Below are 56,550 nucleotides of genomic sequence, written 5' to 3'. Positions count from 1 at the left end.
TGCTTGAGCCCCTCGGGCGCCGCGAGCGCGCAGATCGCCGTGACGTCGGTGGCGCCACGATCGGTGAGCAGCCGGATCGTGTATGCCATCGAGCCACCGGTGGCGAGCATCGGATCGAGCACGAACACCGGGCGGTCGGCCAGGTTCTCCGGCAGCGACTCCATGTACGGCATCGGCTCGAGCGTGGTCTCGTCACGGGCCAGCCCCACGAAACCCATCTGGGCCGACGGGATCAGCTTGTGCGCCTGGTCGGCCATCCCGAGACCGGCACGCAGCACCGGCACCAGCAACGGCGGGTTCGCCAGGCGGTAGGCATCGGTACGCGCGACCGGAGTGTGGATGCGCTCGGCGCGCACCGGGGCGTCCCGGGTGGCCTCGTAGATGAGCATGACAGTCAGCTCGTGCAGCGCGGCGCGGAAGGCGGCGCTGTCCGTGCGGGCGTCGCGCATGGTCGACAGCCGGTCCTTGGCCAGCGGGTGGTCGACGACGAGCACGTCCATGAGCGGTCACGGTAACACCCGCGCGTTTCGGTAATGCCGACACCGCTGGGCCGATAGGCTCGATCCGTGACCGAACAGCCTGAGCGACCGCCGATGCGGGCCTCCAACGCCGACCGGGAGCGGATCGCGCAGATTCTGCACAACGCGCTGTCCGAAGGCCGGATCACGGTGGACGAGCTGGATGAACGCTTGAGCGCCGTGTACGCCGCGAAGACCCTGGCCGAGCTCGAACCGCCGATCGCGGATCTGCCCGGCGCCTCCTCCGGCGTACTGGAGCCCGCCTCGCCGCGCGTGCTCGTCCCGGACAGCCGGATCGGCGGCACCCCCGGCTCGACGACCTCCATCGCGATCATGTCGGGCGCGAGCCGCAAGGGCAACTGGGTGGTGCCCGCGCAGTACAACAGCTTCGCGTTCTGGGGCGGCGTGGACATCGACCTGCGCGACGCCCGTTTCGCTGGGCGGACCTCCACCATCACCGCGGTCGCGATCATGGGCGGCATCGACATCGTGGTGCCCGACGACATCATCGTCGAGGTCACCGGCGTCGGCTTCATGGGCGCCTTCGAAAGCCAGGACCGCCCGGGCGCCGGCACTCCCCCGCCGGACGCACCGGTGGTGCGGATCAACGGCCTGGCCCTCTGGGGCGGGGTCACGGTCGTCAGGAAACCACGCAAGGCATAGTGCACAACGTTTGCGGGGCAGCAGGCAACAAAGGGTGGGACCCGCCGGCAGGCCGCATTTTCCGGGGGTAGGTGCGGCCCGCGTCCCGCGCGCTCGCCGGGTCCGCACGTCCGCTGGCCTACACTCGGCTTCATGACCACACTCGTCGCCGAGCTGGCCGACGCGACCCGCGACGACGCGAGCCTGCTCCGGTTCCTGCGCGGCCTGCCCGGCGTCGACCAGGTCGGTGTGGAAGCCAGAGCCGCCTCACTGGCCACCCGCGGCATCAAGAAGGCGTCGAAGCTCTGGGCGATCGACACCGCGATCTCCATGGTGGACCTGACCACCCTCGAAGGTGCCGACACCCACCACAAGGTCCGTGCACTGGCCGCCAAGGCCAAGCGGCCCGACCCGGAACGACCGGGCACCCCGCGGGTCGCCGCGGTCTGTGTCTATCCCGATCTCGTGGCAACCGCGGTGGAAAGCCTGCGTGGCACCGGAATCGGCGTCGCCAGCGTCGCGACGGCCTTCCCGTCCGGGCGGTCGAGCCGGGAGGTCAAGCTGGCCGACGTCGCGCTGGCGGTGGAGTCGGGAGCCACCGAGGTCGACATGGTGATCGACCGGGGCGCGTTCCTCGAAGGCCGGTACGGGCAGGTGTTCGAGGAGATCCAGGTGGTCAAGGCCGCGTGTGGCCAGGCGCATCTCAAGGTCATCCTGGAGACCGGCGAGCTGGCCACCTACGACAACGTGCGCCGCGCGTCCTGGCTGGCACTGCTGGCCGGCGGCGACTTCATCAAGACCTCCACGGGCAAGGTCTCCCCGGCGGCGACGCTGCCGGTCACGCACGTGATGCTGCAGGCCGTCCGCGACTGGTTCACCACGACCGGCGAGTTGCGCGGCGTCAAGCCGGCCGGCGGCATCCGCACGACCAAGGACGCGATCCGGTACCTGGTCGCGGTGCACGAGGTCGCCGGGGAGCAGTGGCTCACCCCGGAGTTGTTCCGGTTCGGCGCGTCCAGCCTGCTCAACGATCTGCTGATGCAGCGCCGCACCCAGCTCGACGGCCACTACAGCGGCCCCGACTACATACCCGAATGAGACTGATGGCCCTCTTCGAATACGCACCGGCACCGGAATCACGAGAGCTGGCGAATCTCAAGCCGAGCTACCGACCGTTCATCGACGGCGAATTCGCCGACGGCGGCGGTGAACCGCTCAAGACCGTCAACCCCGCCACCGAGGAAGTCCTCGCCGAGGTCAGCACCGCCTCCGGCTCCGATGTGGACAAAGCGGTCCGCGCGGCGCGCCGGGCCTTCGAAAAGACGTGGGGTCCGATGCCGGGCGCCGAGCGCGCCAAGTACCTGTTCCGGATCGCCCGGCTCATCCAGGAACGGTCCCGCGAACTGGCCGTGCTGGAAACCCTGGACAACGGCAAGCCCGTCAAGGAATCCCGCGACTCCGACCTGCCGACGGTCGCCGCGCACTTCTTCTACCACGCGGGATGGGCGGACAAACTGGAGTACGCCGGCTTCGGCCCGGATCCGAAACCGCTGGGCGTGGCCGGGCAGATCATCCCGTGGAACTTTCCGCTGCTGATGCTCGCGTGGAAGATCGCGCCCGCACTGGCCACCGGCAACACCGTCGTGCTCAAGCCCGCGGAGACCACCCCACTGACCGCGCTGGTGTTCGGCGAGATCTGCCAGCAGGCCGGGCTGCCGCCGGGCGTGGTGAACATCCTGCCCGGAGCGGGCGACGTCGGCGGGGAGATCGTGCGCCATGCCGGGGTCGACAAGATCGCTTTCACCGGATCCACCGAGGTCGGCAAGCTGATCCAGCGGGAGGTCGCGGGCACGCGCAAGAAGCTGACCCTGGAACTCGGCGGAAAGGCGGCCAACATCGTCTTCGACGACGCCCCGCTGGACCAGGCCGTCGAGGGCATCGTGAACGGGATCTTCTTCAACCAGGGACACGTGTGCTGCGCCGGGTCGAGGCTGCTCGCCCAGGAATCCATTGTGGACGAACTGCTGGACAGGCTGCGGCACCGGATCTCCACCCTGCGGCTCGGCGATCCGCTGGACAAGAACACCGACATCGGCGCGATCAACTCGGCCGGACAACTGGCGAGGATCCGTGAACTGACCGAGTCCGGCGACGCCGAGGGCGCGCGGCGCTGGACCAGCCCCTGCCCGGTACCGGAGCGCGGATTCTTCTTCGCGCCGACCGTGTTCTCCGACGTACATCAGTCGATGCGGATCGCCCGCGAGGAGATCTTCGGCCCGGTGCTGTCCGTACTCACCTTCCGCACCCCGGACGAGGCGGTCGCGAAGGCCAACAACACACCGTACGGGCTCTCGGCCGGGATCTGGACCGAAAAGGGATCCCGGATCCTCGCGATCGCCGACCGCCTCCGCGCGGGCGTGGTGTGGGCCAACACTTTCAACCGTTTCGATCCGGCCGCGCCGTTCGGCGGTTACCAGGAGTCGGGGTTCGGCCGCGAGGGTGGCCGCACCGGTCTGGAGGCTTATCTCGATGTCTGACCGGATTTCGGTGGCCAAGACCTACAAGCTGTTCATCGGCGGGAAATTCCCGCGTTCGGAGTCGGGCCGGGTGTATCCCGTGCACGACAGCAAGGGCCGCTTTCTCGCCAACGCGGCACACGCCTCGCGCAAGGATGTCCGGGACGCGGTATCCGCCGCCCGCAAGGCCTTCCCCGGTTGGTCCGGCGCCACGGCCTACAACCGCGGCCAGGTGCTTTACCGGGTGGCGGAGATGCTGGAGGGCCGGCGCGAGCAGTTCGCCGCGGAGGTGGCCGCCGCGGAAGGGGTCCCGGGCCGCACCGCGGAGTCCATTGTGGACGCCGCAGTGGACAGGTGGGTGTGGTACGCGGGGTGGACCGACAAGATCGCGAGCGTGCTCGGCGCGGCCAACCCCGTGGCGGGGCCGTACTTCTCGTTCACCGTGCCGGAACCGACCGGCGTGGCCGCGGTGCTCGCGCCGCAGCGGTCGTCGCTGCTCGGCCTGGTGAGCGTGCTGGCCCCGGTGCTGGCTTCGGGCTGCACGGCGGTGGTGGTGAGCAGCAGGGAACGGCCGCTTCCCGCGATCACGCTGTCCGAGGTGCTGGCGACCTCGGATCTGCCGGGCGGCGTGGCCAACATCCTCACCGGCCGGGCGGCCGAACTCGGCCCGTGGCTGGCTTCCCATGGCGACGTCAACGCGCTGGATCCGACCGGCGCCGACGTCGAAACCCGCACCGGGCTGGCCCGGGAGGCCGCCGGGACGGTCAAGCGAGTGTTGTCCGTGCCGGACGAGGAACCCGACTGGACCGCGCGGCCGGACATCGCCCGGCTGCGCCGCTACCTCGAAGCCAAGACCGTCTGGCACCCGATGGGCGTTTAGCGGGCACGGCGGAACTCGGACGACGCGAAACCGGGACTCGAGTGTCCCGAAGGCCCGACTCGCGCGTCCCGAAAGCCCGACTCGCGCTAGTGGTGGCGGATGTCTTCGCGGGTGACGGGGCGGCCCGGCATCGGGGTGATGTCCGAGGTCGCGCGAAGACCGTCGAGGATCACGACCAGCGCCGGTCCAGGATCAGGTCCGGGTCCTTGCCTGAGGCCAGGTCCACCCTGCGGAGCAGGAGCGAGCACATCACCGCGAGGTCGCCGGCGCCGACGTCGCCGCGCATCTTTCCCTCCGCCTGGGCGGACCGGACGAGGTCGTCGAGCACGGCCATGATCTCGTCCTGGATCTCATGGGTGGTTTCGTCGTCGCGGATGACCGCCCAGCTCAGCGGCGACACCAGCGCCAGTTGCACGGTGAGCCTCAGCTCGCGCGAGCGGCTCAGGAGCCGCACGATCGCCTCCCAGGCCGTCGGCTCTTCGTCGGCCGCGGCGCGCACCTGCTCGAGGACGGTGCCGAAGTTGTGCCGCGCGACCGCGCGGATCAGCGCCACCCGGTCCGGAAAGCGCCGGTAGAGGGTGCCGACCCCGACCCCCGCCTGGCGGGCGATCCCCTCCATCGGCACGTCGGGGCCGAGCTCCAGGAACATCGCCTTGGCGGCGGCGATGATCTGGTCTCGGTTGCGCCGCGCGCCGGACCGCAGCGGTGTCTCGGGACCGGCCGTCATTCCCGAATTGTCTCATCCGGTTGAGAGGTAGCCACCAAAACCTGCCGTGCTGTCCGTTTCACCCAAGGCAGGAAATCGGGTTGGACAGCGTAGTCCTGTTTCGATATTGTGAACGTCAAGCGGAAAGTAACTTTCCGCATACTCGCCGTTCCGATCGGGGTGGAGTCGTGACTGATCAGCTCGTTTCTTCGACACGCTGTTCGCCCGGATCCCCGAGCTCGCGGCGGCCGTCGACGAACTCCCCTTCAAGAACGACGGAAACCTCTACGGCCTGCACGAGCTTCCTGTGACCTGGTGAGGAATTCAACGATGTCTCTCCCCATCACCCGTACCTGCCCGCACGCCCCGCACGCCGAACACGTCCGGCTGCGGGAGGAAGCGCCGATCTCCCGGGTCACCCTGCCCACCGGCAAGCAGGCGTGGGCGCTGACCCGGCTCGAGGACATCCGCGTCATGCTGACCGACCCCAGGTTCAGCGCCGACCGCACGAAGCCGGAGTTCCCGTTCCTGGTCAAGGAGCAGCAGCAGAGCGTAGGGCTGTTCAAGCGCTCGATCCTCTCGCTGGATCCGCCGGAGCACGGGCCGGTTCGTCGCGCCGTGGTCGGTGAGTTCACGGTCAAGCGCATGGCGGCGCTGCGACCCCACATCCAGGAGATCGTGGACGGACACGTCGACGCCATGCTCGCCGGACCACGGCCCGTCGACCTCGTCCAGGCGCTCTCGCTTCCGGTGCCGTCGCTGGTCATCTGCGAACTGCTCGGCGTCCCGTACCGCGACCACGACTTCTTCCAGACCCACTCGGCCAAACTGCTCGAGCGGCACGCCTCCGTGGCGGAACGCAGGGCCGCGGTCGACGGTCTCTGGACCTACCTCGACAAGCTGGTGACCGCGAAGGAGGCGGATCCGCCCGAGGATCTGCTCGGCAGGCTGATCGTCAAGCAGCGCGAGGAGAGGGCGCTCGACCACGAAAGCCTGGTTTCCATGGCGTTCGTGCTGCTGATCGCCGGGCACGAGACCACCGCGAACATGATCTCACTCGGCACGATCGGCCTGCTCGAACACCCCGAGGATCTGGCCGCGATCAAAGCGGATCCCGCGAAGACTCCCGGGGCGGTCGAGGAACTCCTGCGGTACTGGTCGATCGTCGACCTCGGCGTTTCCCGGCTGGCCAAGGAGGACATCGAGATCGGCGGCGTGCTGATCAAGACCGGCGAAGGGGTGCTGGCGCTGGCGAACATGGCCAACCACGACCCCGACGTCTTCGCCGACGCCATGTCACTCGACATCGGACGCGGGGCGCGGCACCACGTCGCCTTCGGTTTCGGCGCGCACCAGTGCCTCGGCCAGAACCTGGCCAGGCTCGAACTCCAGATCGTCTTCGACACCCTGTTCGCCCGTATCCCGGGCCTGAAGCTGGCGGTGCCAAGAGACGAAATACCGTTCAAGGACGACGCGAGCGTCTATGGTGTCTATGAACTCCCGGTGACTTGGTAGGGAACGCTATTCGAAACGTGTGACGGACAGCAACAGCGTACGGGGCCGGGGAGGCAGGACGCCGTCGCTGCCGGCCGGCGGCCGACAACGGACGTCCTGGGCTGTCTACCCGCACACGTGTTTTGAACACAGAGGAGAGAAATCATGCGGATAGTCGCGGACACGGACGTTTGTGTCGGCGCCGGCCAGTGTGTGCTCACCGACCCCGAGGTGTTCGACCAGAGCGAGGATGACGGCACGGTCATCGTGCTCGTCGAGCACCCGAAGGACCTCGGCAAGGCGGAGGAAGCCGTGCGCATCTGCCCCAGCGGCGCCCTCTCCCTGGTCGAGGATTGAATCCTTGGCAACGGCTTGCGTAGCGGTGCGGGTAGCGGAACCGCACCGTCATGCGGCCTACTGCACCGCGCCCATCGAAAGCTCACGGACGAGGTGGTTCTGCACGACCCATCACCGGTAGCGACGCGAGCAGGGCCGCGGCCGACAGCTGAGCCCGGTACAGACCCTCGCTGGTGATGAAGCCGACCAGGAACACCGGCACCGTGCCCGCGCGGGCCGCGGTGAGGTCGACCGCGGAGAAGAACTCGGTCCACGAGAAGATCACGCAGATCAGGGCGGTGGCCACCTTGTACAACAGGGTCGGCAGTTTCGCACCGTCGATGCGACCGGCTTCGATCATCTAGCCGGGCACCTCGAGGAAGAACGAGCGCATCATCCGGATCGCCAGCGGCAGGTTCATCGCCGTGTAGCAGGATGACCAGCGCCCACACGTTGTCCAGGCTGTGTCCTCTGTGAGATCACATCCAGCGGCGTGATCGCGGCGACGATCGGCAGCATCTTCGTGGACAGGAAGAAGCCGAGCGCCTTGCTCGTCTTCGGTACCGACGCGAGCGAGAGTGCGTAGGCCGCGGGCACACCCAGCAGGAGCACGATCAGCGTCGACAGCACCGTGACGAATCCGGAGTTCGCCAGGTAGGGCAGGAAACCGCGCTCGATGATCCCGGCGAACTGGGACAGCGTCGGCGAGAACAGCACCTTGGGGCGGGTCGGTGTAGGCGGGGGAACACGAACAGGATCGCGACCACCCAGGTAGCCGCGGTCAGCGCGGCGAGACCGAGCTTCCTCATCTGACCCCCTTGCTGACGTCGAAGGCGCGGGACATCAGGCGCAGCGCGAAGGTGGCCACGATCAGGGGCAGGATCACCACGATCACGCCCATCGCCGAGGACTCGCCGATGTCGAAGCCCTGGAAGGCGCGCTGGTAGATGTAGTACGGCAGGTTGGTGCTCGCGGTGTCGGGACCGCCCTGGGTCATCAGGAAGATCGCGTCGAGGTTCACGACGTAGATCGCGCCGAGCAGCGCGGCGAGCTACAAATGCCGGAGAACCAGGCGCGCGCGAAGATCACCGCAGCAACACGAACCTGCCTGCCAGCTCACGTGGTCGGGCAGGCGGTGGCAGTTCGCGGACGGAACGGCGACATATTCGGCGAACGCGCCGTCCACGGTGTCGCCGGTCGCGCCCCAGTTCTCGCACAGGTTGCCGCGGCCTGCCCGGCACGGACCGCAGTAGCCGCAGAACAGCGACGGGTCCACGGCCACCCGATCGCCGGCCTGCCAGCCGCCCGGCACGTCCGGCCCCAACTCGACGATCTCCCCGGCGAACTCGTGGCCGGGCACGATCGGATAGGGCGTCGGCGGGAAATGAGCGTCGGCGATGTGCAGGTCGGTGCCGCAGATGCCGCACGCTCCGACCCTGATCACGACTTGGCGCGGCCCCGGCACCGGATCGGCCTGCTCACCGACCCTGATCGAGCCCGGCTGATCAATGATCGCGGCGCGCATGCCCTCGCCCTTTCCGGCGCTCGAATGAGCACCTACACGACTGCGGTTATCGCCTTGTTGTCCCACCCAAGCATTGAAAGGCGCGCGCCTGCCACACGTCAATCAGAAGGGGTTGAGGCGCTCACATGAGCGGCCCGGGAGACGACGATCGGCGGGGCCGGTGAAGTCCCGCCGATCGTCGCAAGAGGGTCTGCCGGATCAGTAGAGAGCCGGGATGGCCGCGGTGACGGCGTCCTGGTTGGGCGTCGTCGTGCCGGGGCTCCCCCGGAAATCCGTCCACACGGGATGGAGCAGGAAGTCGGAGCCCATGACGGCGCCCGTGTAGTCACCGATGAACAAGCCCTGCAGCACGTCACCGGACACCGCGCCGATAGCCGGGAACTGGACCTGCGGGTTGGCCGTCTGCGTGGTGATCCGCCGGATCGGCGCCGCGGCCACGGACGAGCCCCAGCCCACCGTGTACGCGTAGTCCAAGCCGATACCCTTCGGGTCATACGAGCGGGTATAGAAGGTGACCGCCACCCGGTTGCCGAACACGGCCACAGCCGGGAACACCTCGTCCGCCACGCCGTGGATGACCGACGGCTTCGACCACGGCCCGCCCGCGACGGCGTCGGACACAATCACGTCGCCCTGGGTCTTGACCGACTTGCCCGTCCCGTCGTACTGGCCGTTGCGGTCGTCGGCCCAGGTCACCCAGAGGTGGTTGACGGTCCGGTCGTAGGCCAGCTGCGGGAAGCTGTCGATCCGGAAGTTCTCCCCGGTCAGCGAGCTGTCGCCGGTGTCTTCGTTGACCGGGAAGTCATAGTCGGTCGCCACTTCCTTGTTCTGGAAGCTGCGGCCGCCATCTCGCGAGGTGGCCAGCACGATCGCGTCATGGTCGCTCTTTTGGTCGCAGGCCGCGGTCGCGCACACCGACGACTCATACGCCACGTAGAGCGTTCCGTCGTTGGCCACCTGCGGGCTCGTGCCCGTGCCGAAGGAGGTGATTCCGCCGGTGAAACCGCTCATCGACGGGGAAATTCGCACCGGTCCGGACCAGGTACGGCCGAAGTCGTGGGACGTGGACGCGACCACCGGTGATTCGACAAAGTTCCCGGCCGAGTCGTAGGTGAACTGGGTCCAGGTGACATAGACCGTGCCGCTCCGGGGATCCGCGGCGATCCACTCCTTGTCGTTGAAGATCGACGTCGGGGCCGGGGTGCCCTGTGGTGTGACCCCGTCCAGGCGCAGGATTACCGGATCACCCCAGCTCAGGCCGCCGTCGTGGGACACCGACACGGCGATGCCGCTGGCCTGCTGCTGGTTGGCAGGCACGTCGGCGCGGCTGAACACGAGGTTCGAGTAGTAGACCGTGCCGTGCGGGCCGAACGCGATCGCCGGGTCCCCCGCGGAGTCCATGTAGGACAGTGCGCCGGCCGCCCCGGTCTGGTAGACGAGGTGCGGCAACTGCACGTCCTTCCAGGTCTGGCCACCGTCGAAGGTGGTGTAGGCGTAGCCGGATGCATCGTTTCGGTTCTCCCGCGCGTTGAACACCCGGTAGTCGTTCGCACCGGCGACCAGGTTGCGCGGGTTCTCGGGATTGACCGCGATCGGCGTCTCGTTCTGTGCGGAACCACAGCCGGCTTGGGCACCGACCGGAACTGTGGTGTCCCCGCTGATCATGTCCACGTTGGGAAACAACGGACGATACGGGCTGGGTTTCCCGAGATAGCTCTGGCACAGCGCGGAAACGGCGGGCTCATCGCCGAGATCGTCGTCACCACCCTCCGCGAAACGCTCTTTCAGCAACGGATTGTGTGGCATCCCACCAGTGGCCGCCGCGGCCGGTGTCCCGGCGGCCAAGACGGCGAGCACGGACAAAAGGGCGAGGAAAAGGCCTCGCCGTGACCATGGTCTTTGCACCCGAATTCCTCCCGAAAACCGCCTCGAAAAATCGCACCAAATCCTAGACCGGCCGGGAACCGACTTTTGGACTGACTTTTCGGACATAACTGGCGGCGCGATGCGGCCATTCGGCCGATTGAGCCTGGAGGCGGCAGCTCTACAGAAGGACGGGCAACGAGTCGACTCCGTACACAATGGACGTTTGACGGTAGGAAAGCTTGTCGGGGGCGACGACCAGGCGCAGCTGGGGGAAACGCCGGACCAGCGCCGGATACGCGGCGCGAAGCTCCATGCGGCCGAGTTCGGCTCCCACGCACCGGTGCGCGCCCCACCCGAACGCCAGGTGCGGCGCCGCGTCCCGGGCGGGATCGACCAGGTCCGGGTCCTCGCCCATCGCGGCGGCGTCGCGGTTCGCCCCGCTCAGCGACACGAACACGATGTCCCCCGGCTCGATCCGCGCACCGCCGACCTCGACGCGCTCGCTGGCGAAACGCGGGAACGCGACCTGAACCACGGTGAGATACCGCAGCAATTCCTCGACGAACGGCTCGATCGCCTCGTCGTCCCGGCGGATCAGGTCGAATTGTTCCCGGTCGCGCAGCAGCACGACGGCGCCCAGCGCCAGCATGCTCGCCGTTGTCTCGAAACCACCGGTGAGCACGCCGTCAGCGAGTCCGGCCAGCTCCCGGTCGTCGATCTCGTCACCGTGCTCCTTGATGAGCATGCCGAGCAAGCCGTCCCCTGGCGACTCGCGCTGCTTCGCCACGACCTTCAGCAGGTAGGCCAGTGATTCCGATATCGCGCCGAAGGACGCGCCGACCCCGGCGAAGAGATCGAACCGCGCCATGCTGTGCCGCTGGAAGTCGGCGCGGTCCTCGTAGGAGACGCCGAGCAGTTCGCAGATCACCAGCGACGGGATGGGCAGAGCGAACTCCTGCATCAGGTCGACCGGCCCGTCGGCGGCCGCCATCGCGTCGAGCCGTTCTTCGACCACGGCGTGGATCCGGGGGGTGAGCCGGGACAGCCTGCGCATGGTGAATTCCGGCGCCAGCAGCTTGCGCAACCGGGTGTGGTCCGGTGGGTCCGCGAAGCCGAGCCCGCCCGGGTTCTGCTCCGCGGACATCGCCGTGGTGCCCATCAGGTTCGTGTAGTCGTTGCTGAACTTGCCGGTCGCGACCAGCACTTCCCTGGCTTCCGCGTACCCGGTGACCAGCCACGCCCGCAGCCCGAACGGCAGTGGCAGCCGGCTCACCGGCTCGGTCGCCCCCAACTCGGGGACCGGGTCGAGGCTCCTCCGCCGCAACGGCATCAGCGTGGAGCCGGGCAGCAGCGAAAGCAGGTCGACACCCTTTTTCAGCTTTCGCTCGAGGTACTTGCGCCCAGCCCAGGTGAGGATGCGGGAGCGAACATCGGCCATACGGCGGATGTTACCCGGGCAGGGCTGAGAACCGGCCTGTCGGCTCCAGCCGAAGCGTTTCCGAAATACCGTTGACAGGCGCGGCCCATTCGGTCTCGACCTCTTCCGGCCATTCCGGTGTCCCAGCGAGAAGATCGAGATGACGGCGAGTGCCGGAATAGGACGCGAGTCACACGAACACGCTCGCCACACCGGCAGTTGCGGGCCGTTTCGAACCAGCTGTGCAGCTCGGCCCCGGCGCTGGGGCCGAGGAGTACCAATCGGTGCAGCTAGCCGTAGAAGACGGCACGCTCGACAACACTCCATGTGTTCGTAACCAGCAGGTACAGGCCGGCCGCGAGCGGGACGACCGCCGCCACCAGCATGGTGCCGTACGGCAGCAGGCGCAGCGCCGCGGGTCCCGGCCCGTGCTTCGCCTGCCACCGTGCCGAAACCCAGGCGACCACGGCCAGCAGCGCGAACAACCCCAGGAACACCCACTGGTGTGGTCCGGCGGTGAGGAAGTGCTGGCCGAGCGGCGCGCCCAGCAGGGTTCCGTCGAGCAGGGTGTTCGCCTGGCCGCTCACCATCGACGAGCTGAACAACCGGTACAGCACCATGAAGAACGGGATCTGCACGAGCATCGGCAAGCAGCCGGCGAACATCGAAGTCCCGGATTCCTGCTGAAGCCGGGCTATTTCGGCATGCAGGCGTCGCGGGTTGTCGCGATAGCGCTCCCGCAGCCGTTGGATGCGCGGCATCAACTTGGCGCGAGCCTTGTCGCCGCGGGCGGCGGCCGCGCCCAACGGCAGCAGGAGCACGCGCACACAAACGGTGAACACGACGATGGCGAGCGCGACCCCGGTCGCCGAAGCGAGCCAGGTCACAACGTGATAGGCAGCGGAAACGGGCAGGTCGAGAAACACGGATACTCCAAAGAGAAAGATATGGGAAAAAACCGAATCAGTCCGTGTTCGTTCGACCCGGCGCCCGGGGGCGGCTGCGACCCGGCGCGCCCGGATCCCGCAACCGGAGAAAGGCCGTGTGCCTCGACCTTTCCCGCAACGCGACGCCCTTGACCCGCACGGGTGCGGTCGCGATGTCGATCCGCTGGACGGCGACGACCACGACCAACCCGGCAGCCAGCACCGACGCGATCGCGAGCATCGCGGCCGGGTTCATGAAGAGGTCTCCCGGGACTGTGTTCAGCGCCAGGACGACCGTCCACAACCCCATGGGCACTCCGCCACAATACCGCTCTCGTGCCACCGAACGTGGAACTCACGCGCCGAGTGAAACTCGCGCGGGCACGGGTGGACAAGGTTTGGTACTTCAACAACGGCGTCGACGGCACAAAGGCGGGAACGAAGTCAGGATGTCCAGGACCTGCTTTGCCCGCCTGAGGGCACAAGGCGGCACGGCGAACGCCGAACTCGCGCGCACCGAAAGCCGAACTCGCGCGCACCGAAAGCCCGACTCGCGCGCACTGAAAGCCCGACTCGCGGCGTGAGGTAAGGGCTACAGCTGGTTGACGGCGGTGACGCGGAGGACGGCCGAGCCGGCTTCGTCGGAGGCGGCGAGGTCGACCTCCGCGCTGATGCCCCAGTCGTGGTGGCCCGACGGATCGTCGAAGATCTGGCGGACCCGCCACGCCTCCGACTCCTTTTCGATGATCAGCAGCGCGGGGCCGCGGGCGTCGGGGCCGGTGCCGATTTCATCGTGTTCCTCGAAGTACTCCTCCAGCGCGGCTTCCCACTCGACGGCGTCCCAGCCGGACTCCGCGTCGAGCGCGCCAAGCTCCTCGTACGCGCGCCGCGCGGCCAGCTCCACCCGCCGGAACAGCTCGTTGCGGACCAGCACACGGAACGCGCGCTCGTTCCCGGTGACCGGTGGGGGTCCCTCGGGCAGGACGGGTGCCGGCCCCGCCTCGGTGGGGTGGCGCAACGCCTCCCACTCGTCGAGCAGGCTCGAGTCCACCTGGCGCACCAGTTCGCCGAGCCACGCGATCAGGTCCTGCAACGGCTCCGTCTTCGCCTCGTCCGGCACGGTGTGGCGCAGCGCGTCGTAACAGTCGGCGAGATAACGCAGGACCAGTCCTTCGGACCGCGCCAGCGAATAGAAATTGATGTACTCGACGAAGTTCATCGCGCGCTCGTACATGTCACGCACGACGGATTTCGGGGACAGCTCGTAGTCGGCGACCCACGGATGCCCCTGCCGGTACCGTGAATACGCCGCGTTCAGCAGCTCTTCCAGCGGTTTGGGATAGGTGACCTCATCGAGCAGCGCCATCCGCTCGTCGTATTCCATGCCCTCGGCCTTCATCGCGGCGACGGCCTCGCCCCTAGCCTTGAACTGCTGTTGCGAAAGCACCGGCCGAGGGTCGTCCACGGTAGACTCGATGATCGAGACCACGTCGAGCGGGTAGACCGGCGAATCAGGGTCGAGCAGTTCGACGGCCGCCAGCGCGAACGGTGAAAGCGGCTGGTTCAGCGCGAAGTCGAACTGCAGGTCCACGGTCAGCCGGACGGTCCTGCCCTCCTCGTCGGGCTCGTCCAGCCGCTCGACCACACCCGCGGCCAGCAGCGCGCGGTGGATCGCGATCGCCCGCCGGATGTGCCTGCGCTGCGCCGGCCGGTCCTCGTGATTGTCCTCCAGGAGATGCCGCATGTGCTCGAAAGCGTTTCCCGGCCGGGAGATCACGTTCAGCAGCATCGAGTGGCTGACCTGGAAACTGGACGAAAGCGGCTCGGGCGGAGACGAAATGAGGCGCTCGAAGGTGCTCTCCGTCCAGTTCACGAAACCCTCGGGCGCCTTCTTCCGGACGATCTTGCGTTTCTTCTTCGGATCGTCGCCCGCCTTTTCCAGCGCCTTGGCGTTCTCGATCACGTGGTCAGGGGCCTGGACCACCACATAGCCGTCGGTGTCGAATCCCGCGCGGCCGGCGCGGCCCGCGATCTGGTGGAACTCGCGCGCCTTGAGGTGCCGCTGGCGCACCCCGTCGTACTTGGTCAGCGCCGAGAACACGACCGTGCGGATCGGCACGTTGATGCCGACGCCGAGGGTGTCCGTCCCGCAGATCACCTTCAGCAGCCCGGCCTGGGCCAGTTGCTCGACCAGCCTGCGGTACTTCGGCAGCATGCCGGCGTGGTGCACCCCGATCCCGTGCCGCACCAGCCGGGACAGCGTCTTGCCGAACCCCGCCGAGAACCGGAAGTCGCCGATCATCTCGGCGATGGCGTCCTTCTCCGCCCGGCTGGTCACGTTGATGCTCATCAGCGCCTGCGCGCGCTCCACCGCCGCCGCCTGCGAGAAATGCACCACGTAGACCGGCGCCTGCCCACCGTGCAGCAACTCGGTCATGGTTTCGTGCAACGGGGTCAGCGCGTAACGGTAGGTCAGCGGCACCGGGCGCTGCGCGGAGGTGACCACGGCGGTGGGCCTGCCGGTCCGGCGGGTGAGGTCCTTTTCGAAGAAAGACACATCACCCAAAGTGGCCGACATGAGCACGAACTGAGCCTGCGGCAGCCCCAGCAGCGGCACCTGCCACGCCCAGCCGCGGTCGGGTTCGGAGTAGAAGTGGAACTCGTCGGCCACCACCTGGCCCACCGGGGCCTTCGCACCGAACCGCAACGCGATGTTCCCCAGGATTTCGGCCGTGCAGCAGATGATGGGGGCGTCGGGATTGACGTTGGAATCCCCGGTCATCATGCCGACGTTGTCCGCCCCGAAGATGTCGATCAGCGAGAAGAACTTCTCGGAGACCAGCGCCTTGATCGGCGCGGTGTAGAAACTGCGCCTGCCCTTCGCCAGCGCGGTGAGGTGCGCAGCGACCGCGACCAGGCTCTTTCCGGAACCGGTCGGGGTGGAGAGGATGACGTTGGCCCCGGAGACGACCTCGATCAGCGCCTCTTCCTGCGCAGGGTACAACTCGATACCGCGTTCGGCCGACCACCGCGAGAATGCCTCGAAGAGGTTGTCCGCGTCAGGTTCCGCTGGTAGGAGATCAGTGAGTGCCATTATGTTCCTATCGTGCCAGCCGGCGTGGGTGTCGTCGCGGGCGCGGGCGGAAACCCGTAGGCTTCGCACACACAGGTGGTAATCCGGAGGGCTGGAATGGCACAGGACATCGTCCCGATCGAACTCGGGCTGCCGCAGGGGGACCTGGTCACCCTCTGGGCCCCGCGCTGGCGGGAGGACGGTGAGGAGTGGGAGGCCTTCCTCGGCGACGACGAAGACCTCTACGCCTTCCCCGACGCCGCGCATCTGGCCGCGTTCATCCGGACCGCGGAGCAGCACGACCTCATCGACCACCCGGCCTGGCACGCGGTGCCCGCGCTCAACGTCCCGGAGCTGATCCCGGACGACGACCACTCCTACGACCTGGTCGGCGTGCCGGAGCTGGTGGCCGAGGACCCGGACACGTGGACGATCAGCGAACTGGCGGAGATCATCGGCATCGTGCGCTCGCTGGCCGACGTGTGCGAGCTCGACGAGGTGCACGAGGTGCTGGACGGCACCGAGGCGTTCTCGCTGCTCCACCAGGGCCGCCTGCCGTTCACCGGCCGGGACGGCGAGCGGCTGTGGGCCGACCTGTCCGAGGCGGTCTCGGAGAAGTGGGACACCGTGCTCGACGCGATCGACGCGCTGGTCACCGTCCCCGACGTGGACGCCGGGGTCCTCGAGCAGACCGCCGAGGAGCTGGCGGCCTTCCTCGAGGAGTCGGCCGAGGCGGAGGCCGGCGTCGAGAACGAGGGCGGCAGGCTGGACGAAGACCTCGCCGAGGCCGAGGAAGACGAAGAGGACGAGGACGAGGTCCCGGCCGGGTTCTGGGGCGAGGCCGGGATCGACCCCATCAAGATCATCACCGCGGACAAGGAGTACTACACCCTGCGGTGCTACCTCGACGACGAGCCGATCTTCCTCGGCAGCGAGGGCCAGATCGACGCGTACACCTCGCCGAAGGCGCTGGCGCGTCAGCTGGCCGACGGGAGCTCCTTCGCCGGCACCGACCTCGCCGAGGTGTCCACCTGGCCCGAGGTGCTGGCCAAGGCCACCGCCGGTGAGCTCGAGATCGACGTGGACGCCGACAACACCTACGTGCTGGCCGGCCTCGCCGAGGACCTGGCCGAGAGCATCGACGCGATCGACCCGACCCAGCTCGAACTGGCCGTCGAACTGCTCACCGACGCGGCCGACTGGGCGGGCGACGACAGCGTGTCCACCGCACTGTCGTCTTCGGAGAGTCTGGGCTGGCTGGTGTCGTTCGTGCTGCGGCCCGACCCGAACCGGCTCGCGCCCAGCCCGCCGTTCGACACCGAGCAGAGCGAGTGGCGCAAGCTCGTGGAAACCTTCGAAAACCGCCTCCGTATGCACTAACTGGTGTTTCCGGCCTGGGCTGTGTAGCGGCGCAAGCTGCGTGGCACACAGCGAGCGGCTCCGCCGCTTCGCGGCACAACCTAGCCGCGTTCGGCGCGGACCGGGGTCAGGCCGATGGCCAGCACCGGGAAGATCGCGGCGACGGCGAACGCGAGCGCGTACCGTGAGTCGCCGATGACCAGGCCGAGCAGCGGTGGGGTCAGCGAGGCGGCCACGTTCTGGGCCGTGTTCTGCGCGCCCATCGCCCGGCCCGCCCAGGAGATGCCGGCGAGCTCGGCGGACGCGGTGAAACCGAGCCCGTTGTCGGCCACGGTGATCACCGCGGCGAAGACGAGCGCGAGCAGCACCAGCCACGGCCAGCTCATGTCGCCGACGGCAACCAGCAGCATGACCGCCGCGCTCGCCACGGCCAGTTGCCGCATCGGCCGAAGGCGGCTGCCCACGCGGTCGGACCAGTAACCGGACCCGAGCCTGCCCGCGGCGCCGAGTACCTGGACCGCGCCGAGGAACCAGCCCGCCGCCGTCGGGCCCCAGTGCCGCACCGACACCAGGTACACCGGGGCGAACGCCGACACGGCGAACTGCGGAACCACCAGCAGCGCGCTGGCCCCGTGCAGCCGCCACAGCGCCGGCCGCCGGTAGGGAGACCGTGCCTTCGACTCGGGTGTGCCGGCCTGCTTCGGCGGGCGCGGCGGGTCGACGACCAGCCATGCCACCAGCGCGGCGACCACGAGCGCGAGGCCGGCCAGGAACAGGATGGCCGCGTGAAACCCCCAGCGCTGTGCCAGCGGTGGCAACGTGAGCGCGGCGACGCCGACGCCGAGCGGCTGTGCGGTCTGCCGGATGCCCATGGCCATCCCGCGCTCGGCTGGTGAGAACCAGCCCAACACCGCCCGGCCGCTGGCCGCGTTGACGCTCGCCGCGCAGGCGCCCGCGAGCAGGAAGAGCGCGAACTCGAGCCCGGGTGAAGCCGCGCTGACCCCCGCGACCACCAGTAACACCCCTGAGCCGCCCAGCCCCAGCGCCATCACCAGGCGCTCGCCGTACCGGTCCGCCGCCGCGCCCCAGGCGATCAGGGTGAACAGCAGCCCGATGCTGGGCGCGGCGACGACGGTGCCCGCTTCGGCGAGCGACCGGCCGTGCATGGACGGGACGAGGAATGGGATGCCGTAGAGGAACGAGCAGCTCGCCGTCTGCGCGGCGTGGCCGAGCGCGAGGATGCCCCACCGGCGCTTGCTCCGCGTACCCGCCGTGATCGTCCCAGCCATTCACTCATCCCAATATATGAGAAACTTCTCCTATATGTTGGACTTTACTTGTCACGGCTAACCTTCGGCAAGGTGTTTTCGCCGCCGAAGGGAACTCAGCCGAGCAAAGGCGCGTAGCCGGGCTTGATGACGTTGTTGATCAGGTCGAGCCGGCGATCGAAATCGAGGAACGCGGACTTCATCGCGTTGAGCGTGAACCACTGGACATCCGCCCAGTCATAGCCGAACGCCTCGGCGAGCGCGGCGAACTCGCTCGACACGGTGCAACCGCTCATGAGCCGGTTGTCCGTGTTCACCGTCACCCGGAAGCGCAGCCGGGCCAGCAATCCGACCGGGTGGTCGGCGATCGACGCGGCCGCACCGGTCTGCACGTTGGACGACGGGCAGATCTCCAGCGGGATGCGCCGGTCGCGCACGTAGCCGGCGAGCCTGCCCAGGTGCACGGTTCCATCCGGATCGGACTTGATGTCGTCCACGATGCGCACGCCGTGCCCCAGCCGCTCGGCGCCACAATGCTGAATGGCTTCCCAAATCGAAGCGAGCCCGAACGCCTCCCCGGCATGAATGGTGAAATGCGCGTTGTTGGTCCGCAGATATTCGAAGGCGTCGAGATTGCGGGTGGGCGGGAATCCGGCCTCGGGGCCCGCGATATCGAACCCGGCCACCCCGGCGTCCCGGTACCGCACGGCGACCTCGGCTATCTCGGCCGCCCTGGCGTGCTGACGCATCGCACACAGCAGCGTGCCGATCCGGATCGGCCTGCCCTGCTCGGCCGCCCGGCGCGCCCCCTGGTCGAACCCTTCCTGGACGGCCTCCACCACGGCCTGGAGGGTCAGGCCCCGCTCGACGAACAACTCCGGTGCGTAACGGACCTCGGCATAGACCACGCCGTCCGCGGCCAGGTCTTCCGCGCACTCCGCGGCAACCCTGACCAGCGCCTCCTCGGTCTGCATGACACCGCAGGTGTGCGCGAAGGTCTCCAGGTAGGACTCCAGCGATCCCGAATCCGCGGCCTCGCGGAACCACCGGCTCAGCTCACCGACGTCGGTGGTCGGCAGGCCAGCGTACCCGACGGTGTCGGCCAGCTCGATCACCGTCCCGGGACGCAGGCCGCCGTCGAGGTGGTCGTGCAACAGCACCTTGGGCACCTTACGGATGTTCTCCAAGGTCAGAGGCGGGGTATCAGACATGACCCAACGGTACCGGCGGCTTCGGTGAAGGGCTCCGAGTGCGAGTGTCAACCCTCTGCTTTGTAACAACAGTGCGGCGAAGTAGTTTTTACGGGGGCCATACCGGCAGCAATTCCGCAATGGTTAAGCTTCGCCCAACGTCCCTTCTCCTCCCCGCCGACGAAGGACCGCGCCGTGACCACTGAAAACCAAATTGGAGCCCCGTCCTTCGACCGCATGCGCAACATGCTGGTGCGCGCGGCCGAAGTCCGGGAGAGCGAGCAGCAGCAGATCTTCGACGCCCTCGACGACATCTACGCCCGCCTGGCGCCGGTGGACTCCCTGGGCGCGGTGCGGAAGCGGCTGTCGGAGCTGCCGGACCGGACCGAGGTCAGCGTCCTCGCCGAGCGGCTGGACGAGGCCATGTCCAAGCTCGAAGCGCAGGACAACGCGCTCGCGGGCCTGGCTCGCGCGGTGGAGAGCATCGTCGACAAGCTGGCCAAGCCGTTCGCCCAGCTGGACGGGCGCCTCGACGGTGTGGCGGCCCGGTTCGAAGGTGTCGCCGGGCGGATGGACGGCCTCGAGGACAAGCTGGAGAGCATCCACCGCCGCCTCGACGAGCTGAACGGGCACCTGGACAAGCAGGACAGCAAGCTCGACGCGCTGCCCGCGGCCGTGCACGGCCCGGTCAAGGAGCGCATCGAACTGACCGAGGCCACCTTGCGGGACCGGGTCGACTCCAGCGGCGCCGACCTCAAGTCGCGCATCGAGGCGCTGGACGGCGCCACCCGCGAGCGGATCGACTCGACCGGCCAGGCGCTGCGCACCGCGCTCGAGGAGACCGGCGAGATGGTCGACGCCTCCGAGCGGCTCAACGGACTGTCGGGGAGGCTGGACCAGATCACCAGCCGCCTCGACGACCTCTCCAGCCGCATCGACACCGTGGAGAACGGGGTCACCACCCAGTTCGGCGACCTGGGCGGCACCGTGCGGAGCGCGCTCTCGCGGGTCGAGGACACCCTCGCCGTCCAGCCGGACACCGACTCGGTGTCTTCGATCATGCGCAAGCACAACGAGGAGTCCGAGCGGCGGATCGGCGGCCAGCTGGACGAGGCCATGGCGACCTTCGCGGAGCTGATGCTGGGCGGCGGCCCCGCCGTCCCGCAGATCGCCGCGCCCACCCCGGCCCAGCGCCAGCCGCGGCGGGCCCGCAACGGCCGGGCCCCCAAGGCCGCCGAAGTCAAGAAGGCGGACGGCGAGGAAACCGCTGAAGGCTAGCGCAGGATTTCCAGCACGAGGCCCTCGCCGGTGGAGGCGGGGGCTTCGTCGTCCGCGGAGATCGTGAAAGCGCTCTCCAGGGCCTTCAGCGCCGACGGGACGGCCCCGGGAGTGTCGGTGTGGAGTTCCAGCAGCGGCTGACCGGCCACGACGGCGTCGCCCGGCTTGGCGTGGCAGAGAATGCCCGCCGCGTGCTGGACCGGGTCCCCGCGGCGGGCTCGTCCGGCACCGAGCCGCCATGCGGCCAGTCCCACGGAACAGGCGTCCAAGGTCGAGAGCACCCCGTCCTGGGACGCTTCCACGACCTGGACGTGCCGGGGCGTGGGCAGCGGCGCGTCCGGGTCCCCGCCCTGGGCAAGGATCATCCGGCGCCAGGTCCGGTAGGCGGCCCCGGAAGCCAGCACTTCGACGGGATCCACTGTGGACAGTCCGGCGAGCGCGAGCATTTCCCGCGCCAGGGTCAGGGTGAGCGACACGACGTCGGCCGGTCCCCCGCCCTGGAGCACCTCGACCGCCTCCGCGACCTCCACCGCGTTGCCGACGGCACGCCCCAGCGGGGTGCCCATGCCGGTCAGCACGGCGGTGGTCGAGACACCGTGTGCGGTGCCGATTTCGACCAGCGTGCGGGCGAGTTCCCTGGCCTGGTCCGGGGTTTTCATGAACGCGCCGGACCCGGTCTTGACGTCCAGCACCAGCCCGGACGACCCCTCCGCGATCTTCTTGCTCATGATCGAACTCGCGATCAGCGGAATCGACTCGACCGTGCCGGTCACGTCCCGGAGGGCGTACAGCTTCCGGTCCGCCGGTGCCAGCCCCTCGGTCGCCGCGCACACCACCGCGCCGACCTCGTCCAGCTGCCGCACGATCTCGACGGTCGACAGCTCGGCCCGCCAGCCCGGAACGGACTCCAGCTTGTCCAGCGTGCCCCCGGTGTGCCCGAGCCCGCGCCCGGACAGCTGCGGCACGGCCGCACCGCACGCGGCGACCAGCGGTGCCAGCGGCAACGTGATCTTGTCGCCGACGCCGCCCGTGGAGTGCTTGTCCACGGTCGGCCGTGAGACGTCGAGCGTGAGCCGTTCCCCGGAGTCGATCATCGCGCCGGTCCAGGCCACGATCTCGCCGGCGTCCATGCCCCGCAGGAAGATCGCCATCGCCAGCGCCGCCATCTGCTCCTCCGCGACCACCCCGCGGGTGTAGGCGTCGACCACCCACGCGATCTGCTCCCCGGTCAGCCGCCCGCCGTCCCGCTTGGCACGGATGACGTCCACGGCCGCGAAGCTCACGGGAGATCCTCGGGGCCGAAGGCGTCCGGCAGCACCGAGGACATCGGCAGGATTCCGGACGGGGTGTCGACGAGGCAGTCGGGCCCGCCGAGTTCGTACAGCACCTGACGGCAGCGCCCACACGGCATCAGCAACTCACCGGAACCCGACCGGCACGCGACCGCGACCAGCCGCCCACCGCCGGACATCCGCAGTTGCCCGGCCATCGTGCACTCCGCGCACAGCCCGAGCCCGTACGAGGCGTTTTCGACGTTGCAGCCCTCGACGATCCGGCCGTCGTCGACCACCGCGGCCGCCCCGACCAGCAGTCCCGAATAGGGCGCGTATGCCTTTCGTGCCGCCTCGACCGCCCGGTCCCGAAGCGCCTTCCAGTCCACACCGGACACTTTCAGCCCCCTTCACCGCGCCGGTACCGAGCGCCGCCCGCCCGCGGCGGCCGCAACCGCTGGGATGCCGCGGCGAGCACGATCAGGGTCACGAAGTGCGCGGTGTACGGGGTGAGGTCGCTCGGCAGGTCGTCGTTGGCCCAGTAGATCCAGTACAGCACTCCCGCGCCGACCACACCCAGCGCGGCCGCGACCCACTGTCGCCGGATCAACTGCACCACGACCAGCACCGCGAGCAGCAGCACCAGCCCGTACATCAGCGCCAGCACGGCCTTCCCGCCGCCGGAAAGCCGCAGCCCGTCCGCGTAGCCGAACAGCGCCGCGCCACCGAGCAGCCCGCCGGGGCGCCAGTTGCCGAAGATCATCGCCGCGAGGCCGATGTAACCGCGGTTGTTGGTCTGGTTCTCCAGGTAGCCACCGCCACCGGCGAGCAGCACCAGCGAGGCGCCACCCATCCCGGCCAGCCCACCGGAGACCAGCACCCCGAGGTACTTGTACCGGTACACGTTGACGCCGAGCGACTCGGCGGCCACCGGGTTCTCGCCGCAGGACCGCAGCCGCAGCCCGAACCGGGTCCGCCACAGCACCAGGTAGCTCACCGGCACCAGCAGGACCGCGATCATCGTCAGTGGCGCCACCCCGGTGACCAGGCCGTTGATCAGCCCGGCCACGTCCGAGACGCCGACCCGCTGCTGCTTTTCCAGCCCGCTCAACCAGTCCGAGAGGAAGGTCGCGGAATAGGTGTCGAAGGTCGGCACCGGTGGCGACTGGCGGGGATTGCCGGACAGCGGCTGGAAGATCAGCGTCGACAGGTACTTCGCGACCCCGAGGCCGAGCAGGTTGATCGCGACACCGGACACGATGTGGTTGACGTTGAAGGTCACCGTCGCCACCGCGTGCAGCAGCCCGCCCAGCGCGCCGAACACGATCGCGGCGCCCAGCCCGGCCCACACCCCGCCGTGGTAGGCGCCCCAGGCCGCGCCCCAGGTACCGAGGATCATCATACCCTCGAGGCCGATGTTGACCACACCCGAGCGTTCGGACCACAGGCCGCCGAGCCCGGCCAGCAGGATCGGCAACGCCAGCCGCAGCGCGATCTGCGAGGTGTTCGTCGAGGTCAGCGTGTTGACGCCGGTCAGATACGACGCCGTGGACAGCACGGCGACCACGCCGACCGCCCACAGCACGCCACGCGCCCAGCCGGGCAGCCGCCGCTTCGGCGGCGTCGACGGCACGGTCAGCGGGGCGGCGGCCGAGTCGGTGACGACCATCAGATCGCACCCCCTTCGCTCACGCTCGCGGGCCTGCCGGCGAGCGCGCGGCCCACCCGGCGCTGCATCGCGGCCAGGTCGGCGCGCCGGACCACCTCGTAGGCCACGACCACGGACAGTACGATGGCGCCCTGCATGATCGTCGCGATCTCCTTCGGCACGTTCACCTGCTCCAGCGAGACCGCCGACTTGTCCAGGAACGCCCACAGCAGCGCGCCGAGCGCGATACCGCCGGGATGGTTCCTGCCGAGCAAGGCGACCGCGATCCCGGTAAAGCCGTACCCCTGGGTCGACGTGATCGCGTAGCTGTAGTCGCGGCCCAGCAGTTCCGGCAGGGCGATCAGCCCGGCCACCGCCCCGGACAGCAGCATCGCGATCAGCGTCATCCGCTTCGCGCTCACCCCGCCCGCGGCCGCGGCCGTCGCCGACTCGCCGCTGGCCTTGAGCTCGAACCCGAACCGGGTCCGGTTCAGCATGAACCAGTAAGCCAGACCGATCACCACCGCGATGAACGCGAAGCCGAACAGCGTCGCGCCCCCGAGCGGCAGGCCCGGCACATGGCCCGAAGCGGGGATCGGCTGCGTGCGCAGGTTGTTCCCGGTGAGCACGCCGAACTGCGCCGGATTGATCAGGAAGGCCACGATCCCGCTCACGATGGCGTTGAGCATGATCGTCGAGATGACCTCGCTGACGCCGCGCGTCACCTTCAGGATCGCGGGCAACGTCGCGTACAGCGCGCCGGAAAGCAGCGCGATCAGGATGATCACGACGGTGTGCAGCACCGGCGGCAGCCGCAGCGCGCCACCGGCGATCGCCGCGACCACCGCGGCGAACCGGTACTGGCCCTCGACCCCGATGTTGAACAGGTTCATCTGGAACCCGATGGCCACCGCGAGCCCGGACAGGTAGTAGACCGTGGCCAGGTTCACGGTGTCCACCGCGGTGGTCCCCTTGAACAACTGGCCGACCATCGTGCCGTAGGCCCGCAACGGGTCGGCACCGGAGATCAGCAGGGCGACCGAGCAGATCAGCACCGAGAAGACGATCGCCAGCAACGGCGGAAGAACCTTGGTACGCCAGGAAGTCATGCCGCTCCCGTCATCGCCGAGCCCAGTTCCTGCGGGGTGACGGTCGCCGGATCGGCCTTGCTGACCAGACGGCCCCGCAGGATCACCTGGATCGTGTCGGACAGCCCGATCAGCTCGTCGAGATCCGCCGATATCAACAGCACCGCCAGGCCGTCGCGTCTGGCCGCGCGGATCTGTTCCCAGATCAGCGCCTGTGCGCCGACGTCCACCCCGCGCGTGGGATGTGAGGCGATCAGCAGCACCGGGTCGCCGGAAAGCTCCCGCCCCACGACGAGCTTCTGCTGGTTCCCGCCGGACAACGCGGCCGCCGGCACGTCGATGCCCGGCGTGCGGACGTCGTAGTCACGCACGATCCGCTCGGTGTCGCGGCGTGCCCCGCCGATGTCGAGCAACTGTCCTTTTGAGACCGGTTCGCGGGACTGGTAGCCGAGAATCCGGTTGAGCCACAACGGTTGCGTGAGCAGCAGCCCGTGCCGTGTGCGGTCCTCGGCGATGTAGCCGATACCCGCCTCGCGGCGGGCGAGGGTACCGAGGCGAGTCAGCTCGTGGGCGCGGCCGTCCGCGTCGACCAGTTGGATCGTGCCCGCGCCGGCCCTGCGCATCCCCATGATCGTCTCGACCAGTTCGGTCTGCCCGTTGCCCTCGACACCCGCGATGCCCAGCACCTCGCCCGCGTGCACGGTGAACGAGACGTCGTCCAGCACCGCGCGCGCGGAGCCTTCCGTTTCCAGCCGCAACGCCGAAACCCGGAGCACTTCGCGATCGGTCACAGTGGACTCTCGTGTCTCCGGGCTGGGCAGCTCGGAGCCGACCATCATCTCCGCCAGTTCGCGCGAGCTGATCTTCTTCGGGTCCGCCGTGCCGACCGTGGTGCCCCGGCGGATCACCGTGACCGTGTCGGCGATCGCGCGCACCTCGTCGAGCTTGTGCGAGATGAAGATGAAGGTGAAACCCTGCGCCTGCATGCCGCGGACCGTCGCGAACAGCGCATCGACCTCCTGCGGCACCAGCACGGCGGTGGGCTCGTCCAGGATCACGATCCGGGCACCCCGGTAGAGCACCTTCATGATCTCCACCCGCTGCCGGTCCGCCACGCCGAGGCTTTCCACCAGCGTGCCCAGCGGCGCGCGCAGGCCAGTCTGTTCGGCCAGCTCGGTCAGCTTCGCGGACACCGACCGGCCGATGCCGTGCAGTCTTTCGGCGCCCAGCAGGATGTTCTCGCGTACGGTCAGGTTGTCGGCGAGCATGAAATGCTGGTGCACCATGCCGATCCCGGCGCGGATCGCGTCCTGCGGGTTGCGCAGCTTCAACTGCCTGCCGTTGACCGAGATGGTGCCCTCGTCGGGCTGCTGCATCCCGTAGAGGATCTTCATCAGGGTCGACTTGCCGGCCCCGTTCTCGCCGCACACCGCGTGCACCTCGCCCGCGTGCACGATCAGGTTGACATCGGAGTTGGCGACCACGCCGGGGAACCGTTTGGTGATCCCGGACAGCTCGACAACCGGTTGTGGAGTGCTCATACGGCTCCCGGACGGCGGAAGGGGCTCGGGAAGGGTTGCTTCCCGAGCCCCGCACCTCGCTGCTGGTACTACGGTGTGGTGGCGACGGTGATCTTGCCTTCGATGATCTGCTGCTTGTAGCCCTCGAGCGCCGGCACGATGTCGTCGATCTTGCCGCCGGAGGTGGCGTAGCCGACACCGCCCGCCTTGAGGTCGAAGCGCTTGGGCAGCGAGCCCAGCGTGTTCGTCGCGACCGCCATGAGGTAGTCGTAGACGGCCACGTCCACCCGCTTGAGCATGGACGTGATGATCACGTCCTTCGACGCCGCCACGGTCTTCTGGTTGTACTGGTCGGAGTCGACGCCGATGGCCAGCGCGTTGGCCGACTTCGCCGCCTCGAACACGCCCTTACCGGAGGCGCCCGCCGCGTGGTAGACGACGTCGGCGCCCTTGCTGATCTCGGCCGCGGCGACCACGTTGCCCTTCGCCGGGTCCTGGAAGCCGGAGAAGTCACCGGCCGGGGTCAGGTACTCGTTCTCGATGACGACCTTGCTCGAGGCCGCCTTGGCGCCCTGGTCGAAACCGGCCTGGAACTTCTGGATCAGCGGGGTGTTCACGCCGCCGACGAAACCGACGTGGCAGTTCTTGCTCTTGTAGACGGCGGCGACGCCGACCAGGAACGAGCCCTGCTCCTCGGAGAACACCAGCGGGGTCACGTTCGGCAGGGTGACCGAGTCGTCGTCGATGATCGCGAACTTGGTGTTCGGGTACTTGCCCGCGATCGCCTTGACCGCGTCCGCGTAGGCGAAGCCGACCGCGACCACCGGGTTGTAGCCGTTGGTGGCGAGCTGGGTGAGTCGCTGCTCCTTGGCGGCCTCGTCCTCGTTCGCGCCCGCCGTGCTCTCGCTGACGTCCTTGATCCCGAAGTCCGTTTTGGCCTTGTCGATCCCGGCCGCCGCCGCGTCGTTGAACGACGCGTCCCCGCGACCGCCGATGTCGAACGCGAGCCCGACGCGCATACCGCTGGCGTCCACTTTGGCGCCCGACGCGCTCGAAGACGTCGACGAGCCCGACGCGGCCGGAGCGGTGGACGTGACGCAGGACCCGGCCGCGGCGTTGTTGTTGCCGCCCCCTCCGCTGCCGGAGTCCTTGGCACATCCCGCCAGCGCGAGCACACCGGCCATCGCCGTGGCCAAGAGCGTCGTTCTACGCACGCTGCGTCTCCCTCCCCCGCTGTGTTCCAGCGGACTGAAAAGCGGCCGGCTCACGTGGCCGGGCTCGACTGGCGAACCGTACCCGCCCGTGAAGAACGCGCCACACCGAAGGCGGCGTGCGTAACCTAAATGTTTGCTTGCGCGACAAATGCGAGCCAGTTTGGTCACCCTGAGTAGCAAGCTGTGGGTTGAGTGACATGAGCCACTGAGATGACCATGCAGAGTGTCTGGTCGATCACAGACACCAACCCGAGAGTGAGTGGGCAGGTCCAGGCGGGTTTAGCATCCCAGGTATCCAAGCTCGTTGAATTCACGAGTCCAACCATGACGTTGGAGGCCGTACACCGATGTCCACCACGGCTAGCACCGCCGAAGAGGCGGCGGCGAGCGATCGGGCTGGCGCCTCACGCCGGAAAGGGACCTTTTACCGGGGTGACCCCGGCATGTGGTCCTGGGTCCTGCACCGCATCACCGGCGTGCTTACCTTTTTCTTCCTGTTCGTCCACGTGCTCGACACCGCGCTGGTCCGGGTTTCGCCGGACACCTACAACCAGGTGATCGAGACCTACAAGACCCCGATCGTCAACCTCCTGGAGGTCGGCCTGGTCGGTGCGGTGCTCTACCACGCGCTCAACGGCATCCGGGTCATGCTCGTCGACTTCTGGTCGAAGGGCACCCGGTACCAGAAGCCAATGCTGTGGGCGATCGTCGTGATCTGGGTCGCCGTGATGATCCCCGGCGCGATCGCGATGCTCTGGCGCACGGCGTCGACGCTGTTCGGAGGCGGGCACTGATGGCGAACGAAACCCTCGCGCTCGACAAGCCGCGGTCCCCGCGCCGCCCAGCCGCGCGGCGGAGCAACTTCGAGCTCTACAGCTGGCTGTTCATGCGGATCTCCGGCCTCGCGCTGGTCATCCTCGTGCTCGGCCACCTGTTCATCATGAACATCCTCGACGGCGGCGTGCACCGCATCAACTTCGGTTTCGTCGCCGGCCGGTGGGCCTCGCCGTTCTGGCAGTTCTGGGACCTGGCGATGCTGTGGCTCGCGGAGATCCACGGTGGCAACGGGCTGCGCACGATCATCGACGACTACGCGCGCAAGGACTCGACGCGGTTCTGGCTGAAGATCCTGCTGTACGTGGCGATGGCGATCATCCTGTTCGTCGGCACACTGGTGATCTTCACCTTCGACCCGAACATCGCCGGCAGCTAGACCCACCACCACGAAAGAAGCCGATATGCAGTTCCACAAGTACGACGTGGTGATCGTGGGCGCGGGCGGCGCCGGGATGCGCGCCGCCATCGAGGCGGGCCAGCGGGCCCGCACCGCGGTCCTCACCAAGCTCTACCCGACCCGCTCGCACACCGGGGCCGCCCAGGGCGGCATGTGCGCGGCGCTGGCCAACGTCGAAGAGGACAACTGGGAATGGCACACCTTCGACACGGTCAAGGGCGGTGACTACCTGACCGACCAGGACGCGGCCGAGATCATGGCGAAGGAAGCCATCGACGCGGTGCTCGACCTGGAGAAGATGGGCCTGCCGTTCAACCGGACCCCGGAAGGCAAGATCGACCAGCGCCGGTTCGGCGGGCACACCCGTGACCACGGCAAGGCCGCGGTACGCCGGGCCTGTTACGCGGCCGACCGCACCGGCCACATGATCCTGCAGACGCTGTACCAGAACTGCGTCAAGCACGGCATCGAGTTCTTCAACGAGTTCTACGTGCTCGACATCGCGCTGACCGAGACCGAGGACGGCCCGGTCGCCTCCGGCGCGGTCGCCTACGAGCTGGCCACCGGTGAGATCCACGTCTTCCAGGCGAAGTCGATCGTGTTCGCGACCGGCGGTTTCGGCAAGGTCTTCAAGACCACGTCGAACGCCCACACGCTGACCGGCGACGGCATGGGCATCTACTACCGCAAGGGCCTGCCGCTGGAGGACATCGAGTTCTACCAGTTCCACCCGACCGGGCTGGCGGGCCTCGGCATCCTGCTCACCGAGGGCGCCCGGGGCGAGGGCGCGATCCTGCGCAACGCCGACGGCGAGCGGTTCATGGAGCGCTACGCCCCGACCATCAAGGACCTCGCGCCGCGCGACATCGTCGCCCGGTCGATGGTGCTGGAGGTGCTGGAAGGCCGGGGCGCGGGCCCGCACAAGGACTACGTGCTGCTGGACTGCACGCACCTCGGTGCCGAGGTGCTGGAGACGAAGCTGCCGGACATCACCGAGTTCGCCCGCACCTATCTGGGCGTCGACCCGGTGCACGAGCCGGTTCCGGTGTACCCGACCGCGCACTACGCGATGGGCGGCATCCCCACGAACGTGCACGGCGAAGCCTTGCAGGACAACGAAAAGGTGCTTCCCGGGCTGTACGCGGCGGGCGAGTGCGCGTGCGTGTCGGTGCACGGGGCGAACCGGCTCGGCACGAATTCGCTGCTGGACATCAACGTGTTCGGGCGCCGGGCGGGCATCGCGGCCGCCGAGTACGCCAAAGTGCACGACTTCGTCGACCTGCCGGAGAGCCCGGACAAACTGGTCGAGGGCATGGTCTCGCACCTGCGCACGGCAACCGGTGGGGAGCGGGTCGCCGACATCCGCACCGAACTGCAGCAGACCATGGACACCAACGCGGCGGTCTACCGCACCGAGGACACCCTCAAGACCGCGCTCACCGACATCCAGCGGCTCAAGGAGCGCTACGGCCGGATTTCGGTGCAGGACAAGGGAAAGCGGTACAACACCGACCTGCTCGAAGCGATCGAACTGGGCTTCCTGCTCGATCTCGCCGAGGCACTGGTCAACTCCGCCCTGGCGCGCAAGGAGTCCCGCGGCGGGCACGCCCGCGAGGACTACCCCAACCGCGACGACGTCAACTTCATGCGGCACTCGATGTCGTACAAGATGTTGCCGGAGAAGGAAGACCCGGACGCGCCACTGGGCCTGACGGGGTTCCTCGCCGACATCCGGCTGGACTACAAGCCGGTGGTTTTCACCCGGTACGAGCCGATGGAGCGTAAGTACTGATGACTGCGGTTAGGGAAGACACAGCACCTCACGACACGTCACAGATCCCGGCGCCGGAGGGCTCGGTCACCATCACGGTGAAGATCCTGCGGTTCAACCCCGAGGTCGACAGCGAACCGCACTGGGAGTCCTACGACGTCCCGGCGCTGCCCACGGACCGGGTGCTGAACCTGCTGTTCAGCATCAAGAACTATGTGGACGGCACGCTGTCCTTTCGGCGCTCGTGCGCGCACGGCATCTGCGGCTCGGACGCGATGCAGATCAACGGGATCAACCGGCTGGCGTGCAAGGTGCTGGTCAAGGACCTGCTCACCAAAAAGGACACAGCCGGTAAGCCCGCCACCGTCACCATCGCGCCGATCAAGGGCTTGCCCACGATGAAGGACCTCTATGTCGACATGGAGCCCTTCTTCGAGGCCTACCGCGCGGTGAAGCCGTATCTGATCGCCTACGGCAACGAGCCGACCCGCGAACGGATCCAGTCCCAGGCCGACCGCGAGCGGTTCGACGACACGACGAAGTGCATCCTGTGCGCGGCCTGCACCTCGTCCTGCCCGGTCTACTGGAACGACGGCTCGTACTTCGGGCCGGCCGCGATCGTCAACGCGCACCGGTTCATCTTCGACTCCCGGGACGAAGGCTCCGAGGAACGCCTCGACATCCTCAACGACGCCGAGGGCGTGTGGCGCTGCCGCACAACCTTCAACTGCACCGACGCCTGCCCTCGCGGCATCCAGGTGACCAAGGCGATCCAGGAAGTCAAGCGCGCCCTCCTCTTCAAGCGCGTCTGAAGCCGAACTCGGGCGTCGCCGAACCTGAACTCGCGCATCACGAACGAGGGACTCGCGCCGGTGGCGCGAGTCCCTCGTTCGCGGCCGTCACGTCACCGGTCAAGAGGCGGCCGAGGACTCCCGGTCACGTGCCGTGCGAAGACCACGCCAGCCGAGCACGCCGATGATCGTGCCCAGGGTGAAGGACACGATCGCCAGGATCAGGTGCACGACGAAAAACGAGGTCGCCGAACCGTCGGGCGCCCAGGACTGGTCACTGGCCCACAGGTTCTTGACGAACGTGATCCAGATGATCCACGACCACACGCCGAAGGCCAGCAGGAACAGCGATACGCGTCGAGACATGACTCGAGTATCCCCCGATCGATTCGGCATTCTTCACCAGGGAACACAGGCTGGTGAATTAATCTGCCCTGGTGCGCAACTCCGGTTTTTCCCTGGCACTCGTGCTCGCCCTGCTTTCCGGCCTCGCGGTGTTCGCCGCACCCGCCGCGTCGGCCCAGGGCGCCTGTCCCGACGGCCAGTCCCCGCCGCCCCCGATGGACACCTCGGAAAGACCGGCGCCAGGGCAGGCCGCCCCCGCGCCGCTGCCGGTACCCACCGAACCCGTCGGCGGCACCCGCATGGGTGAATGCGGGCTGGTCGTCCCCGCGGGAAGCCCGGCCCCGCCGGACACGACGGCGGTGTCGTGGGTGATCCAGGATCTCGACACCGGCGCGGTGGTCGCGGCGAAGAACCCGCACGCGCGGGAGCGGCCGGCGTCGCTGATCAAAACCCTGCTCGCGCTCGTGGCGATCAAGGATCTCCAACCGGACCAGGTCGTCGTCGCGACCCCGGAGGACGCCGGCCAGGAATGCACCTGCGTCGGCCTCGTCGCAGGCGGGTCCTACACCGTCGACCAATTGCTGCACGGCCTGCTGATGCATTCCGGCAACGATGTGGCACACGCGCTGGCGACGGCACTGGGCGGGGTGCCCGAGGCGGTGCGGAAGATGAACGACCTGGCCGCGTCCCTCGGCGCGACCGACACCCGGACGGCGACCCCGTCCGGCCTCGACGGCCCCGGCATGTCGTCCTCCGCGTACGACCTCAGCCTGATCTTCCACGCGGCGATGAAGGAGAAGGAGTTCGCCACCGTCGTCGCCACCCGTGCCTTCCAGTTCCCGGCCCAGCCGGTCAAACCGGCCTTCTCCATCGTCAACGACAACAGACTGCTCGGCGCGTACCCGGGCTTCCTCGGCGGGAAAACGGGGTTCACCGACGACGCCCGGCACACCTATGTGGGTGGTGCCGAGCAGGGCGGCACGCGGCTCGCCGTGGTGATGACGCGCGCCGAGCAGCGGCCGATCCCGGTCGTCAACCAGGCCGGCAAGTTGCTCGACTACGGCTTCGCGCTGGAAAAAACGGCTGCCCAACCGGTCGGCACCTTGCTGCAACCGTCCACTTCGACCGCCACGAACGACGCCGTGGGCTCGTCCCAGGTCGTGGCGGGCAAGGCGAACGCGGGCGGCGCGGCGAAGGCGGCCGGCTCTGACCCGTTCGGCCTCACCGGATGGCTGGTCACGCTCGTCGTCGCGGTGCTGATCGTGATCGGCTTCGTCATCGGCATCAGCCGCAAGAAGGACTCAACGCCTCCGCAGCCCTAGCCAGGCGAGCACCGCCCCGGCGCTGAAGGCGCCGGCCATCACACCGACGCCGGGTCCCTTCCGGACCTCCACGTTCGGCCGGATGACGGCGGGCGGGGGCGGCGGGACCCGGGTGACGATGTTCTCCTTCGCGGTGGCGGTCCACGCGGTCACGAACAGCAGGAACCGCGCGACCAGGTTGGCGAACACCAGCAACCCGATGATCGGGCCGAACAGGGCGCTCGCCGGTGAGGTCGTCACGGCGGACAGATACACCGTGGCGGCCTGCTTGAGCACCTCGAACCCGATCGCGGCGATGATCGCGCCCTTGATCGCGCTGCGGGCAGTGACGTGCTCGCGGGGCAGCCGAGAGAGCAGCCACAGGAACACGAGCATGTTGGCCAGCAACGAGAGCACGATGGTCGCCACCTTCAGCAGGAACAGCGCCCAACCCTCGTCTTCCAGCCCGGCCAGGCGCAGCAGGAAATTGCCGACACCGCTGCCGACCGCGGTCAGGCCGAACGAAACCACCAGGGCGATGCCAAGCCCGACCAGCGAGGCGAGGTCCTTGAGCGTGGTCGAGATCAGGGGCAGGTTGCGCCGCTCCTGTCCCCACTGCGCGGTCAGTGCGTCGCGGAGGTTGGTCATCCAGCCGAGCCCGGAGTAGAACGCCAGCAGCAGGCCGAAAATCCCGGTGGCGCCACGGGCGTTCAACGCGGCATCGATCAACTGGTTGAACAGTTGCCCCAGGCCGGGCGGCGTCGAGCGCAGGATGCCTTCCTTCAACTGGTTGAGCGCGGCCGCGTTGCCGGCGAGCACGAACCCGGCGACAGAGAAGCCGATCATCAGCAACGGGAAGAGGGAGAGCACACTGAAGTAGGTGATCGCGGCGGCGTAGTGGTTCCCGTAGTTCTCGGTGAAGGACTCACCGGCTCTGATCACATGGTCCAGCCACGAGTACTTCCTGCGCAGCCTGGGAACCAGCTTTTCCTTCTCCGCCACAGACGAAAGTTAGCTGTGAGCTGGACGTGAGACAAGTTGTACCCAACTGGTACGCACAGTACGCCTCGGTCCCGCCGGCGAGTCACGGCAGCACAGCGTCCACAGCGCGGCGCTCACCATCGATCCGCGGGGACCGGCGATTGGTGCGTTTCGTCCTGTGCCCCAAGCAAATCCCGGCCCCGCAACGACCGCTGGTAACACCCCCTCACCGTCCCGGGCCGCCGCCCTGGCCGCCCGCGCCCACCCGGACACCGCCGCCACCGCCGCCGGTCAGGCCCCGGTTGGTGGTGTTCGACGTCGGCAACGGCTGGCTCAGATCGGCCAGCACCACCTGTTCACCGGCACGCAGTCCCGACAGCACCTCGGTGGCCGCCGCCCCGACCACGCCCACGGTCACCCGCCGGACCTCCGGCTGGTCATTGACCAGGACGGTCACGGTCGCCGCCGCGCCCTGCAGGTGCACGGCCGAGGTCGGCACGGTCACCGCCGCCTCGGCGCTGCTGGTGACGATGGAAACCGAGGCGGTCGCGCCGGGAAAGAGTTGCCGCGCCGAGGAAGGCAGGGAGATCGTCACCGGATAGCTCGGGGATCCGGACGAGGTGGTGGTCGACAGCAGCCCGATCGCGGTGACCTGCCCGGTGATCGGCGTTCCGCTCCCGTCGGGGGTGACGCTCGCCGGCTGGCCCGGCTTGATCTGACCGGCCTGGGTGTCGCTCACCGCAGTGGTCACCTGGTCCGCGCCCGGGCCGATCACGACGATGTGCTGCCCGCTCGCCGGCTGGCCGACGGTGAAGCCGATCTGGGCGACCGTGCCGTCGATGGGGCTGACCAGGGTGGCCGCGGCCAGATTCTGTTGCGCCACCGAGACCTGCGCGTTGGCCGCGTCGATCGATGCCTGGTCGGCGGCTAGCTGTTCGGGCGAGATCGTGACGGTCTTCGTCGTGCCCGACGACCCGTTGCCCGATTTCGACGGGCTCCCGCCGGACCTCGACGAGGTTCCTCCCGACTTCGGCGGCGTCGGAGTCGTCGGTGTGGCTGCCTTGGGTTCGGGTTGCCGACTCGACGCGCCCTTCGCCAAGGTCTCAGAAAGCGCGTTCTCCGCGTCGGCGAGCTTCTGCTCGTCGACGGCGGTCGTGTGCTGGGCGTCCTGCGCCTGCTGGATCGCCGTGGTGCAGGCATCGACGTCGTTCTGCGTGGGCGGCGTCGTGGTGGCCGTTTTCTGCGTACTCGGCTGCACGATCGGCTGGCACGCCTTCTGCTGCTCGGCGAGCGCCGCGGTGGCCGCGGTGAGGTCGAGATCCACCTGGTGCTGCGCCGAAGTGACCGCGTCCTGCTGCGACTTCAGGTCCGCCGAAGGCGCCGACGTACCTGTGACGTACAGCGCCGGAGTCACCCGGCCGGAACCGCTCGTGGTGGCGGAGGTCTGCCCCGACTGGTCGGCGGCGAGCTTCGCCTGCGCACTGGCCAAAGTGGACTGCGCGCTGGCGACCTGACCCGCCGGCGAGGTGGTGTCCAGCTGCACGAGCGGCTGACCGGTCGTCACCTGCTGGCCCACCTGGACGGGAATCGAGGCCACCTGGCCCGAGGTCGGAAAGGACATCGTGGCCTGGCTGACCGGTTCGATCGTGCCGGTTCCCTCGAGGGTCGCGCGCACCGAGGCCGGTCCCGCGACGGCGGTCCGGTAGCCGGGAGCCGGCGAACCGGTCGAGGCCCAGACCGCCGCGCCGCCCCCGGCGATCAGCAGAACCGCGACGAGCAGCAGGATCCGCCGTAAGCGCTTACCCATTCCCGTTCCCGTTCCCGTTGCGCTGCCGCCCGTCGGCACAACCGTTCGGCCCGGCCTGGCTGATCGCGATCGTCCGCGCCGTCACGGCACCGGTGTCGTCGGTCTGCCCGTTCGCGGCCACGCACTCCCCCACCTTGAGCGCGCTCGCGTCGGCGGAGGCGGACTTGGTGTAGGTCGTGCCGGCATCGACCGTGACCTGAACGTCCGTGGTCGCTCCGGTCTGCCGGTTGTCCTCCTGCACGGTGAATCCGGTGCTGGTCACCGCGGTCACCTTGCCGGCCGCGCGCCCGCCGTTGCGGTTGCCGCCGGAAGGCCGCGGAGCCGTGCTGCCGGAGGACCGGCCACCGCCCCCGTTCTGCGGCCGCAGGCCGCCGCCCAGCGCACAACTGTCCCCGCCGGCCGCGGTGATCGCGACGGTCCGCGCCACGATCGGCGTGCCGGTACCGGCCACGATCACGCACGAGCCCTGCGTGACATCGGCCAGGGTCCCGGAAGCCTGGTTGGTGAACGTGGTGCTGCCGGAAAACTTCACGGTGACCTGTCCGCCGTTGTTCTGGACCTGGATGTCGGACGGATCGACGGCGGCGATCTTGCCCGAGGCGGCCGGGCCACCGCGCGCGCCGGAACTCCGGCTCGGCAGCTGGCTTGCCGGCGCCGCGGCCCCGGTGCTCGTGGTGCCGCAGGCGGTCAGGGCCAGCACGAGCGCGCCGCCGAGCGCGATCGTCGCGAGCGATCGATGGATCATCATGTTCTCCTATTCGCTACGCAGCGCGTCGATGGGCGCCAGCCGGGCGGCCCGGCTCGCCGGATACACGCCGAAGATCAGTCCGATCGCGATCGCGGTGAGAATCGCGATCGCGGTGGCGGACGGCGAAACCGATATCTGGATGCCCACCAGGTGGGGCAGGATCAGCGCTCCCGCGATGCCGAGCAGCACGCCGAGCAGCCCCCCGGACAGGCCCAGCACCGAAGCTTCGACCATGAACTGGCGGCGGATCACCACCGGGCTGGCGCCCACCGCCTTGCGCAGGCCGATTTCCCTGATCCGCTCGGTGACCGAGACGAGCATGATGTTCATCACGCCGATCCCGCCGACCAGCAGGGAGATCGCGGCGACCCCGCCGAGCAGCACGGTCAGCGTCTGCGTCACCGAACTCGCCGTGTCGAGCAGGGATTCCTGGCTGGCGATGGTGAAATCCGCGTTCGCGCTGTCGGTGATGTGGTGCAAGGCCAGCAGTTCCTGGTTCGCCTCCTGGTAGGCGGCGGACAAACCGTCCGATGTGGACGCTTGCAGGTAGATCGCCTGCACCGAGGTGCGGTTGCCGCCGCCGATCAGCCGGTCGGCGGCGGTGCTGATCGGCACGATCGCCTGGTCGTCCTGGTTCTGCGCGGTGGACGAGGTGCCCGCCGAATTCAGCACGCCGACCACCGTGAACGGCAGCCCGCCGATGGTCACGGTCCGCCCGACCGCGTTGGTGCTGCCGAAAAGTTCCTCCGCGGTGGCCGGCCCGAGCACCACGTTCGCGGCCTCGCTCGTGATGTCCGCATCGGTGAGGAACCGTCCTTCGGCAACCGATCGCGCCCGCACGGGTTCCCAGGCAGGTGTGGTCCCGACCACCGACGTGGTCCAGGTGGTCGCGCCCGCCGACAGCGCCGTGCTCCGCGTCGTCGTCGGCGCGACCGCGGCGATGTCCGGCGCTACGCCCGGGGTGGCCAGCGCGTTCGCGTCGCGCACGGTCAGCGTGGTCGCGGACCCGGCACCGCCCCGCACACCGGTGCTGTTCGTCGTGCTGCCCGGGGAGACCACCAGCAGGTTCGTGCCCAGCGAGTTGATCGCCGAAGCGACCTGAGCCTGCGCGCCCTCACCGAGCCCCACGGTGAGGATCACCGCACCGATCCCGATCAGGATGCCGAGCATGGTCAGCGCGGACCGCAGCCGGTGCGACCGGATGGCCTCCAGGCTTGTGCGCAGGGTTTCCAACCAGCTCACCGGGCCGCTCCCGTGTCCGACTCGACAAGCCCGTCGCGCAGCCGCACCACACGCTGGGCGTGGGCCGCGACGTCTTCTTCATGCGTGATCAGCACGATCGTGTGGCCGTCGTCGTTCAGTTCCTCGAAGACCGACAGCACGTCGGCGGTCGCCGTGGAGTCCAGCGCGCCGGTCGGCTCGTCGGCCAGCACCATCGAGGGCCGGTTGACCAGTGCCCTGGCCAGCGCGACCCGGGACTGCTGGCCGCCGGACAACTCGTTCGGCCGGTGCTCGATCCGCTCACCGAGGCCGACCCGGTTGAGCAGTTCGATCGCCCTGGCCTTGCGCTCGGCCCGGCGGACGCCCGCGTAGCTGAGTGGGAGTTCGACGTTGCGCCACGCGGTCAACGCGGGGAGCAGGTTGAACTGCTGGAACACGAAACCGATGCGCCGGTTGCGGATCACCGCGAGGTCCACTTCGGACAAATGGCCGACGTCCTCGCCGGCCAGCAGGTAACTGCCGGTGGTGAGCGTGTCCAGGCAACCGAGGATGTGCATCAGGGTGGACTTGCCGGACCCGGACGGTCCCATGATCGCCACGTACTCGCCCGCCTCGACGCGCAGGGAAACCCCACGCAGCGCCTCGACTTCGATTGCGCCGGTGGAGTAGACCTTCCGCACGTCGCGGATGTCGATCACCGGTTCGGCTGCGGCCCTGGCGTCGCGGGGCAAAGCCGGATATTCCGCCGTTGTCATCCTCGTCAGCCCCCGAACCCGCCGCCACGGAAGCCGCCACCACCGCCGAAGCCGCCGGTACCGCCCCGCCCGGGGCGGTTGCCATTCCCGGTACCACCGGTCCCGTTCCCGGTGCGAGCACCCGCGGTGATCCCGCTGACCATCACCTGGTCCCCTTCGGCCAGTCCACTGAGGACCTGCGTCATCCCGCCCGCGACGAGGCCCGTGGTGATCGCGCGGGTTTCCTGCCGCGTGCCGCTCAGCACGTCGACCGTCGCCTTCCCGCTGTTGTAGTGCACGGCGGTGCTCGGCACGGCGAGCACGTCGGCGAGCTGCTTGACGATGATCGACACCGTGGCGCCCGCGCCGGCGATGAGACCGGAAGGGTTGCCGGTCACGCCGATGGTGACCGGGTAGCTCGGCACCGAGGAGGACCCGGAAGCCATCACCGCGACCGAGCCGACCGTGCCGTAGACCGGGGTGGTCGATCCGTTCGGCGTGATGACCGCCTGATCACCGGTGTGCACCTGGCCCACCTCCGTATCGTCGACGCTGGCGTTGACCACGTAGGAGCCGGTGGAGATCACCGTGATCTGAGCCGAACTCGAACTCGAGGACGAGGACGAGGACGATCCGCTGCTCTGCCCGCCGCCCGCACCACCGGCGCCGGACTGGGAGCTCGGCCCGCTGCCCGAGGAGGACGTCGGAGACGAGTTCGAGCCGCCCGAGGAAACCTGCTGGCCCACGGCGAGGTTCACGACCGCGACCGTGCCCGCGATCGGCGAGGTCATCGTCGCCTGGTTGAGCGCGTTCTGGGCGTTGGTCAACTGGTTCTGCGCCGCCGTGATGGCCGCGTTGTCCGCGTTGATCTGGGCCGAGGACGCGCGGTTGGACTGGTCGGAGGCCAGCTTCGACTGGTTCGAGGCGAGCGTGGACTGCGCCTGCGCCACGGCGGCCTGCAGCGACGCGGACTGCACCGTGGCCAGCGCCTGCCCGGCGGTGACCGGCTGGCCGACGGTCACGTTCACCGCGGTCACCTGCCCGGAAACCCCGAAGTTCAGGTCGCTTCGCTGGGTGGGCTGGATCGTTCCCGACGAGGACACGGTCTGGCGGAGCGTGGTCACACTCGCGGGCACCAGCCGGTAACTGGGCGCGGCCGAGGTCGGGCGGACGGCTGTCCAGATGATCACACCCGCGGCCGCGACGACGAACACGACGGCCGAGACGATGACCCATCGTCTTTTCTTCTGCAGTGTGGCGAGCACTGCAGAAGCATGTCGGCTCTTTCTGAAACGAGTCTGAGAAAGAGCTATGTTTTCCTGTGAATCAGCTATGTTCGCCGATTACCGGACCGCCGGCAAAAACCCGACCCGGTCGTAGACGAGCGAAAGAGTTTCCACGGACACCGCGCGCGCCCGCTCCGCGCCGCGAGCGAGCACCTTGTCCAGTTCGGAGAGATCCTCCAAATACGAACGAACGCGCTCCTGGAAGGGCGCGACGAATTCGACGAGAATTTCCGCGAGGTCCTTTTTGAGGTCGCCGTACCCCTTGCCCGAGTAGTCCGACTCCAGCTCCGGGACGGAGCGGTCGGTGAGCGCGGAGTAAATGGTCAGCAGGTTGGACACGCCCGCCTTGTGCTCGGGATCGAAAACGATCTCCCGGCCGGTGTCGGTGACCGCGGACCGGATCTTCTTCGCCGAGCGCTTGGGGTCCTCCAGCAGTTCGATGATGCCGTTCGGCGAGGACGCCGACTTGCTCATCTTCGCCGTCGGGTCCTGCAGGTCGAAGATCTTCGCGGTGTCCTTGACGATGTAGGGCTCCGGTACGGTGAAGGTCTTGCCGAACCGGTGGTTGAAGCGCTGCGCGAGGTCTCGCGACAGCTCCAGGTGCTGCCGCTGGTCCTCGCCCACCGGCACCGCGTTGGCCTGGTAGAGCAGGATGTCCGCGGCCTGCAGGACCGGATAGGTGAACAGCCCGACGCTGGCGCGGTCGGTGCCCTGCTTGGCGGCCTTGTCCTTGAACTGGGTCATCCGGCCGGCCTCACCGAACCCGGTCAGGCACTCCAGCACCCACGACAGCTGGGCGTGCTCGGGAACGTGGCTCTGCACGAACAGCGCGCTACGATCCGGGTCGACACCGAGCGCGAGCAACTGCGCGGCGGAGACACGGGTCCGCTCGCGGAGCACTTTCGGGTCGTGTTCGACCGTGATCGCGTGCAGGTCGACCACCATGTAGAAGGTCTCGTGCGTGTCCTGCAACCGCACCCACTGACGGACCGCACCGAGGTAGTTGCCGAGATGGAAGGAGTCGGCGGTCGGCTGGATTCCGGAGAGCACCCGCAACCGGGCGTCACTTTCCCTGACTTCGGACACGCCGCTCATCTTCGCAGGCGAACCCGGGGAAGGGTACGAAGGGGCGCCTGCGTGCTAGGCGGTGCGGCGGTACGAGCCGAAGGCCGGGTCCTCGACGGGCGCGGGAGCCGGCGGCATTTCCGGCATCTCCTCGACGGCGGCCTGGGACTTGCGGCGCTGGCGCAGCACACCGAGCGCCATGCCGAGGATGCCGAGCGCCACGGCGGCCAGGCCCACCGGGCCCAGCAGGCCGAACGGCAGGGTGTCCGCCTTGGCCTGCACGGTCGTGTTCTCGGCGGCCGCGGCGACACCGGTGTTGGTGGCCAGTACGGCCACCAGAACCACGCTCACGCGCAGCAGGGTTGTTCGGTTGCGCACCCGGGTTCCTCCCGCGAGACTACCGTTTCAGGACCGAGTTCACCCGAAGGGTGGACCATGCCTGGATGAAAACTACCTAGCGTGTCAAGCTTGCCGTTTTCGATCACCTGGCGGGCCAAAGGGTAGCGCCCATCCGCGTACTCCCCGCAGGGGGTCACGCGATCGGCGTACAAGGCGCACAATGCGAGTCATGTGCCGCAGCATCAAGACCCTCAGGCCGCCCTTCGCCGAGCAGGTGACCAGCACGGACATCCGGGCCGCCGCCTTGCAGTACGTCCGCAAGGTCTCCGGTTTCCACCGGCCCGCCGCTCACAACGCCGAGGCCTTCGAGCGCGCCGTGGACGCGATCGAAGAGGCCACCGCCGAACTCCTCGCCTCCCTCCAGGTCCGGGGCGCGCGAGCCTGACTCCTACGCCCAAGGGTGAGCCCGGAGACGTGGGATGCCGGTGAGGCGACACACCGACAACTTCTCCTGTCTTGACAAGTTTTATTTTCGGTGCGACGGTGGACGCATGCTCGAAGTCGCCGTGATCGAGGACCCGGCCGCCGCCGAGGTCACGCTGGACCCCGTCCGGGCCAGGCTGCTGGCCGCGCTGGCCGAGCCCGGCTCGGCCACCACGCTGGCGGCTCAGGTCGGCCTGGCACGCCAGAAGGTCAACTATCACCTGCGTGCCCTCGAACGGCACGGCCTGGTCGAGCTCGTGGAGGAACGGAAGAAGGGGAATGTCACCGAACGGGTGCTGCGGGCCACCGCCGCCTCGTACGTGATCTCCCCGACCGCACTCGCCGATCTCGCCCCCGACCCGGGCCGCGCACCGGACCAGCTCTCCGCTCGCTGGCTGCTCGCGCTCGCGGCCAGGCTGGTGCGCGAGGTCGGTGAGCTGATCACCGGTGCCACGGCCGCGCGAAAGCGGTTGGCCACCTACGCCGTCGACGCCGAAATCCGGTTCGCCGGCGCCGCCGACCGCGCCGCCTTCGCCGAGGAACTCGGTACCGCGGTGAAGGATTTGGTCGGCAAATACCACGACGAGAAGGCCGAAGGCGGCCGGAAGCACCGGCTCGTCGTCGCCCTGCATCCCAGCCTGAAGCCCAAGGAGGAATAGAAAATGTCCAAGCAGTTCGAGATCCGGCGCGAGGTTGTGCTGCCCGCCACGCCCGAGCAGGTGTACGCCGCGATCACCACCGGTCAGGCGAACTGGATGTTCCCGGTGCCGAGCGTGCCCGCGCGGGTGGCGGAACCGCCCGAGCGGTACGAGGTCCGCGTCGACGGCGAGGACGGCTGGTTCAACGCGCTGGAGTACGTCATCGAGGCGCGTGAAGGTGGCAGCGCGGTGCTGCGCTATGTCCACAGTGGAGTGCTCACCGACGACTGGGACAACCAGTACGACGGCGCGAGCAGGCACACCGACTTCTACCTGCACACGCTCGGCGAGTATCTGGCCCGCTTCCCAGGTCGCACGGCGACCTACGTCTCCGTTTCCGGACCGGAAAAGTCGAGCGACCCGAAGGCGTTGGAGACGCTCAAGACCGCGCTCGGCCTGACCGCGGAGTCCCGCGAAGGCGACGCTGTGCGAATCGACCTGCCCGGGCTCGGCTCGATCGAAACCGAAGTGGACTACCTCAACCAGTACTTCGTCGGCCTTTGCGGCGAAGACGCGCTGTACCGCTTCTTCGGCCGCAACAACTTCGGGGGCACCGTCGACGCCGCCCACCACCTGTTCGGCGAGAGCGCCGACCGGGAGAAGACCGAGCACGCCTGGCGTGGCTGGCTGGAGGGAGTGTTCGCCGCGTGAGCGGAAAGCGCAGCGCCGGAATCCTCTTGTACCGCAGGGAAAACGGCACCGAGGTCCTGCTCGGGCACATGGGCGGCCCGTTCTGGGCCCGGCGCGACGCCGGTGCTTGGTCCATACCAAAGGGCGAGTACGAACCGGACGAGACACCGGAGGGCGCCGCCCGCCGGGAATTCCAGGAAGAACTCGGACTCGAAGTGCCCTCCGGGGAACTGGCGGACCTCGGCACGGTCCGCCAGTCCGGCGGCAAGGTCGTCACCGCCTGGGCTCTCGAAGGCGAAATCGACCTGGACCAGGTCGTGCCCGGAACCTTCGAACTGGAGTGGCCGAAGGGGTCGGGCCGGATGCGGGAATTCCCGGAGGTGGACCGGGTCGAGTGGTTCGATCTCGCCCTGGCCCGGGAAAAGATCGTGGGCGGCCAGCGCCCCTTCCTCGACCGCCTCGCCGACCTCCTGCGCACCTGACCGCGAGTCCCCCACTCGCGCTGTGCGAGTTCTACGTTCCCGGTGCGAGCGAGTGCGGGACTCGCGCGGCCGATGCGGGACCCACACAGCGCGCGGGTGGGGCTCGCGAGGCTGGCGCTATCCGGGGAAATGCCAGTCGAAGGTGGCGGTCACGGGCGCGTGGTCCGACCAGCGGGCGTCGTAGGTCTCGGCCCGCTCCACCACCACCGACGTGCATCTGTCCGCCAAGCGAGGCGTGGTACAGACCAGGTCGATCCGCCAGCCCGCGTCGTTGTCGAACGCCTTGCCCCGGTAGGACCACCAGGTGTAGGGACCGGGGCCTTCGGGATCGAGCTTGCGCTGCACGTCGACATAGCCGGCCTCGTCGAAGACCCGGCCAAGCCACGCGCGCTCCTCGGGCAGGAAACCCGAGTTCTTCTGGTTGCCCTTCCAGTTTTTCAGATCGATCCCGGCGTGCGCGATGTTCCAGTCGCCGGCCACGATCACCTCGGCACCGGCCGCTTCGGACTTGCCGCGAAGTTCGGCCAGGTAAGGCAGGAACGCGGCCATGAACCGTTCCTTCTCGTCCTGGCGAGGAGTGCCGACGTCACCACTGGGCAGGTAGAGGCTGGCCACCACCAGTCCCGGGAGATGCACTTCGAGGTACCGACCGCTGTCCTCGAACTCGGGCTCGCCGAACCCGACGCGGACCTCCTCGGGCTCTACCCTGCTGTACACCGACACGCCGTTGCGCCCCTTCGCCGAGCAGGGCGCATGCCGCGCGTGCCAGCCCCGCGGCGCCACCACGTCCGGCGGCAGTTGGCTGGACTCGGCGCGAATCTCCTGGCAGGCGACCACGTCGGCCCCGCTGGCGGCGAGCCACTCGACGAAGCCCTTCTTGGCGGCGGCGCGCATGCCGTTGACGTTCACGGTGGAGACGGTGAGCACGCGTGGAAGGCTACCCGTGGCCACCGACGCCGGGCCGTTCCGGTTGGGGAAACCCCGTGGTGGCCCGCGCGCCGGCGAAGGATTCTAACCGCAGTTCGTGCCGTCGACGGGCTTGAGGAACTCCGTCTTCGCCCACTTGTTCTCGGCGAGCTTGCGCCAGCCGTTCTGCACCACGGGCTCGGCGGCGGCCTCCGCGTTCTGGTTGAACTTGCCGACGATCTGCGCGTTCGGGTCGGGTGCGGAGCGGACGTTGAGCACGTCGGCCGTGACGGTGACCCGGCATCCGGGCGAGCCGCCACCGGTCGCGCTCACGGAAGCCTTCTTGTCCATCCCCAGGACGTAGATGAGCCCGATGCCCGCCAGCACGGCGAGGATGATCAAGGTCCGCTTCGGGATTCCCAGAATCACCGGCACTCCTCCGCACACGAAAAGTTTCCAGGTAAGGGTACCCAAACTGGGGGAGTTCCGGACAGACCCACGTACGGAAACCACTCGGTGGCGCCAACGTTTGTCAACGACCGACAACCTTTTGTGCGGCCATTGCGCTCTCGCGGGTCTTGACTTCCGCTCACGCCAGGTAAAGCTCGTGCCCGGCAGCGGGTCCCGGAAAGGATCGAACGGAAGGGACGCGCTCGTTCCCGGCCGGCGCCCGCACCAGATGTCCGCGAACCGCCCAGACCTTTCCCAGACTGTCCTTCACCCGCACCCCCGCACGCAGGTCAGGTCGTTCTCACGCCGGCTCAGCGCGGCCCGGCATGGACACCTTCGAACCATTTTGACGGCTCGCCACGGCAAGCCGGATCAGTACCACTTGTGGTACCGCGAAGGCGCTTCGCACCGTGGCCGAGTGGTGCGAAGCGCCTTCGTTGGTCAGAGGCGGCCTGTCAGACCTGGCCGATCTTCTTGGCCAGGTTCTCGTCCAGCGTCGCGAGGAACTCCTCGGTGGTCTGCCACGACTGGTCCTTGCCCACCAGCAGCGCGAGGTCCTTGGTCATCTTGCCGCTTTCGACGGTCTCGATGACGACCTGCTCCAGCTTGCTCGCGAAGCCGATCAGCTCGGAGTTGCCGTCCAGCTTGCCGCGGTGCTCGAGCCCGCGGGTCCACGCGAAGATCGACGCGATCGGGTTGGTCGAGGTGGGCTTGCCCTGCTGGTGCTGCCGGTAGTGCCTGGTCACCGTGCCGTGCGCGGCCTCGGCTTCGACCGTCCTGCCGTCCGGGGTGCGCAGCACCGAGGTCATCAGGCCGAGCGAACCGAAGCCCTGGGCCACGGTGTCGGACTGCACGTCACCGTCGTAGTTCTTGCACGCCCAGACGTAGCCGCCCTCCCACTTCAGCGACGCGGCGACCATGTCGTCGATCAGCCGGTGCTCGTAGGTCAGGCCCTTCGCGTCGAAGTCCACCTTGAACTCGTTGTCGAAGATCTCCTGGAACACGTCCTTGAACATGCCGTCGTAGGCCTTGAGGATCGTGTTCTTGGTCGACATGTAGACCGGGAAGCCACGGTCCAGGCCGTACTGCAGCGAGGCACGGGCGAAGTCCTCGATCGACTTGCGGTAGTTGTACATCGCCATCGCGACGCCGCCACCCTCCGGGTAGCGGGCGACCTCGAACTCCATCGGCTGCGAGCCGTCGTCCGGGGTGTAGGTGATGGTCACCGTGCCGGGGCCGGGCACCTTGAAGTCGGTGGCCTTGTACTGGTCACCGTGCGCGTGCCGGCCGACGATGATCGGCTTGGTCCAGCCGGGCACCAGCCGCGGGATGTTGGTGATGACGATCGGCTCACGGAAGATCACGCCGCCGAGGATGTTCCGGATGGTGCCGTTCGGGCTCCGCCACATCTTCTTCAGGCCGAACTCCTCGACCCGCGCCTCGTCCGGCGTGATCGTGGCGCATTTCACGCCCACACCGTGCTTCTTGATGGCGTTCGCGGCGTCGACGGTGACCTGGTCGTCGGTGCGGTCGCGCTCCTCGATGCCGAGGTCGTAGTACTCCAGGTCGATGTCCAGGTACGGGTGGATGAGCTTGTCCTTGATGAACTGCCAGATGATGCGGGTCATCTCGTCGCCGTCGAGTTCGACGACGGTGCCTTCGACCTTGATCTTGGCCATGAGCAGCGGTGCTCCTCTCGCGGATCCTCGCGTTCTGTCTCAGCACGGTGTATGCGGTACAAGCGTACTGCTAGAAGGGCGCCCACGCGTCGTGTGGTGACGTACGCCAGTCTCGCAGTCGCCGTCAGCGCGCTCGCACCGCCTCATCCGGGCCCGATTCCGCTGTCCAGGCCGGTGGTTCCGGCGTAGGTTCACCGAATGGATCGAGCAAGTCACCGGGCTACCATGAGGCTGGGAGGCACGACGTGCGCTTCGGGATCAAGACGAGGCCGGAACACACCACCTGGGAGGAGTTGCGGGACGTCTGGGTGGCGGCCGACGACATCGGACTGTTCGACTCCGCGTGGAACTGGGACCACTTCTACCCGCTCACCGGCAACCACGCCGGCCCGAACTTCGAAGGCTGGACGATGCTGGCCGCCCTGGCGCAGATCACCCGGCGCATCCGGATCGGCTGCCAGGTCTCGGGAATGATCTACCGGCACCCGGCGGTGCTGGCGAACATGGCCGCCACCATCGACATCATCTCGCGGGGACGGCTCGACGTCGGTCTCGGCGCCGGCTGGAACCAGGAGGAATGCGACGCCTACGGCATCGAGCTGCCACCGCTGCGTGACCGCTTCGACCAGTTCGACGAGGGCGTGCAGGTGATCATCGGGCTGCTCAGCCAGCCCACCACCACCTTCGAGGGCAAGCACTTCCGGCTCACCGAAGCCCGCTGCGAGCCGAAACCGGTCCAGCGCCCGCACCCACCCATCGTGATCGGCGGCCGCGGCCCGAACCGCACGCTGCGCGCGGTCGCGCTGTGGGCGCAGCAGTGGAACTCCATCACGCAAAGCCCCGAAGACTGGCGAGCGCTCAAGGAAACCCTGCTGGTCCGCTGCGCCGAGGTGGGGCGCAAGCCAGAGGAGATCGTCTGCTCGGTGAACGTCCGCATCGACCCCGGCAAGGGCATCGGACCCGCTGTCGAGGAAGCCGCGGCCTACCGCGACGCCGGCGTCGACCTGATCATCATGAACCTGCCCCATCGGGCCGAGCCCGGCATCCTGGAACCCCTTGCCGAGGCGCTGGCCCCGCTCGCTCAGGTCAACCCGTAGACACGGCAGGCGGTGCCGCCGAAGATCTCGTCGCGCTCGCCCGGTGAGAGCTGTCCGGTCAGGTCGGCGGCGGCATCGGCGCACTCCACGTATCCGGCGGCGAGCAGGCAGACCGGCCAGTCCGAGCCGAACATCAGGCGCCGGGGGCCGAAGACCTCGAGCGCCAGGTCGACGTAGGGGCGCAGACCCGCCACGGTCCAGTCCGGACCCGCCTCGGTGACCAGCCCCGACAGCTTCGCGACCACGTTCGGTTCGGCGGCCAGCTCCCGCAGCAGGCTCGCCCACGGTTCCAGTTCGCCGGACGCGATCGGTGGTTTGGACAGGTGGTCGAGTACGAAGGTTTGCCCGGGCAGCGATCGCACGGTGTCGATCGCGGCGGGCAGTTGGTGCGGCAGCGTGAGCAGGTCGAAGCACAACCCGGCGGCACCGATCGCCCGCAGCCCGCGCCGCACGTCGGGCCGGGTGAGCCAGTCCGGATCAGGCTCGCTCTGCACAAGGTGGCGGACGCCGGCCAGCCCGGGCAGGCTCGCCAGTGTGCCGGCGACGTCCGGCGCGGTCAGGTCCACCCAGCCGACCACACCGCCGACCAGCGGGGTTTTCTCCGCGGTGGCAAGGAATTCGCGGGTCTCGTCCACGCTCGGCAGCACCTGCACGAGCACGGTCCGGTCGATCACCGCTCCTCGCGCCTGGGTGGCCAGGTCGTCCACCGTGAAGGTCTTCCGGAGGGGTTTCATCGACGACCCGGCCAGCCACTCGTGCTCGCGCGCTCCGACGTCCCACAGGTGGTGGTGTGCGTCGACCCTCACAGCTCCGCCCACAACTCCTCCGGAATGTCCATGTTCAGGTGAGCGACGTTCTCGGCGACCTCCGCGGGCGTGCGCGCGCCCACCAGAACCGAGCTGACCGCCTTGTGTCGCAAGGGAAACCGCAGGGCGGCGGCCGCGAGCGGAACGTCGTATCCGTCGCAGAGCCCGGCCAGTTCGGTGACCCGGCGCCGCACCTCGGGCGGCACCGGTGCGTAGTCGAAGGTGGCGCCGGGTCCGGGATCGGCCAGCACGCCACTGTTGAACACCCCGCCGACGATGACCCCCACGCTCCGCTCGGCACACAGCGGCAGCAGCTCCTTTTCGGCTTCGCGGTCCAGTAGCGTGTAGCGACCGGCCACCAGGACACAGTCGATGTCCGTTTCGGTGACGAACCGGGACAGCATCGCGCTCTGGTTCATGCCGGCGCCGATCGCGCGCGCGGCGCCCTCGTCGCGGAGCCGGGCGAGGGCCGGATACGCGCCGCGGACGGCCTGCTCCCAGTAGTCGTCCGGGTCGTGGATGAGCAGGATGTCGAAGGCGTCCAAACCGGTCCGCTCCAGGCTTTCGGCCAGCGACCGGTACACGCCGTCCGCGCTGTAGTCGCGCACGCGGACCAGCGGTGGCGTGCCGTAGAAGCCTTCGTCCCCCTCGGCGGCGGGGCCTGGCCGCAGCAGCCGTCCGACTTTTGTGGACACCACGTGGTCCGTTCTGCCGCGCAGGAAGGCGCCGAGCCGTCGCTCGGCCAGACCGGCACCGTAATGCGGTGCCGTGTCGAAGAACCGGGTGCCCACGGCCCACGCCGCGTCGAGCGTTTCCGCCGCGGCCTCATCGGTCATCGCCGCATAGAGCCCGCCGATGGCCGAAGTGCCGAAGCCGAGCCTGCTCACCTTCACCCCGCTCCGGCCGAGCGTCGTCGATTCGATCATGTTCCCGCCTCATGCATCCGGCGCAGCCAGCGCTCCGAGGTACCGACGTGCAGCAGCGCGGCGGCCTGCGCGAGCGCGGCGTCGCCGTCGGCCAGCGCCGAGTAGATCGCCTCGTGCTCGGCCACCGTGCGGTGCGCCGAACTGGCTTCGACCATGCCACGCCACACCCGGGCGCGCAGGGTCCGGCCGGAGATGCCCTCCAGCAAGGTGGTCAGCGCCTCGTTTCCCGTCGCCGCCACGACGGACCGGTGGAACGCGGCGTCGTGGCGCACCAGTGATTCGATGTCGTCGCCCGCCTCGATCATCGCGTCGAGATGTCCCCTGATCTCGGCCAGCCCCTCGGCGGAGACCCGGGTCGCGGCCAGCCCGGTGGCCACCGGCTCGAACAGCCGCCGCACCTCGGTCAGCTCGAGCACGGTCTTGCCGTGCATGAGCTCGACCGCGACCCCGAGCCCTTCGAGGAGCACCGACGGTGCCAGGCTGGTCACGTAGGTGCCATCGCCGCGGCGGACGTCCAGCACCCGCGCCACGGACAGCGCCTTCACCGCCTCCCGCATCGAGCCGCGCGAGATGTTCAACTCCGCGGCCAGTTGCTGTTCGGGCGGCAGCTTGGCCCCGGGCTTCAGCTTGCCGGCCTGGATCAGCCGGTGGATCTCGGCGATCGCCTCGTCGGTCAAGGACACGGCGCGAGCTTATCCAGACATAAGATGTTTGTACACGCTACCGTGGCCGGATTGGTCATTGTTTTCGTACACGTTGCTTCCTAACCTAAACATACATCTGACGTTTGCCGCGGTCCCCTGGACGCACAAAGGAGTGTTGATGATGAGGTTTTCACGACCTGGTCGGGCAGGGAGGCGGAGCCGGCCGGCGACCGCGCTCGTCGCGTGCGCGTCCCTGCTGCTCGCCGCGTGCGGGAGCAACGGGGCGGGCGGGCAGACGATCGGCGTCGACTATCCCCGCTCGGACACCGACTTCTGGAACTCCTACATCAAGTACGTGCCGCAGTTCGCCCAGCAACTGGGGCTCACGATCAAGACCACCAACTCCCAGAACGACATCTCCACGCTGTCGTCCAACGTGCAGACGTTCATCAGCCAGGGCGTCAAGGGGATCGTGATGGCCCCGCAGGACACCGCGGCCATCACGCCGACCCTGCGGACACTGTCCTCGAAGAAGATCCCGGTGGTCAGCGTCGACACCCGGCCGGACTCCGGCGACGTGTACATGGTGGTGCGGGCGGACAACCGTGCCTACGGCGAGAAGTCCTGCCACTTCCTCGGGACCAAGTTGCACGGCACCGGCAAGGTCGTGATGCTGGAGGGCGAGCTGTCCTCGATCAACGGCCGCGACCGCACCGAGGCGTTCAACGACTGCATGGCCGAGAACTACCCCGAAATCAAGGTGTTCGGCGAGCCGACCGGCTGGGACGCGGCCACCGCACAGCAGAAGCTGCAGACCGACCTGACCGCGAACCCGGACATCAAGGGCGTCTACATGGAAGCCAGCTTCGCCCTCGGCGGCACGTTGCAACTGCTGAAGCAGCGCGGGCTGCTGGTGCCGCCGTCGGACCCCAAGCACGTGTTCATCGTGTCCAACGACGGGATTCCCGAGGAACTCAAGGACATCGCGGCAGGCCAGATCGACGCCACCGTCTCCCAGCCCGCCGACCTCTACGCCAAGTACGCCCTGCAGTACGTCAAGGACGCCGTCGCCGGAAAGACCTACCAGCCGGGCAAGACCGACCACGACAGCACGATCGTGCAGGTTCGCCCCGGCCTGCTGGAAGACCAGCTCGCGGCGCCGCTGGCGACCGCGGACGGTGGGGTCTACGGCCCGGTCCAGAGCGTCAAGAGTGACGACAAATCCTTGTGGGGCAACAACTTTGCGGGATAGCGCACCGGTCGCCGAAGCGGCGCACGTGACCAAGCGGTTCGGCTCCACGGTGGCACTCGACGACGTCGGGATCACCATCCAGCCGGGCGAGACCCACGCGCTGGTCGGCCGCAACGGTGCGGGAAAGTCGACCCTGGTCTCGATCCTGACCGGGCTGCAGGCACCGGACTCCGGTTCGGTGAGCTTCGGCGGGAAACCGGCGCCGAAGCAGGCGGACCGGGACGCCTGGCGCGAACGCGTCGCGTGCGTCTACCAGAAGTCGACGATCATCGGTGAGCTCACCGTCGCGGAGAACCTGTTCCTCAATCGCCATCAGCGTGGGCGGGCCGGCCTGATCAGCTGGCCCGCCCTGCGGCGCGAGGCCAGCGAACTGCTGGCGACCTGGTCGGTGGACGTCGACGTGCGACGGCCCGCGGCGGACCTGACCGTCGAGCAACGGCAGTTCGTGGAGATCGCGCGGGCGCTGTCCTTCGGCGCCCGGTTCATCATCCTCGACGAGCCGACGGCCCAGCTGGACGGCGCGGCGATCGAGCGCCTCTTCGAGCGGATGCGGCAGCTGCGCGGCCAGGGCGTCACGTTCCTGTTCATCAGCCACCACCTGCAGGAAATCTACGAGATCTGCGACATGGTCACGGTTTACCGGGACGCGCGGCACATCCTCACCGCACCGGTCGCCACGCTGCCGCGAGCCGACCTGGTCTCGGCCATGACCGGCGAAGCGACCGGGCTGCGCGACCCGGACCGACGGCAGGCGGCGGCCCGCACGGACAAGGTCGTGCTCGAGGTGTCCGGGTTGTCCGGACCAGATTCCTTCACCGACGTTTCCTTCCAGGTCCGGGCCGGGGAAATCGTGGGGCTGGCCGGGGCGGGCGGCAGCGGCAAGGCCGAGCTGGCGGAAACCATCGCGGGACTGCGGAAGGCGTCCGCCGGCGCGATCGACATCGCCGGAAAGCGGGCCAAGCCCGGCGACGTTCCGGGAGCGCTCGCGACCGGTGTGGGATTCGTCCCGCAGGACCGGCAGCACCAGGGATTCGTGCCGGAAATGACCATCGCGGACAACACGACGATGACCGTTCCGGACCGGCTCGGCCGCGCCGGGTTCATCAGCAGGCAGCGCCGAGACGCTCTGGGGCGCGGCGCGATCGCCAGCCTCGCGATCAAGGCGGCCGGTCCGGACCAGGCGGTTTCCGGTCTGTCGGGCGGAAACCAGCAGAAGGTCGTGATGGCAAGGGCACTGGCGGGTGATCCCCGGCTGCTCGTGTTGATCACGCCCACCGCGGGCGTGGACGTGCGGTCCAAGGAATTCCTGCTGGGCAAGGTCGAAGAGGTCGCCGGATCGGGCACCGGGGTGCTGCTCGCCTCGGACGAACTCGACGACCTGCGCCTGTGCGACCGGGTGCTGGTGCTGTTCCAGGGCAGGCTGGTGGCCGAGTTGCCGTCCGGCTGGCGCGACCACGAACTGGTGGCACGGATGGAAGGAGTCGACCTCGGTGGGAACCGGTAAGGGCGGCCTGCGGGACGCGCGGCTGGACGAGGAAGGCGTGGCACCGGAATCGCCTTCGCGCGCTCCGCGGCTGGGGGGCCGGATCGCGCTGGCCCGGCTGCGGGATCTGGCGCTGCTCCCGGCGATCGTGGCGATCGCGATCGTCGGACAGCTGGTCAACCCGGTGTTCCTGCAGTACGACAACCTGATCAACGTGCTGCAGACCATGTCCGAAATCGCGCTGCTGGTGCTGGCGGAAACCCTGGTGCTGGTCATCGGCCGGATGGACCTGTCGCTGGAGTCGACGTTCGGCCTCGCGCCCGGCGTCGCCGCCTACCTGACGGTGAACACGGGCGCCGGCATCGGCGTGCTGTCCGGTGGCTGGGCGGTGCCGGTCGCCCTCGCGGTCGGCGTGGCGATCGGGGTGATCAACGCCCTGTTCATCGTGCGGTTCCGGCTCAACGGGTTCATCGTGACGCTGGGCATGCTGATCGTGCTGCGCGGCCTGCTGACCGGCTTGTCCGGCGGTAAGACCTTCTTCAACCTGCCGCCGTCGATGATCTACCTGGGTACCTCGATCTGGTTCGGCATGCCGGCGTCGATCTGGATCTGCCTGGTGCTGTTCGCGGGCGGGATCGTGGTGCTGTCCATGACCCGGTTCGGGCGGTCGCTCTACGCGATCGGCGGGAAGGTGGACGCGGCGCGGGCGGCCGGTATCCGCACCGAACGGGTCCTGGCGATCGTGCTGATCACCGCGAGCGCGCTGGCCGCGCTCGGCGGGCTGCTGCTGTCCGGACGGCTCGCCTCGGTCGCGGCCGCCCAGGGAAACGGCACGATCTTCACCGTGTTCGCCGCGGCGGTCATCGGCGGGGTCAGCCTCAGCGGCGGCAAGGGCACGGTGTTCGGCGCGTTCACCGGCGTGCTGCTGCTGTACCTGATCCAGAACGTGCTCACCCTCGGCGGTGTGCCGGCGCAGTGGATCGGCGCGCTCAACGGCGCCATCATCCTGGTCGCGCTCGTGCTGTCCCGGCTGACCGGCGGCAAAGCGCAGGATTGAGCTTGGTATAACCAACAAGTAATTGCAGGCGGTTCGTTAATCACCGCATTGTCCCGATGGGTAAGCGCTTCCCCGTTCCTTTTCGGGCAAACTATCGGGCAATTCCACCGAGTACGGTCCGGAGGCTGTCAGGCTGGTTTCCCCAAAAACCGAAGAGGGGGAACACCAATGCCCAACGAAGAAATTGTCGGCAGGCAGCTACCGGAGCAGCCTTTCGCGGGCCGGCGCCTCGGCCGGCACGTCGAGCACGACCCCCGTTCGCGCGACTATCCCGCCGAGCGGGCGCCGAAGATCGTGAGCGTGACGCACCGAGCCGCAGGTCTGCCGCTCGACCAGGGCGACATCGGCTCGTGCACGGCGAACGCGCTGTGCGGCGCGCTCAACTCCGCGCCGAACTTCACCGGCAACTCCCCGCTGGTCGAAAGCGACGCGATCCGCCTGTACGAACTGGAGACCAAGCTCGAAGGCAAGCCCTACCCGCCCAACGACCCCGGCGGCACCGGGCTGATGGTCTGCAAGGCGGGCGTGCAACTCGGCCTGATCAGCTCCTACCACCACGCCTTCGGTCTCCGGCACGCGCTGGAGGCGCTGGTGGCCCGGCCCGTGATCACCGGGGTCACCTGGTACAGCAGTTTCGACCACCCCGATCCGAAGACCGGCCTCGTCAAGCTGACACCGGACGCCACGGTTCGTGGTGGGCACGAGGTCGTCGCCGACGGCATCGACGCCGAAAAGAAGCTGGTCTGGTTCTGGAACAGCTGGGGCCCCGGTTACGGTCTCGGCGGCCGGTTCTGCATGGGTTTCGACACCTGGGACGAACTGCTGCACGATCAGGGCGACGTGACCGTCCCGATCAAGTAGCTCGTTAGGGCGAACCGCTCGTCGCTCGAGGAAACCGCCCGGCGCAGACACCGTTCCGTCACTCCTGCGTCACTGTGGGAATCGGCACCATATGGGCATGCTCGACCGCTGATCGAGAGAAAGCGAGACGCAGCGTGCCCGACTCTGGAGATCCCGCCCGCCGACCCCACGAGACCAGCCTGGACGACCTGCTCCGGGTCGCGACCGAGAACACCCGCCCGAGTACGGCGGCGCGGGCGGTGCTGCCCGTGCTGGTGACCGCGTTGGCCGTGTGCAGCGGCGTGTTCGCGGCGGGCATCGCACTGCAAGCGGCCGCGTGGTCACTGGCCGGCCTCGCCTGGCTGCTCTGGCTGGCCCGCCTGTGGTCCGCACGGCTGGGCAATGTGTGAGGCGGAGGGTGTCCGCCGCGGCAGGTAATCGCGGCGGACACCTTCCTACTTGGGCCGCACCAGCCAACAGCCCAAGCGATCAGGGCACCCTCAGGTCCCGCTCCCGCGGCTGTCCCCGCCCCGGGAGCGTTCACCGGATACACGTGCCGGCTTTCAACCCGGTTCACCGTTTCACCCCCGAGTCCCGCCACGCCCGCGAGTCCAGCCCCCGTGACACCCGAGTCCAACTCCCGCAACCCGCGAGTCCAGCCCCGCGACACCCGAGTCCAGCCCCCGCAACCCGCGAGTCCAGCCCCCGCGACCGGCGAGTGGAGCTCCCGCAACCGGCGAGTGCTTGGCCGGACCTCACGCGAATCCGATCTTTCCGGCGAGTCCGTCCGGGACGAGACGGGAGCGATGGGTCCCCGGCGACCACCACACGGCGTGCAGGCCCGGCACATCGAGAACGGGCAACGATTCCCGCTCGTACAGTGAGGAATCACCCAGCTCACCGGCGGAGAAGACGAAATCCACCTCGTGCCCCGGCTGTCCGTTCACACGAAACGGTGCTCCAGCACTGCGACCAGGGACGCGCTCCACAGTTCTGCGCCGAGTTCTTCGAGAATCTCGCGGTGCACGGCTTCACCGGCCAGCTCCCCGAATTCCACGGAACCACCCGGCGTGCGGGCGTAACCGGCCACGGATCCATCGGCACCCTCGCAGACGAGCAGGGCACCGTCAGCAGGGCGAACGATCACCGCCAAGGCCTTGACCCGGATCACGGGGTCAGCTTGCGGAATCGACGGCTCCGATGACGTGCGAATATGGAGCCATGCCGAACAAGCTGCGACTGACCGGCGACGCCGAGGCGGACAAGCTGCTCTCCGACGACCCGTTCGCCCTGCTCACGGGCATGCTGCTGGACCAGCAGATAGCGATGGAGGTCGCGTTCGCCGGGCCGAAGAAGATCGCGGACCGGATGGGCGGGTTCAGCGTCACCAAGATCGCCGAGGCGGACCTCGACGCGTTCGTCGAGCTGTGCGTGACCAAGCCGGCGATCCATCGCTACGGCGGGTCGATGGCACGGCGGGTGCACGCGCTCGCCCAGCACATCGTCGAGCACTACGACGGGCGAACGGAAGGAATCTGGGTCAACGGAGACCCGGACGGCAAGAAGGTCCTGCGCCGGCTCAGGGCGTTGCCGGGCTACGGCGACCAGAAGGCGCGGATCTTCCTGGCGCTGCTCGGCAAGCAGCTCGGCGTCCAGCCGAAGGGCTGGCGCGATGCCGCCGGTGCCTACGGCGAAGACGGCTCGCGGCGGTCCATCGCCGACGTCACCGGGCCGGAGTCACTCGCCGAGGTCCGCTCGT

56 protein-coding genes and 3 pseudogenes (2 of these 59 running past the window's edge) are annotated in these 56,550 nt (G+C 68.5%); 24 read left to right on the top strand and 35 right to left on the bottom strand.

Annotated elements, in window-relative coordinates; genetic code table 11:
* On the bottom strand, positions 1-500 hold the 5' portion of the coding sequence (gene upp, locus VJT49_RS31325) for a uracil phosphoribosyltransferase (protein WP_324168570.1). It extends 124 nt beyond the left edge of the window; only the first 500 of its 624 coding nucleotides appear in the window; it begins with the start codon at positions 498-500; its stop codon lies off the left edge, out of view.
* A 93-nt stretch (positions 501-593) separates the two neighbouring features.
* On the opposite strand from upp, the gene VJT49_RS31320 reads away from it, so the two are divergent.
* From VJT49_RS31320 to VJT49_RS31305, 4 genes are all read left to right on the top strand, one after another.
* A complete protein-coding gene (locus VJT49_RS31320) occupies positions 594-1,181 on the top strand; it encodes a DUF1707 SHOCT-like domain-containing protein (protein ID WP_324168589.1) in 588 nt (195 codons plus the stop codon).
* 132 nt (positions 1,182-1,313) lie between these two features.
* Positions 1,314-2,258, top strand: coding sequence for a deoxyribose-phosphate aldolase (gene deoC, locus VJT49_RS31315; RefSeq protein WP_324168569.1), 945 nt, complete (start codon positions 1,314-1,316; stop codon positions 2,256-2,258).
* A 5-nt stretch (positions 2,259-2,263) separates the two neighbouring features.
* Entirely contained in the window at positions 2,264-3,697 is a 1,434-nt protein-coding gene (locus tag VJT49_RS31310) for an aldehyde dehydrogenase family protein (protein WP_324168568.1), read from the top strand.
* The gene (locus VJT49_RS31305; protein WP_324168567.1) at positions 3,690-4,556 is read left to right on the top strand and encodes an aldehyde dehydrogenase family protein; all 867 of its coding nucleotides are present in this window, start codon (positions 3,690-3,692) and stop codon (positions 4,554-4,556) included. Before VJT49_RS31310 ends, VJT49_RS31305 begins: the two co-directional genes overlap by 8 nt.
* 169 nt (positions 4,557-4,725) lie before the next feature.
* On the opposite strand, the gene VJT49_RS31300 is transcribed toward VJT49_RS31305, so the two are convergent.
* A complete protein-coding gene (locus VJT49_RS31300) occupies positions 4,726-5,283 on the bottom strand; it encodes a TetR/AcrR family transcriptional regulator (RefSeq protein ID WP_324168566.1) in 558 nt (185 codons plus the stop codon).
* Between the two features lie 309 nt (positions 5,284-5,592).
* Between VJT49_RS31300 and VJT49_RS31295 the strand changes: the two genes are divergently transcribed.
* Positions 5,593-6,777: a cytochrome P450 gene (locus tag VJT49_RS31295; RefSeq protein ID WP_324168565.1), complete on the top strand. Its 1,185-nt coding sequence runs from the start codon at positions 5,593-5,595 to the stop codon at positions 6,775-6,777.
* A 144-nt stretch (positions 6,778-6,921) separates the two neighbouring features.
* On the top strand, positions 6,922-7,113 hold the full coding sequence (locus tag VJT49_RS31290; RefSeq protein ID WP_324168564.1) for a ferredoxin: 192 nt from the start codon (positions 6,922-6,924) through the stop codon (positions 7,111-7,113).
* Between the two features lie 57 nt (positions 7,114-7,170).
* On the opposite strand, the pseudogene VJT49_RS31285 reads toward VJT49_RS31290, so the two are convergent.
* The 8 genes and pseudogenes from VJT49_RS31285 to VJT49_RS31250 form a co-directional block, all read right to left on the bottom strand.
* Positions 7,171-7,901, bottom strand: a pseudogene (locus VJT49_RS31285) (carbohydrate ABC transporter permease).
* Positions 7,898-8,143: pseudogene (locus VJT49_RS31280) on the bottom strand (sugar ABC transporter permease); the annotation flags it as partial. The pseudogenes VJT49_RS31280 and VJT49_RS31285, both read right to left, overlap by 4 nt.
* A gap of 48 nt (positions 8,144-8,191) precedes the next feature.
* Positions 8,192-8,617, bottom strand: a pseudogene (locus tag VJT49_RS31275) (alcohol dehydrogenase catalytic domain-containing protein); the annotation flags it as partial.
* 198 nt (positions 8,618-8,815) lie between these two features.
* Positions 8,816-10,474, bottom strand: coding sequence for a sialidase family protein (locus VJT49_RS31270; RefSeq protein ID WP_324168563.1), 1,659 nt, complete (start codon positions 10,472-10,474; stop codon positions 8,816-8,818).
* A gap of 187 nt (positions 10,475-10,661) precedes the next feature.
* Positions 10,662-11,921, bottom strand: a complete 1,260-nt coding sequence (locus tag VJT49_RS31265; RefSeq protein ID WP_324168562.1) for a cytochrome P450 — start codon at positions 11,919-11,921, stop codon at positions 10,662-10,664.
* Positions 11,922-12,190: 269 nt separating this feature from the next.
* Positions 12,191-12,826: a YidC/Oxa1 family membrane protein insertase gene (locus VJT49_RS31260; RefSeq protein ID WP_324168561.1), complete on the bottom strand. Its 636-nt coding sequence runs from the start codon at positions 12,824-12,826 to the stop codon at positions 12,191-12,193.
* Between the two features lie 37 nt (positions 12,827-12,863).
* The gene (locus VJT49_RS31255; protein WP_324168560.1) at positions 12,864-13,136 is read right to left on the bottom strand and encodes a DUF6412 domain-containing protein; all 273 of its coding nucleotides are present in this window, start codon (positions 13,134-13,136) and stop codon (positions 12,864-12,866) included.
* Between the two features lie 282 nt (positions 13,137-13,418).
* On the bottom strand, positions 13,419-15,920 hold the full coding sequence (locus tag VJT49_RS31250; RefSeq protein ID WP_324168559.1) for a DEAD/DEAH box helicase: 2,502 nt from the start codon (positions 15,918-15,920) through the stop codon (positions 13,419-13,421).
* A gap of 96 nt (positions 15,921-16,016) precedes the next feature.
* Here VJT49_RS31250 and VJT49_RS31245 point away from each other — a divergent pair, with 96 nt between their 5' ends.
* A complete protein-coding gene (locus VJT49_RS31245; RefSeq protein WP_324168558.1) occupies positions 16,017-17,279 on the top strand; it encodes a primosomal protein in 1,263 nt (420 codons plus the stop codon).
* Positions 17,280-17,359: 80 nt separating this feature from the next.
* On the opposite strand, the gene VJT49_RS31240 is transcribed toward VJT49_RS31245, so the two are convergent.
* Together VJT49_RS31240 and VJT49_RS31235 are read right to left on the bottom strand one after the other, a co-directional pair.
* A complete protein-coding gene (locus VJT49_RS31240) occupies positions 17,360-18,547 on the bottom strand; it encodes an MFS transporter (protein ID WP_324168557.1) in 1,188 nt (395 codons plus the stop codon).
* Positions 18,548-18,642: 95 nt separating this feature from the next.
* A complete protein-coding gene (locus VJT49_RS31235; RefSeq protein ID WP_324168556.1) occupies positions 18,643-19,737 on the bottom strand; it encodes an adenosine deaminase in 1,095 nt (364 codons plus the stop codon).
* 174 nt (positions 19,738-19,911) lie between these two features.
* On the opposite strand from VJT49_RS31235, the gene VJT49_RS31230 reads away from it, so the two are divergent.
* Positions 19,912-20,994, top strand: a complete 1,083-nt coding sequence (locus VJT49_RS31230; RefSeq protein WP_324168555.1) for a PA containing protein — start codon at positions 19,912-19,914, stop codon at positions 20,992-20,994.
* Here the strand turns inward: VJT49_RS31230 and VJT49_RS31225 are convergent.
* The 6 genes from VJT49_RS31225 to VJT49_RS31200 form a co-directional block, all read right to left on the bottom strand.
* The gene (locus tag VJT49_RS31225) at positions 20,991-22,277 is read right to left on the bottom strand and encodes a thymidine phosphorylase (RefSeq protein ID WP_324168554.1); all 1,287 of its coding nucleotides are present in this window, start codon (positions 22,275-22,277) and stop codon (positions 20,991-20,993) included. The two genes, VJT49_RS31230 and VJT49_RS31225, sit on opposite strands and share 4 nt — an antisense overlap.
* Positions 22,274-22,663 carry a cytidine deaminase gene (locus tag VJT49_RS31220; protein WP_324168553.1) on the bottom strand — a complete coding sequence of 130 codons (390 nt, stop codon included), beginning with the start codon at positions 22,661-22,663 and terminating at the stop codon, positions 22,274-22,276. The genes VJT49_RS31225 and VJT49_RS31220 overlap by 4 nt, the downstream gene beginning before the upstream one ends.
* Positions 22,664-22,665: 2 nt before the next feature.
* Positions 22,666-23,934, bottom strand: coding sequence for an ABC transporter permease (locus VJT49_RS31215; protein ID WP_324168552.1), 1,269 nt, complete (start codon positions 23,932-23,934; stop codon positions 22,666-22,668).
* The gene (locus VJT49_RS31210; protein ID WP_324168551.1) at positions 23,934-25,022 is read right to left on the bottom strand and encodes an ABC transporter permease; all 1,089 of its coding nucleotides are present in this window, start codon (positions 25,020-25,022) and stop codon (positions 23,934-23,936) included. The genes VJT49_RS31215 and VJT49_RS31210 overlap by 1 nt, the downstream gene beginning before the upstream one ends.
* Positions 25,019-26,542 (bottom strand): ABC transporter ATP-binding protein, encoded by a 1,524-nt coding sequence (locus VJT49_RS31205; protein WP_324168550.1) that lies wholly within the window; start codon positions 26,540-26,542, stop codon positions 25,019-25,021. Before VJT49_RS31205 ends, VJT49_RS31210 begins: the two co-directional genes overlap by 4 nt.
* 68 nt (positions 26,543-26,610) lie before the next feature.
* Positions 26,611-27,735: a BMP family ABC transporter substrate-binding protein gene (locus VJT49_RS31200; RefSeq protein ID WP_324168549.1), complete on the bottom strand. Its 1,125-nt coding sequence runs from the start codon at positions 27,733-27,735 to the stop codon at positions 26,611-26,613.
* Positions 27,736-28,082: 347 nt separating this feature from the next.
* Between VJT49_RS31200 and sdhC the strand changes: the two genes are divergently transcribed.
* From sdhC to VJT49_RS31180, 4 genes are read left to right on the top strand one after another with little or no spacing between them, the layout of a single operon-like run.
* Complete coding sequence (sdhC, locus tag VJT49_RS31195) at positions 28,083-28,529, top strand: succinate dehydrogenase, cytochrome b556 subunit (protein WP_324168548.1); 447 nt, start codon at positions 28,083-28,085, stop codon at positions 28,527-28,529.
* Positions 28,529-28,948, top strand: coding sequence for a succinate dehydrogenase hydrophobic membrane anchor subunit (locus tag VJT49_RS31190; RefSeq protein ID WP_324168547.1), 420 nt, complete (start codon positions 28,529-28,531; stop codon positions 28,946-28,948). Before sdhC ends, VJT49_RS31190 begins: the two co-directional genes overlap by 1 nt.
* Before the next feature lie 25 nt (positions 28,949-28,973).
* The gene (sdhA, locus tag VJT49_RS31185) at positions 28,974-30,761 is read left to right on the top strand and encodes a succinate dehydrogenase flavoprotein subunit (RefSeq protein ID WP_324168546.1); all 1,788 of its coding nucleotides are present in this window, start codon (positions 28,974-28,976) and stop codon (positions 30,759-30,761) included.
* A complete protein-coding gene (locus VJT49_RS31180) occupies positions 30,761-31,552 on the top strand; it encodes a succinate dehydrogenase iron-sulfur subunit (RefSeq protein WP_324168545.1) in 792 nt (263 codons plus the stop codon). The genes sdhA and VJT49_RS31180 overlap by 1 nt, the downstream gene beginning before the upstream one ends.
* Before the next feature lie 99 nt (positions 31,553-31,651).
* Here VJT49_RS31180 and VJT49_RS31175 read toward each other — a convergent pair whose 3' ends face one another.
* The gene (locus tag VJT49_RS31175) at positions 31,652-31,897 is read right to left on the bottom strand and encodes an SCO4848 family membrane protein (RefSeq protein ID WP_324168544.1); all 246 of its coding nucleotides are present in this window, start codon (positions 31,895-31,897) and stop codon (positions 31,652-31,654) included.
* Between the two features lie 71 nt (positions 31,898-31,968).
* Between VJT49_RS31175 and VJT49_RS31170 the strand changes: the two genes are divergently transcribed.
* On the top strand, positions 31,969-33,198 hold the full coding sequence (locus VJT49_RS31170) for a D-alanyl-D-alanine carboxypeptidase family protein (RefSeq protein ID WP_414636125.1): 1,230 nt from the start codon (positions 31,969-31,971) through the stop codon (positions 33,196-33,198).
* Here the strand turns inward: VJT49_RS31170 and yhjD are convergent.
* From yhjD to VJT49_RS31130, 8 genes are all read right to left on the bottom strand, one after another.
* Positions 33,178-34,179, bottom strand: a complete 1,002-nt coding sequence (yhjD, locus tag VJT49_RS31165) for an inner membrane protein YhjD (protein WP_324168543.1) — start codon at positions 34,177-34,179, stop codon at positions 33,178-33,180. The genes VJT49_RS31170 and yhjD overlap by 21 nt on opposite strands.
* A gap of 205 nt (positions 34,180-34,384) precedes the next feature.
* Positions 34,385-35,965, bottom strand: coding sequence for an efflux RND transporter periplasmic adaptor subunit (locus tag VJT49_RS31160; RefSeq protein ID WP_324168542.1), 1,581 nt, complete (start codon positions 35,963-35,965; stop codon positions 34,385-34,387).
* On the bottom strand, positions 35,958-36,710 hold the full coding sequence (locus VJT49_RS31155; protein ID WP_324168541.1) for a DUF5666 domain-containing protein: 753 nt from the start codon (positions 36,708-36,710) through the stop codon (positions 35,958-35,960). Before VJT49_RS31155 ends, VJT49_RS31160 begins: the two co-directional genes overlap by 8 nt.
* 9 nt (positions 36,711-36,719) lie before the next feature.
* Positions 36,720-37,955 (bottom strand): ABC transporter permease, encoded by a 1,236-nt coding sequence (locus VJT49_RS31150; RefSeq protein WP_324168540.1) that lies wholly within the window; start codon positions 37,953-37,955, stop codon positions 36,720-36,722.
* Complete coding sequence (locus tag VJT49_RS31145) at positions 37,952-38,689, bottom strand: ABC transporter ATP-binding protein (RefSeq protein ID WP_324168539.1); 738 nt, start codon at positions 38,687-38,689, stop codon at positions 37,952-37,954. Before VJT49_RS31145 ends, VJT49_RS31150 begins: the two co-directional genes overlap by 4 nt.
* Positions 38,690-38,694: 5 nt before the next feature.
* The gene (locus tag VJT49_RS31140) at positions 38,695-39,933 is read right to left on the bottom strand and encodes an efflux RND transporter periplasmic adaptor subunit (RefSeq protein ID WP_324168538.1); all 1,239 of its coding nucleotides are present in this window, start codon (positions 39,931-39,933) and stop codon (positions 38,695-38,697) included.
* A 78-nt stretch (positions 39,934-40,011) separates the two neighbouring features.
* Positions 40,012-41,040, bottom strand: coding sequence for a tryptophan--tRNA ligase (gene trpS / locus VJT49_RS31135; RefSeq protein ID WP_324168537.1), 1,029 nt, complete (start codon positions 41,038-41,040; stop codon positions 40,012-40,014).
* Between the two features lie 54 nt (positions 41,041-41,094).
* Positions 41,095-41,397: a hypothetical protein gene (locus VJT49_RS31130; RefSeq protein ID WP_324168536.1), complete on the bottom strand. Its 303-nt coding sequence runs from the start codon at positions 41,395-41,397 to the stop codon at positions 41,095-41,097.
* A 190-nt stretch (positions 41,398-41,587) separates the two neighbouring features.
* On the opposite strand from VJT49_RS31130, the gene VJT49_RS31125 reads away from it, so the two are divergent.
* The 4 genes from VJT49_RS31125 to VJT49_RS31110 all read left to right on the top strand — a co-directional run bounded on the left by VJT49_RS31125 (position 41,588) and on the right by VJT49_RS31110 (position 43,651).
* Positions 41,588-41,803 carry a DUF2277 domain-containing protein gene (locus tag VJT49_RS31125; protein ID WP_324168535.1) on the top strand — a complete coding sequence of 72 codons (216 nt, stop codon included), beginning with the start codon at positions 41,588-41,590 and terminating at the stop codon, positions 41,801-41,803.
* A 106-nt stretch (positions 41,804-41,909) separates the two neighbouring features.
* Positions 41,910-42,500, top strand: coding sequence for a helix-turn-helix domain-containing protein (locus VJT49_RS31120; RefSeq protein ID WP_324168534.1), 591 nt, complete (start codon positions 41,910-41,912; stop codon positions 42,498-42,500).
* Between the two features lie 3 nt (positions 42,501-42,503).
* Positions 42,504-43,190 carry an SRPBCC domain-containing protein gene (locus tag VJT49_RS31115; protein WP_324168533.1) on the top strand — a complete coding sequence of 229 codons (687 nt, stop codon included), beginning with the start codon at positions 42,504-42,506 and terminating at the stop codon, positions 43,188-43,190.
* On the top strand, positions 43,187-43,651 hold the full coding sequence (locus VJT49_RS31110; protein ID WP_324168532.1) for an NUDIX domain-containing protein: 465 nt from the start codon (positions 43,187-43,189) through the stop codon (positions 43,649-43,651). Before VJT49_RS31115 ends, VJT49_RS31110 begins: the two co-directional genes overlap by 4 nt.
* 117 nt (positions 43,652-43,768) lie before the next feature.
* Here the strand turns inward: VJT49_RS31110 and VJT49_RS31105 are convergent, their stop codons facing one another.
* From VJT49_RS31105 to VJT49_RS31095, 3 genes are all read right to left on the bottom strand, one after another.
* Positions 43,769-44,578, bottom strand: a complete 810-nt coding sequence (locus VJT49_RS31105) for an exodeoxyribonuclease III (protein WP_324168531.1) — start codon at positions 44,576-44,578, stop codon at positions 43,769-43,771.
* An 84-nt stretch (positions 44,579-44,662) separates the two neighbouring features.
* Positions 44,663-44,986 (bottom strand): SH3 domain-containing protein, encoded by a 324-nt coding sequence (locus tag VJT49_RS31100; RefSeq protein ID WP_324168530.1) that lies wholly within the window; start codon positions 44,984-44,986, stop codon positions 44,663-44,665.
* 476 nt (positions 44,987-45,462) lie between these two features.
* Positions 45,463-46,686 (bottom strand): NADP-dependent isocitrate dehydrogenase, encoded by a 1,224-nt coding sequence (locus VJT49_RS31095; protein ID WP_324168529.1) that lies wholly within the window; start codon positions 46,684-46,686, stop codon positions 45,463-45,465.
* A gap of 245 nt (positions 46,687-46,931) precedes the next feature.
* On the opposite strand from VJT49_RS31095, the gene VJT49_RS31090 reads away from it, so the two are divergent.
* A complete protein-coding gene (locus VJT49_RS31090; protein WP_324168528.1) occupies positions 46,932-47,783 on the top strand; it encodes a TIGR03560 family F420-dependent LLM class oxidoreductase in 852 nt (283 codons plus the stop codon).
* Here the strand turns inward: VJT49_RS31090 and VJT49_RS31085 are convergent.
* The 3 genes from VJT49_RS31085 to VJT49_RS31075 are packed head-to-tail and all read right to left on the bottom strand — an operon-like array spanning position 47,768 to position 50,198.
* A complete protein-coding gene (locus VJT49_RS31085) occupies positions 47,768-48,589 on the bottom strand; it encodes an amidohydrolase family protein (protein WP_324168527.1) in 822 nt (273 codons plus the stop codon). The genes VJT49_RS31090 and VJT49_RS31085 overlap by 16 nt on opposite strands.
* Positions 48,586-49,515: an aldo/keto reductase gene (locus VJT49_RS31080; RefSeq protein ID WP_324168526.1), complete on the bottom strand. Its 930-nt coding sequence runs from the start codon at positions 49,513-49,515 to the stop codon at positions 48,586-48,588. Before VJT49_RS31080 ends, VJT49_RS31085 begins: the two co-directional genes overlap by 4 nt.
* Positions 49,512-50,198 (bottom strand): FadR/GntR family transcriptional regulator, encoded by a 687-nt coding sequence (locus VJT49_RS31075; RefSeq protein WP_324168525.1) that lies wholly within the window; start codon positions 50,196-50,198, stop codon positions 49,512-49,514. Before VJT49_RS31075 ends, VJT49_RS31080 begins: the two co-directional genes overlap by 4 nt.
* Positions 50,199-50,337: 139 nt before the next feature.
* Between VJT49_RS31075 and VJT49_RS31070 the strand changes: the two genes are divergently transcribed.
* The 5 genes from VJT49_RS31070 to VJT49_RS31050 all read left to right on the top strand — a co-directional run bounded on the left by VJT49_RS31070 (position 50,338) and on the right by VJT49_RS31050 (position 55,201).
* Complete coding sequence (locus VJT49_RS31070; RefSeq protein WP_324168524.1) at positions 50,338-51,411, top strand: sugar ABC transporter substrate-binding protein; 1,074 nt, start codon at positions 50,338-50,340, stop codon at positions 51,409-51,411.
* Positions 51,371-52,915 carry a sugar ABC transporter ATP-binding protein gene (locus tag VJT49_RS31065; protein WP_414636124.1) on the top strand — a complete coding sequence of 515 codons (1,545 nt, stop codon included), beginning with the start codon at positions 51,371-51,373 and terminating at the stop codon, positions 52,913-52,915. The genes VJT49_RS31070 and VJT49_RS31065 overlap by 41 nt, the downstream gene beginning before the upstream one ends.
* Positions 52,902-53,951 carry an ABC transporter permease gene (locus tag VJT49_RS31060; protein WP_324168522.1) on the top strand — a complete coding sequence of 350 codons (1,050 nt, stop codon included), beginning with the start codon at positions 52,902-52,904 and terminating at the stop codon, positions 53,949-53,951. The genes VJT49_RS31065 and VJT49_RS31060 overlap by 14 nt, the downstream gene beginning before the upstream one ends.
* Before the next feature lie 168 nt (positions 53,952-54,119).
* Entirely contained in the window at positions 54,120-54,812 is a 693-nt protein-coding gene (locus VJT49_RS31055) for a hypothetical protein (protein ID WP_324168521.1), read from the top strand.
* A 134-nt stretch (positions 54,813-54,946) separates the two neighbouring features.
* Positions 54,947-55,201, top strand: coding sequence for a hypothetical protein (locus VJT49_RS31050; protein WP_324168520.1), 255 nt, complete (start codon positions 54,947-54,949; stop codon positions 55,199-55,201).
* 345 nt (positions 55,202-55,546) lie between these two features.
* On the opposite strand, the gene VJT49_RS31045 is transcribed toward VJT49_RS31050, so the two are convergent.
* Positions 55,547-55,738, bottom strand: coding sequence for a hypothetical protein (locus VJT49_RS31045; protein ID WP_324168519.1), 192 nt, complete (start codon positions 55,736-55,738; stop codon positions 55,547-55,549).
* Positions 55,735-55,962 carry an NUDIX domain-containing protein gene (locus VJT49_RS31040; RefSeq protein WP_324168518.1) on the bottom strand — a complete coding sequence of 76 codons (228 nt, stop codon included), beginning with the start codon at positions 55,960-55,962 and terminating at the stop codon, positions 55,735-55,737. The genes VJT49_RS31045 and VJT49_RS31040 overlap by 4 nt, the downstream gene beginning before the upstream one ends.
* A gap of 50 nt (positions 55,963-56,012) precedes the next feature.
* On the opposite strand from VJT49_RS31040, the gene VJT49_RS31035 reads away from it, so the two are divergent.
* On the top strand, positions 56,013-56,550 hold the 5' portion of the coding sequence (locus VJT49_RS31035) for an HhH-GPD-type base excision DNA repair protein (RefSeq protein WP_324168517.1). 38 nt of this gene lie beyond the right edge of the window; the window shows 538 of its 576 coding nt (coding positions 1-538); it begins with the start codon at positions 56,013-56,015; its stop codon lies off the right edge, out of view.

Origin of the sequence: Amycolatopsis sp. (assembly GCF_035276945.1) — a bacterium.
Taxonomy (GTDB): Bacteria; Actinomycetota; Actinomycetes; order Mycobacteriales; family Pseudonocardiaceae; genus Amycolatopsis_E.
The sequence above is the reverse complement of the archived record's forward strand: the minus strand, read 5'-3'. Positions and strand labels throughout refer to the sequence as shown.

Coding starts and splice junctions, on each gene's coding strand:
- VJT49_RS31205 (WP_324168550.1), bottom strand. CDS start 26,542: ATGAGCACTCCACAACCGGTTGTCGAGCTGTCCGGGATCACCAAACGG.
- VJT49_RS31265 (WP_324168562.1), bottom strand. CDS start 11,921: ATGGCCGATGTTCGCTCCCGCATCCTCACCTGGGCTGGGCGCAAGTAC.
- VJT49_RS31125 (WP_324168535.1), top strand. CDS start 41,588: ATGTGCCGCAGCATCAAGACCCTCAGGCCGCCCTTCGCCGAGCAGGTG.
- VJT49_RS31210 (WP_324168551.1), bottom strand. CDS start 25,022: ATGACTTCCTGGCGTACCAAGGTTCTTCCGCCGTTGCTGGCGATCGTC.
- VJT49_RS31055 (WP_324168521.1), top strand. CDS start 54,120: ATGCCCAACGAAGAAATTGTCGGCAGGCAGCTACCGGAGCAGCCTTTC.
- VJT49_RS31180 (WP_324168545.1), top strand. CDS start 30,761: ATGACTGCGGTTAGGGAAGACACAGCACCTCACGACACGTCACAGATC.
- sdhC (WP_324168548.1), top strand. CDS start 28,083: ATGTCCACCACGGCTAGCACCGCCGAAGAGGCGGCGGCGAGCGATCGG.
- VJT49_RS31250 (WP_324168559.1), bottom strand. CDS start 15,920: ATGGCACTCACTGATCTCCTACCAGCGGAACCTGACGCGGACAACCTC.
- VJT49_RS31160 (WP_324168542.1), bottom strand. CDS start 35,965: ATGGGTAAGCGCTTACGGCGGATCCTGCTGCTCGTCGCGGTTCTGCTG.
- VJT49_RS31215 (WP_324168552.1), bottom strand. CDS start 23,934: ATGGTCGTCACCGACTCGGCCGCCGCCCCGCTGACCGTGCCGTCGACG.
- VJT49_RS31080 (WP_324168526.1), bottom strand. CDS start 49,515: ATGATCGAATCGACGACGCTCGGCCGGAGCGGGGTGAAGGTGAGCAGG.
- VJT49_RS31320 (WP_324168589.1), top strand. CDS start 594: ATGCGGGCCTCCAACGCCGACCGGGAGCGGATCGCGCAGATTCTGCAC.
- VJT49_RS31305 (WP_324168567.1), top strand. CDS start 3,690: ATGTCTGACCGGATTTCGGTGGCCAAGACCTACAAGCTGTTCATCGGC.
- VJT49_RS31155 (WP_324168541.1), bottom strand. CDS start 36,710: ATGATCCATCGATCGCTCGCGACGATCGCGCTCGGCGGCGCGCTCGTG.
- VJT49_RS31070 (WP_324168524.1), top strand. CDS start 50,338: ATGATGAGGTTTTCACGACCTGGTCGGGCAGGGAGGCGGAGCCGGCCG.
- VJT49_RS31145 (WP_324168539.1), bottom strand. CDS start 38,689: ATGACAACGGCGGAATATCCGGCTTTGCCCCGCGACGCCAGGGCCGCA.
- VJT49_RS31255 (WP_324168560.1), bottom strand. CDS start 13,136: ATGGGGTTGTGGACGGTCGTCCTGGCGCTGAACACAGTCCCGGGAGAC.
- VJT49_RS31300 (WP_324168566.1), bottom strand. CDS start 5,283: ATGACGGCCGGTCCCGAGACACCGCTGCGGTCCGGCGCGCGGCGCAAC.
- VJT49_RS31115 (WP_324168533.1), top strand. CDS start 42,504: ATGTCCAAGCAGTTCGAGATCCGGCGCGAGGTTGTGCTGCCCGCCACG.
- VJT49_RS31245 (WP_324168558.1), top strand. CDS start 16,017: ATGGCACAGGACATCGTCCCGATCGAACTCGGGCTGCCGCAGGGGGAC.
- VJT49_RS31290 (WP_324168564.1), top strand. CDS start 6,922: ATGCGGATAGTCGCGGACACGGACGTTTGTGTCGGCGCCGGCCAGTGT.
- VJT49_RS31190 (WP_324168547.1), top strand. CDS start 28,529: ATGGCGAACGAAACCCTCGCGCTCGACAAGCCGCGGTCCCCGCGCCGC.
- VJT49_RS31295 (WP_324168565.1), top strand. CDS start 5,593: ATGTCTCTCCCCATCACCCGTACCTGCCCGCACGCCCCGCACGCCGAA.
- deoC (WP_324168569.1), top strand. CDS start 1,314: ATGACCACACTCGTCGCCGAGCTGGCCGACGCGACCCGCGACGACGCG.
- VJT49_RS31120 (WP_324168534.1), top strand. CDS start 41,910: ATGCTCGAAGTCGCCGTGATCGAGGACCCGGCCGCCGCCGAGGTCACG.
- VJT49_RS31235 (WP_324168556.1), bottom strand. CDS start 19,737: ATGTCTGATACCCCGCCTCTGACCTTGGAGAACATCCGTAAGGTGCCC.
- VJT49_RS31310 (WP_324168568.1), top strand. CDS start 2,264: ATGGCCCTCTTCGAATACGCACCGGCACCGGAATCACGAGAGCTGGCG.
- VJT49_RS31240 (WP_324168557.1), bottom strand. CDS start 18,547: ATGGCTGGGACGATCACGGCGGGTACGCGGAGCAAGCGCCGGTGGGGC.
- VJT49_RS31175 (WP_324168544.1), bottom strand. CDS start 31,897: ATGTCTCGACGCGTATCGCTGTTCCTGCTGGCCTTCGGCGTGTGGTCG.
- sdhA (WP_324168546.1), top strand. CDS start 28,974: ATGCAGTTCCACAAGTACGACGTGGTGATCGTGGGCGCGGGCGGCGCC.
- VJT49_RS31095 (WP_324168529.1), bottom strand. CDS start 46,686: ATGGCCAAGATCAAGGTCGAAGGCACCGTCGTCGAACTCGACGGCGAC.